Here is a 57671-nt window from a genome sequence, read left to right on the forward strand (position 1 = left end):
ACAAGGTAGTCAATCAAATATCGACTATTATATGGAAAAATACGGTCGAAGAAAATGCAGCAGAGCATATATATGTGAAAATATAATCGGAAATATGGGCAGTGGAGACAGCGCCGCAGTCATTATGTATTCGGATCACATAGAATCTAATACAGGCTTGACAGGTTCAACGGGATCGCTTTATTCCGCAGTTCAGGGTGTAAACAGTGACGGAAATTCGTTATGGCTGGACAGCGCAGTTCAGACCGCATTGTCATATGTAAGCGACAGCGATTCCGAGATGTACCGAATCATAGTATTAACAAACGGCGACGTGTCATACGGTTATGAGCTATCTTCCTATGACTACACAAATGTATCTTTAAATATTGTAAGTCTTGGTGGCGGGAGCGTTGGCTCTAACTTGGAGAAAATTGTCTATGATTCACATGGAGACGTTTACTACGGTTATCCCTCAAGTGATCTTACAAACGTAACCGGAAATACTATTGAGCTTCCACCGCAGTTTGAGGGTGAAGATTCGGACGGAGACGGAATACCGGATTTGGTTGAGCTTTACGGTTTAAAGCCTGATGGACATCCGATAAATACCGATCCATTTAAAAAGGATACAGACGGGGACGGGCTTGATGATAATATAGAGCTTAACTTCGTGACCGAAAAGCTTACATCAGCAGTATCTATGGTGGAGTATTATTCCGCTATCGGTTATTCCTCTGATCCTACTATGATGGATACTGATAATGACGGGTTGGATGATAAAGAGGAATATAATTTAGGAACAAATCCGCGCTTATCGGATACTGATGGTGATGGAATTTTAGATGGAGATGATGTATATCCACTGACACCATATATATTAGGAAAAGCTCGATTTTGGGAATTTGCCAGTTATAATATAAAGGTTAACAAATGGGAAGCTGCTCCCAGTTTTGCTGATGTTGAAAGCGCAAGTGAAGTCAGTGCCATAATACAACGATTTTATAGCAATACTGCTATAGAAAATGCCGCTAATTTTGATTATATTAATAATCAAAATGAAGCGCCGGTAAGCAACATTAAATATGGTTATAAATATACTATGGAGCATAACGGATGTGAATTGATAGCGATTTATAACGCTTTAAAGTTGAAAAATAATTATCAGGCACTGTCTGAAATAGCATTGGAATTTGAAGCAAACGGCGGAATGGCGATGGATACAAGACTGCTTAGCACACATCCTTCGTTTTCAAGTATTCCCTCAACTCAGCTGGGAATAATTTTAAAATCCGGATTTTTCGGTTCAAATCCATTTTATATTAAGCAATATTTAAACGCTCACAAATATAAGAATGAACAAACTGAATCATTAAGTGAATTACAGTCATGGGCAAAACCGGGAAGAGTATTTATAATGTCATACTGGAATAATAAGGATGATATAGGACGAGGATTGCATACTATTGCAGTACGGGTTAATTTAGATAAAACAATTAATACATATAATAACGGAGTAAGAAATAATTTTGATGATTTTATTGATTTAATAAATAGAGAAAACGGTTCTTTTATTACAGGGTATTATTTATGTTAAGGGGGAATTATGAAAAAATTTATAAATATTCTGATACTAATGATTTTGTCATTAACCCTTGTCTCATGCGATATGGATAGCGATATAAAGCCAAGAAATCAGTTAAATACAAATTGGGTTTCAGAGAATCCAGATATATTTTTCACTGTTTTAGAGGATGAAGGATATTATCTTTGTTTAGGTACATTAAAGGATAGTGAAAAGTCTTATAATATTGAACTAGATTTTGATTTCGGCAGGGAGGTTAATATTGTAGATTATGATATTCTTCAAAAAAATAATTTCGTTTACAAGACAGAAGATCTTATGGTAAGGGCAGATTGTAAGTTTTCGGAAAAGAAATGCATTATCACCGTAACAGAATCTGTCATTGATAGTATTAAGGTCAATGATAAAATAACCTTCAACCGAGTTGAGGAATTACCGGATTGGGCAAAGGAATTAGACGAAGAGCTGGAATGGTCAAGAAATAAGCAATCGAATGAATACCCAAAAGCTACTGTATTTGAACCAGCTTTACAAGAGTGAATCTTGGCTACGGCAGCGTGAGTTCAAATCTGAAAATTATCGTGCAATCCACAGGCGGAGAGGTGTACAATTCGGTAAGCGCCGTAGATTTGACGTATCGACGGGAGCGACGATTCATACTCCGATTTGAGGGCGTGGATTCAGACGGGGACGGAATACCGGATTTGGTTGAGCTTTACGGTTTAAAGCCTGACGGACATCCGATAAATACCGATCCATTTAAAAAGGATACCGACGGAGACGGGCTTGATGATAATATAGAGCTTAATTTCGTGACCGAAAAGCTTACATCAACAGTATCTATGGTGGAATATTATTCTGCCATCGGTTATTCCTCTGATCCTACTATGCCTGATACGGATTCAGACAATGTTGACGATTATCTGGAATCACTTTTAGGAACTAACCCAAATTCAAAAGATACTGATAGCGACGGTTTATCAGACGGAAAAGAAGTCCAGCTTTGGTTTGATCCGTTAAATCCCAATCCTGATGGCGACAGCTTCAACGATTATGAGGAATATATAAACGGAACTGATCCGTTCTCATATGATTTAACCGGATTCGAATGGGATTCACGTTTTATAAAAGGAATTGTTTTAGGCGATTTTATTGAATGTAACGATATTCCTACATTACTCGGTCAGATAACGGGCGGTTTTATTCCAGGATATGCTGACATAAGAGATGTAATAGCGAACGCCCGTAAGGGAGAATGGGGCTATGCGGTTATAAGCGGAATCGGACTTGTTCCGTTGGCCGGAGACGCTGCAAAGATAGCGTCGGCTCTTGAGGATTTTGTATTAAAGCATTTAGATGACGCTCCCACGATTGCAAGCGCATTGTTAAAAGTAAGCGAGCAGGTACCTGATGTATTGAAGTATTTGCCGGGTTCTTCATTAGACAACATTGCAAATTCGCTAAAGAACGGAAAGCAGTTTTCAAAATCAGAATATACAAAGCTGAAAGGAATGTTTGCGGCTGCCGGGAAAAATTTAGATGAAATTGTTGATATATCCTTTAAATACTCGGACGAAATCGGCAAGGGTATTAGCAAGATTGCGGGAAAATATAAGAATTTCGAATGTGTTAAATGTGCCGATGAGGTCATGGGTTATTTAAAAAGTATAGGTCAAAACGGTACAAGACTCAATTTGACCTATGGTAATCGTTTTATAATACATGATTTATATTCTTCAACAGAAGCGATATCCAAAAATGGAAAGCACGTAGCAATTTTGTACAATAACAAGGTATATGATAATATATTTCCCAATGGCATAGATTATAATAAATGGTTCAATGGTTTTTTTGCACCTGGTGGCGAAAAAACAATTGAAAAAATAAATTTCTGAGGTAAAAATTATGACTAAACCTGATAATATTATTTGTCTACTTATGATGATTAAGCTGCGACCTGGTTTGTATATTGGCACAAAATCTTTGGTAAGGCTTTGTAGCTTTATAGATGGTTATAAATTTGCAATGATATGCGATAATAAAAAATATAAAATAAATCAATATCACGAATTTAATGAATGGCTTGCACAAAAATATCATATACGAGAATCAATATTATGGGACGATTATTTAATTAGATTTGTACAGAATGAATCTGAAGCTTTTGATTTGTTTTATGAGGAACTTGAAGCTTTTCTGAAAGAAAACAATATAGAGATACCGAACGTTCAATAACCTATAAATGCCCATTGGAATATATGGGCATTTTAATTTTAAAAGTAGCTTTCAAAATCAGAATAGTATTATGAGTATTTTAACTTTAATGGTTGTTAAATTTCTGACGCTATCTTGACAATCGCACATTACCATGTTAAAATAAAAATAGAACGACAGAGTTCTATTTAAAATGACAATTAAATATCAAACGCCAATTACATAAACATATTTCAAAGAGCATAAGGCTCGTACATATTTAGGCACGATTCAGACGGAAAAGCTTCCGCCTTTAGTCGTGGTTAAGTATGTGCGGGCTTTTTCTGTTTGACGGTACATAAAATTTCGTTGAAGCGCCGCATAACGTTCTTGTGAGCGCCGCACGCGGCAGGTAGGATAAAATAACGGAAGCTTGAAAATCAAATATTTATTAACAAAGGAGGCTGACTGAATGAAAGAACTAAAAACCAAAACCTGCGAGGAAATCATGACCACCGTATACAAGCCTATCGAATTTGCAGTTGACGGTTTAATTGCGCAAGGTCTTTACATTCTGGCAGGAGCGCCGAAGGTCGGGAAATCGTGGTTAGCTTTAGACCTTTGTCTGAGCATAGCAAAAGGAGAAAAAGTGTTAGGTCGGACGGTTTCTCAGGGAAAAACGCTGTACCTTTGCCTTGAGGACAGCTATGAACGAATACAAAAGCGGCTTTATGAAATTACAGACGAACCGACAGAAAAGCTTTTCTTTGCGGTCATGGCGGAAACAATCGGAAACGGTCTTGAAATCCAGATTGAAAGGTTCAAGTCGGAGCACGCTGATTTGAAACTTGTTGTAATCGACACGCTGCAAAAGGTTCGCGGGTCAACGGAAAACAGCTACGGCTCGGACTATAAGGAACTGTCTGTTTTGAAAGGTCTTGCCGATAAACTGAGGATTACCGTTTTACTTGTTCACCACACACGAAAATGTAAAGACAACGATCCTTTCAATATGATTTCCGGCAGCGCTGGTATAAGCGGCTGCGTTGACGGAAGCCTTGTACTCATAGAAACAAAGCGCGGCAGCAGAACCGCCAGGCTCTACTGCGTCGGACGCGACATTGAAAATCATGAGCTAAACCTTGCATTTGAAAGTAACCGTTGGACAGTCACCGATGAGGAATCTCATCCGCCAAGCAAAGACAACATTTTCCTCGCCGCTGTTTACGTATTCATCAAGGACGCTGGTCATTTCGAGAGAACTGCAACTGAGTTGATTGAAGCTTTAAAAACTGTTTCAACTGAAAAATTTCATGCAAATCGTGTTACAAGAGATTTGGTTCAGAACGGTTACAAACTGAAGCAATGCGGTATTGATTTCTGTTGCGGCCGAAATCATTCGGGAAGAAAAATTATTCTTGATTACTGTTCCGCGCGTGACGGCAGTGACAGTAAAAACGGCAGCGGAGTTACTGTCACGAAACAGCTTACAGAAGTGTTGCAAAGTCAGTAACAGCGTTGTCTATGGTACGTGTCAGTAGAATTTGAAATGTATTTTTACTGTCACGCTTAACTGTTACCGCCACGCAGATTTACGAGCCAAATCCGCCCGAATTTGACCTCCCAAATTCAATCGGGAAATATATCGGCATGAAGCATAAAAACGCCGCACAAGCCAACGTGGAGCGTTTGCGGGCGGATGAATAAAATTAATACAGAGGTGGTGCAATATGTGCAGCTGGTAATTTACACAAATGGAGGAATTTGAATTACTTCAAAAACTCAAATATTTACTTGCTAGTTAAAGGTCAGGGGTCAAAGCCCCCAGACCGTTCACAGCGGACGAGCAAAGCCCGCCGCGGAAACGCCCTAAATACGCCGTTTGTACAAGAGGATCGTGCAGTATTCCAACGGATGTCTTATGGGGCCGGAAATAGGATTTTAGTTGAATTCAGGAGTCACAGATACCGAAAAGCGCGTAAAATCGGCATTTATTCAGGGGACGTGACAGGGAAAGGAGCAGATTTATGGCAAAGAAAAGAATGGCTGTGTATTTTCAGCCAGAAACAATTAAGAAGATCGAACAGGAATATCGCGGGGACAACTGCGCTTCAAAAACGGAGTTTATCGAGAAAGCCGTCAAATTTTACATCGGATATCTCAACGAGGAAGATAACATAAACTATCTCTCCCCTATGATAACCGAAACGGTCAAGGCGCAGATAAAGGGTACGGAACAGAGACTTGCACGTTTGCTTTTCAAGGTCGCTGTGGAGCTTGGAAAGCTTTCGCATATGACCGCCGCTGTAAACGAGGTTGACGATGAAACGCTGGACAAGCTTCACGCTATGTGCGTAAACGAGGTGAGGAAAATCAACGGCATCATTGATTACGAGGACGCTGCGGAGTATCAGAACAGCTAAAGGAGAAGGAATTTAAAACGAATAATGGCGGAAAAATATGCAGATTAGTTCGCTACAGAAACCAAACGGAAAAGTTTATTTACTACCTTCGGCAGAACAACGTAAAAATATGAATAATATCCCCCATCAAGTCAAAGCTTAAAGAGAGGTGTTGTTTATTGGAAATAAACGCAAAAGACGATTTGAAGCTTGTTGAAATCTGGGTTACAAATGATGAACAGCAGAGCGAAGGCTTTGAAAAAAAGCTTGAAGAAATCTGCGAAGAAAACAAAGCCGCAGGGTGTAAAACCGTTGTGTTCCGCTCAGGTAACAAAAATCTGTATGACTGCACAGAAGGCTTAGTTCTGAATAATTATCAGCTGTAACCTGCAAGAGAGTACGCATACAGCGTCTCTCTTTACATATCGAACAGTATTTCCAATGCAAATATGTTGGGTTTATCTATTGCATTTTCAGCTGAAACGTGATACAATATTATCGTAATCAAGTCGAATATTTCTTGCAACATTGTTGGTATTCGCAAAGGTAAAACAGCATATAAACGCTGACAGCATTGAATAAGAAAGGGTGAAATAAATGCCGGTAAAACCGAACATAGCAGGCTACTGCCGAATTTCCGTCGACGAAGAGCTTGACCGCGACAACACCTCTATTGAAAACCAAAAAGCTATCATCACGGATTTCGTCAGCCGGAAATTTCCTGACAGCAGCCTTGATTTTTATGAAGACCGCGACCGTTCAGGCTATACTTTTGAACAGCGCGAGGGCTATCAAAGGCTCCGTAAAAAGATGATACAGCTTGAATATGATATTCTTATCGTCAAGGATTTCTCACGATTTTCAAGACGAAACAGCAAGGGGCTGGTTGAGCTTGAGGATCTGCGTGACGCGGGAATGAGAATTATCTCAATAGGCGACAACATTGACTATCCGACATACGACGATTGGACGGCAATTCAGTTCAGATTTCTCATAAACGAAATGCCCGTAACCGACACCTCCAAAAAGGTCAAGTCGGTTATCAAACGCCGTCAGGAGGAGGGCAGATGGATATGCGCCGTCCCCTACGGCTATGTTATGACAAACCACAAAACAATGCAGTTTGAGGTTGACGAGCCTGCCGCCGAGGTTGTCCGCGAGATTTTTGAGCTGTATAAAAACGGCTGGGGCTACAAGAAAATTGCAAATCACCTTACCGATAAAAAAATTCCAACGCCGAGAATGTGCGAAAAAATGCGTAAGGAGGCACAAGGCGAGGAGTATAAAAAAGAAGTCAAATCCACCTGGAGTATCATAACCGTGAGCGAAATTCTGCAAAACGATTTTTATATCGGTACTCTCCGTCAGGGAAAATACAAACGCAAAAAAATTAACGGCGGAGAGGAAAAGGTTCATGAAACCGACCATATAGTTTTTGAAAACAACCACACTCCCATCGTTGACTACAGAACCTTTGCCGCCGTTCAGGAGCAGCTTAAAAAGCGTTCGACAACAAATTATCGGGGCGTGAAAAAGAATGACAACGTGTATTCGGGTTATCTTTTCTGCGGAGACTGCGGCTCGCCAATGTTCGCAATGAGCCGCAATGACCTTGCGCCTGCATACACCTGCGGAACATATCACCGAAGAGGAACAAAGGGCTGTACATCTCATCATACAAGAGTGGATATGCTTGACAAGCTTCTGAAGGAATATATCCGCAGAGTCCGTGACAATTCCGCGGATATGATTGAAAGACTTAAAGACTCAATCGCAAAGGAAAAGACTGAAACTAAAAACAGCAAGGCGACGATCGACATAATCAATGAGCAGATTGACTCAGCGAAAGCCGAGATAAAAATGCTTACCAGACAGCAGACCAGGGATCTGATGAAGCACCCGGACCGAGCCGACATACTTGAGGAAACCTATTCGGAAATGCTGGACGAGCTTACCTTGCGTATCGAGGGATTGAAAAATCAGGCGGCGCTTGCGGCGGATAAGCACAATTCAGTGATAAAGATAAACCGAACCGCCAAAACGGTTCTGGACATTTTCGACAACATAATCAGCAAGCCTTCTCTTGCAAAAAGCGACCTTGACTTTATCCTTGAAAAAATCGTGGTGTATAACGACCGAATTGATATATTTCTGAAAGCAGACATCGACGCGCTGCTCAAAAGCGGACAGCTTGTATCAGTCGGAGCGGCAGAGGAGCAATCGCCAAATTTTAACTTGGACGCTAAGAATATCTCATCACTTACTGAAAAATTCATCTTCCCTGTTAAAAACAAGGGAGATAAGGTTCTTAACGTCAATGTTATCAGTAACGGCGACCCGTTAGAAATATATACAAGCAATGACGGCGAAGTTATTTTCAAAAAATATTCCGCAATCAGTGAGATGAGTGAAAACGCTTCTCAGGTAGCGGAAATAATGTGCAAGCTCGCAGGCTGTCCTGTCGTTATATTCGACAGGGATCATGTTGTAGCAGTCTCTGGAGTTTCCAAAAAGGAATTTAATGAAAGAAGAGTATCCCCGCTTCTTGAAGAATTAATGGAAAGGCGAAGAAATTATTTTGCTTCCGTATCTGATACGGCAAACGGTTTTTTCCCCGCCGAAGGAGTAGATAAAGCAGCTTTAGCATGTATGCCTATACTAAGCTCTGGAGACGTAACCGGTGCGGTTGCATTCATGGAAAGTGAAAATTCAACATCAGTGTCAGAGCTGCAAAAGAGTCTTATAAGCGCAGCGGCTCTGTTTCTTGGAAAACAAATTGAGGGATAAACTCATTTAAAAAGACGCTTTTCCACATCGGAAAGCGTCTTTTTTATTTTAAATACAGTTTATTTTTCTATAATCTGCTTTACTTCGCTGTCGGTTTTCGAAGCCTTATAATCAACCTTAATTGTCTTTATAAACACGATTGCCAAATATATCACAAGCAATACGCCTTCAGCAATAAACACCGGCATAAAAAAGTCCCCGGTAACAACAGTAGGTTCAGTTCCCGTAGCAGGAACAAGAATATTATAAGCATTAGCGAATGTAACTGTTTCATAATATTCATCGGCAGTTTTATTTACAGTATCTATTAAGTCAGTAATCTTATTATTAATTTCTTCAAGTCTTTCCTCGACGTCTTCCTTACTGACTGTCAATGAGGAATTATTGCTTTTCAGCGCGTCGATTCTGTCATTATAATATTCCACGCGCTGTTTGTTTCTGGATACTTCGTTTTGCTTGGCAATTTTTTGATTTATCAGCTCGTCATATTTCTGTGAAGCCTGAGAATAAGACGTCTCTGCGTTTTCAGTACCGTCTCCGAAAAACAAAAGAGTATCCTTTTCATAATTATCAATAGAATTAGTTATAGAATCAAGCTCCGACTGACTTATTTTCTGCTGACGGCTAAGTTCTTCTATTCGGTATTTGTAATAAGTCAGCAGCAATTCCTTATCATTCGTCACATTGTTTATAACTATATAAGACGAAAGACTGTCAAGATCAGCATTTTTCAAAGTATCTATCGTAGTTTTCAGATCACTGAAGGAATAACCGGTTTCATTTGACCTAAATCCCGCGTCGGCATTTGAAAGCTTGCTTACATAATCGCTCAGATTTGTCAGAGTCGTATTAAATACGTCTATAGCCGCAGGATAATCATATTCCTTGTAATCGACAGCAACAACAGCGTTTCCAAGCGATTCATTATAACCGTAATTGGTGAAAAAATAATTCTGATAGCTTTTTAGAATTTTATCAAGTATCTGCTTGCTTTCCGATAAATCAAAGCCTGTTTTATAATAGTCAAAGGATATTATATAATATGAAGGATAATAGCCTAATTCAAGCATAGATTCTACCGCTGTAAGAGCGGCGGATCCGCCTCCGGAATAAATATTCTTATATAGGGAAATCTTATCCATGGCATCATTAGGTATAACGCCGTTAATATATATGTTTCTTCTGACGCTTTCAACAAAATTCAATGAAATATCCATATCTGTCAACGCGGCTTCTATTACGTTTGGAGATTTTATTTTATTAACGTCAAACTTTTTCCCCTGAGGATCAAGACCTTTTTCAATTCCGTCAAAATTAAAGCTTACTAAAGCCGTTATCATATTATCAGTCGTACTTTTCTTAAACATCATTACAAAGCCAACCGTAAACATTAAGACAACGGCGGCAGCAATCAACCATAAAATAAAATATCTTTTAGCCTGCTTTGCTAAGGTACTGAATGATATTGCTACCGAATTATCATATTCATCCGGTTGTTTTAATGTAATGCTGATATTTTTCTCAGTTTCCATTAATTTTTGCCTCCATATTATTCTAACATCATTTCCTATTTTTTACGGTTTTGCGCCTGTTTTTTCTGCCCGCAAATTTCTTTGTCAGCATAGGCGTCTTAATTAAGGCAAAGGCAACGGAAACCGTAACATACAATGCGGCCAGAATAAGCTCGAACATAAATATATTATCCACTGAATCCGAAACAGCCGCCTTTAACGTTCCCGTAACAGAAGTTGAAGCAGGCGTCAATACAGTATATGCGTTGGAAAACAAAACCTTTTCATAATACTCCGACGCAGTTTCATTAACAGTATTAATTAATGTATCTATCTTTCCCGATATTTTTTTCAGCTCCGCGTCAATAAGCTCTTTATCTGCTGCTGTAGAAGCGCCGTTTTCAAGAGATTTTATACGCTCCTCATAACGTTTTATATTTTGCTCGCATGCAGAAAGATTCGCCTGCGCCTCAATTTTCTGTGTTATAAGATTATCGTATGTATCCGATGACTGCGTAAGCGACGCGTTAGCCGCGTCAGTTGCATTGCTGAAAATCAATATAGAATTTTTTTCATAGACCTCAATGGTTTCAGAAACAGCCTTGAGCTGTTCCTCGGAAATTATTTTACTTCGTTTCAGATCTTCAATTTTAAACTTATAATTTGCTATAAGATTTTTTTTGTCCTTTGTCACATTATTAAGAGTAATATAAGAAGAAATCCAATCAAGGTCTTCATTTCTTACCGTATCAATGGACGACGAGAGATCGGCAAAAGTATATCCCGTTTCCGATCTGAAACGAGTATTGTCCGAAGCCGCAAGCTCGTCAATATAATTTTTAAGAGATCCTAAGGATGAATCGAATACATCAACAGCGTCTACATAGTCGTATTCGGTATAATCTATTGATACAACCGCAGATTCCAGCGATGAGTTATATCCGTAATTATTATAAAAAACCTCTCTGTATTTTTCAGTTATTTTATTTAAAAGAAGGGCTCCCTCCTTTTTGCTTAGACCGGTTTCTGAACCGCATTCCAATACAATTTTATATTGAGTAGGATAATAGGACGTATCCTGTATACTTTTTGACGAAACAATCACATCGGAATTATAAATAGAATCATACTTTGTTATACGTTCGATTACGTCAAGCGGAACTACTCCGTCGATATTGATATGACTGTAAATATGATTTACATCTCCGTCTAAGCCTGTTTCCTTGAGGGATTCTCTGATAATATCCTTGGATTTTATCTCGTTTACGTCAAACTTGTTGCCTGCAGGATCAAGCCCTGATTCTATACCGTCGAAGCTGAAATTTATTACAGAAGACACGGTTCCTGTAACAAGCCTTTTACCGCCGCTTATGCCTAAATTCAATAAGGCAATAACAACTGCGGCAATAATCCACGGCACAAAAAATTTTTTCATCTTAGAAAATAACATTCCTACTGTCAACACGCTATCCTTTTTTTTATCTTTAGCATCGTCTTTTTTTATCTGCATATTTACCTCCGCAAATACAACAATAATCCAATTAACTGCCTATTTTCAAGGTTTTTTTATATTCTGAAATCATTGCTTATTATATCATAAATTATAATTAGTGTCAATAAAAAAGTTAATATATCAAAAAATTGGATTTTTTGTTTTATAAGAAAAAACAGACCTTTTATATTATAAAAAAGCGGCAGCCTGTAAGCCGCCGCTTTAAAATAATTTAAGCCTTCTTATTTGATATTTCATCAATCAGTCTGTCCAGCAATTCTGCTGCAGTCATAGAGCCGAGATCGCCGTCGCGTCTTGAGCGTACTGATACCGTATTAGTTTCAGCCTCATTATCCCCCGCTATAATCATATACGGTATTTTTTCAAGCTGAGCCTGTCTTATCTTATACCCCATCTTTTCCGCTCTTTCGTCTATCGTATATCTGATACCCGCGGCCTCAAGCCTTGCCGCAATTTCGTTTACATAAGGCAGATGTCTGTCCGCTATGGGGATAAACCGAATTTGCTCGGGAGCAAGCCACAAAGGGAACGCTCCGGCATACTTTTCAATTAGAAGCGCAAGCGTTCTTTCATAGCAGCCGAGAGAAGTCCTGTGAATTATATACGGACGTTTTCTTGTTCCGTCTACGTCTATATATTCCATACCGAATTTTTCCGCCAAAAGCATATCTATCTGAATCGTTACAATAGTATCCTCCTTGCCGTAAACGTTCTTATACTGTATATCCAGCTTCGGACCGTAAAAGGCCGCTTCATCTATACCTACCTCATATTCCACTCCAAGGTGATCAAGTATCTTTTTCATAACCGACTGCGCGTGATCCCACTGCTCTGCCGTTCCCTCGTATTTATTTTTAGGATTAGCCGGATCCCACTGTGAAAAGCGGAATGTACACTCGTCAAGAAGTCCTACCGTGCCAAGAAAATATTTTGCAAGCTCCAGACAATCCTTGAATTCCTCTTCAAGCTGTTCCGGACGCAGAACAAGATGTCCCTCCGAAATAGTAAACTGACGAACACGTATAAGACCGTGCATTTCTCCGCTGTCCTCGTTCCTGAAAAGCGTTGAGGTTTCACCAAGTCTCATGGGAAGATCCCTGTACGAGCGCTGCCTGTTGAGAAAAACTTGATACTGAAAAGGGCAGGTCATAGGGCGAAGCGCAAAGCATTCCTTTGTTTCGTCATTTGGATCACCTAAAATAAACATACCGTCAAGATAATGATCCCAATGTCCGGAAATTTTATAAAGCTCGCGTTTAGCCATAAACGGCGTTTTAGTCAGTAGATAGCCGTGCTTTTGCTCTACATCCTCAACCCATCTTTGAAGCAGTTGTATTACTCTTGCTCCCTTAGGAAGAATAATCGGGAGCCCCTGACCGATATAATCGACCGTTGTAAAAAGCTCAAGCTCTCTTCCCAGTTTATTATGATCTCGCATTTTTGCGTCCTCAAGCGCCTTCAAGCGCTCTTCAAGCTGAGAAGCCTTCGGAAAAGCCGTTGCATAGACTCTTGTAAGCATTTTGTTTTTTTCGGAGCCCCTCCAGTAAGCGCCCGTACATGAAAGAAGCTTAAAAGCCTTTACCGGAGAGGTTGAAAGCAAATGAGGTCCGGCGCAAAGATCTGAAAATTCGCCCTGCTTATAAAATGAAATCGGCTCTCCCTTTTGAGCATGCTCTCTGCAAAGCTCTGCCTTATAGATTTCTCCCTGCTCTTCCAAAGCTCTTACAGCCTCATCCGGCTGCATCACATAGCATTCCAGAGGAAGTTCTTCCTTAACTATCTTCTTCATTTCCGATTCTATTTTTGAAAGATCATCAGTGGTAAACGGCTTTTCAAGATCGAAATCATAGTAAAAGCCGTTTTCTATTGCCGGTCCTATTGCAAGCCTTGCGTTCGGATAAAGCCTCTTAACAGCCTGAGCCAAAATATGAGAAGCCGTATGCCAGAACGTTTGCTTTCCCTCGGCAGTATCAAAAGTCATAACTTCAAAATCGCAATCGCTGTCTATAACTGTCCTGAGATCCTTTACTTCACCGTTGATTTTTACACAGCATGCCGCTTTATACAAACCTGCGCCGATTCCCTTAATAACTTCAGCGGCGGATACGGCAGACTCGATCTCGCGGATACTTCCATCCTTTAATTTTAATTTTATCATTTTTTACTCCTTTATAATAATCTATTTTTATTGTTGATTTACTACCAAAAACTATAATTTTTTAATTATTAACGGTTTTACTACCATAGATCGAACAATTACATTTAAAAGCCTCTTACCTTTAAATCATTCACTAAATTAACATAAAATTCTCTTACGTCAAAGCCTTTAATATTTTCACGGTTTAAATCAATTACATCACCGTGAGTTATACCCCTCTTACTCTTAGGTTCAAGAAAAATAAAACGATTTCCCCACTTCATAGAATTAACGGAAACTAATCCGTCATTTTCACCATCAAACAACTTAACAAACCTATATGAAAGATTAAGCGGAAACTGTCCGCTTGACGCTTTTTTGGCCTTTGACCCTACGCTTTGGTAATACACCTCAGAAGAATCCTGACATTTTCTATTAAGCTCACTGCACGAGGTTTCTGTTAAACAAGTAACAGCAGATATAAAATCAGGATCATTGTCACCAATTTTTCTCAGAACATTATTATATTTATCAGCAATGGAATCTCGTACTCTTTCAGGAACTTTTTTTAAAAGATATTCGGCAAACAGACAACCATGATGGGGTGTATTTATAGTTGTAAGACTTGCCGTATACTTATCAGCTCCAAGAATACTGATAGCATACCTTGCGTCAAGACCGCCCTTAGAATGTGCAATGACATTCAGCTTTTTACATCCGTTTTTTCTAATAATATCTTCCATTCTTTCCATAAGCTCCTTAGCGCTTTCTTCAACTGAAGACGCGGACTGCTGATTCCCATAATAAATAACCGCTCCATTTTTTTCAAGCTCGTCAGCAATTCTTCCCCAATAATTAATAAGCTTTGAATCTCTGAAAAAAACACCATGTACCATTAATATCGGATATATAGTTTTACAAAAATGTTTATCACACCGTTTTATATCTCTTTGAATTACCATACGCTCAAAACGGTATTCACAAGATATGACATATATAATTTTTATAAGCATAACAATATTTATAATAGGAATCATTCCGCAAACTGCGCCGGCAATTCGCCATTTTATTCCAAGCTGATTTGAAGTAAGATAAACTCGGATTATACCATTCCAAAAAATAATAAACTCGCCTATAAAAAATATAACAGTATTTAAAATAATAGATTTTGAATCAATCTCAGATAAGAAGCTCAGATATAATGTCAATATAATTTGTACAGTTACGGTTATTAAAAAAACTGACAGAAGATTCAGACCCCCGCGTAATATTTGCAGCTTTTTACCGTATTGCTTTGAATATACCGGAAACAAACAGTATATAACAAAATAAATACATCCAAATATAATAAAAAACACTTTTGAACCCAAATTAAAGTATTGTAAAAAAAGATACATATTCAATATAACTTCTATTAATATAGAATTAATTACTATCATAGCGCCTCCTCTTTAAATAAAAAAGCCCCTCAGACCAATTAGATCCAAGGGGCGATAAGATAACCGCTGTTCCACCCTTATTCGCACGAAAATATCATGCCTCATAAGCCGTTTTTTAACGGGAACGAACCGTCGGGTATTAACCGAGCTCAAAAGGCGGTGTATTTACTGTCCGTTATAGCGCGGCTTTCAGCCGGTGACTGCGCTTCTCTGAATAACTCCTACAATAAATCTTCCTTTATCAAAGCTTTCAATAATTAAATGCTATCATAATTTTTTAATTTTGTCAAGAGAAAAAAATAAAATTTTCAGCATTTTATATATCGCTATGTTTATCCTGCGATTCAAGCATTTCCATAATTCTCTCTTCTATTCTGATTTGATTATCATGATTCAAATTTCCAAATAATTTAACAAGACGCGCCGGAGACAAATCCCTGCAAAATTTTTTATCATTCGTTCTTCCCGCTATATAATCAAGGGAAACGTTATAGTATTCCGCTAATTTTATTGCCTTTGAAAAAGGAATATCGGTTTCACCCCTCTCATACTTCCCGTAATGATTAACAGATACTTCAATTAAATCAGCCACATATCTCTGCGTTAGATCGTTGTCTTCCTTTAAATCTTTCAGTCTTTGGTAAAATCCCATAAATAAATCCTCCGAATTTTATATATAATATAAGATTCTATCATATAAATGGTATTTACTATTGACTTTAAAATCTATTTGGTGTATAATATTAGTAAATCAATTATAAAGATTGTATTTACAGTTTGTATAAACTAATTTTATATACAATTACAAAGTGTCGCAGTTATTTTTTCTATTTTCTAATATTATATAAATAATAAGAAACGGTTTATCCCTTGATTAAATAAAGCAAGGGATAAACCGTTTTCTTTTTTGCCATTAATATATAAATAATTTCACTATAATTCAGTCTTTCTGAAATTCCAGAATATCTCCAGCTTCACAATCAAGCGCTTCGCAGATTGCCGCAAGTGTAGAAAATCTTATGGCTGTAACTTTATTATTCTTGATTTTTGAAAGATTTACATTTGAGATTCCCACTCGTTCAGCAAGTTCATTAAGAGATATCTTTCTTTCTACCATCATACGATCCAGTCTTAATATAATTTTTCCCATAATACCAAAACCTCATTATAAAAGTCCGTCGACATCGTTCTGAAGTTCAGCGCCGTATACAAAAATCTGAGTAATAAATAAAATCAATATCCCTAAAATTAAGCCGTCTATCCTGACAACGATTTCCGCTTTCTCTACACCGATAACAATTCTGGAAATAACGCTCATAATAAATCCGATTACAGGAACGGATAAAGAAAATATTCCGATTTCACGAATCATACGGATATTATCCTTATTGAACGGATCATTTTCAGATTTTTTGGCAACCAAATAAACATTACGAAAAACCATTGCCATTAATGATAAAATTATTACAGAGCCAATTGCAAAAAGTCTGATTACAGTCATATCTAATAAACCGTTTTCATCAACGGCAGTCATTTCAAATCCATAGGTTGACACCTCGTTTCCATATTCAGGTATTAATTTCGAGACGACATCAAATAACCAATCTTTTGCCGCAAAAGAGCATACCAATAAAGCTGCCGAAAATACCGCTCCTGCCCAATGCAGAATTTCCACTGTCTTAGAAACTGCCATAGTAATTTTGCTGATATTTTTCATTTCATATCCTCCGTAAATATTATAAATTTTGTTTTTACCGGCTTCAACAATATTATTATAGCATTAGATTTTACGTTTGTCAATAACAATTTAACGTTTATCATTAAATTAGTTTCGTTTGACATTAATATAAAAGGGATACGCTATATGCGTATCCCTTTTATATTTTTTTATTCAAATAATGCAGTTGAGAGATATCTTTCGCCTGTATCCGGAATAATAACAACAATATTTTTACCCTTGTTCTCAGGACGCTTTGCTAATTTCGCTGCCGCCCAAACTGCCGCTCCTCCGGATATACCGATCAATATGCCCTCTGTCCTTGCTATCTTTCTTCCGGTTTCAAAGCATACTTCATTCGGAACAGTGATAATCTCGTCATAAATATCAGTATCAAGAGTATCAGGAACAAAACCGGCGCCGATACCCTGAATTTTATGAGGCCCCGCGTTGCCTCCGGACAAAACGGGGGAAGCTTCCGGTTCGACTGCAACTATTTTAATATCAGAATTCTTAGACTTTAGATACCTTCCGGTACCGGATATCGTTCCGCCAGTTCCTACTCCGCTTACAAATATATCGACATTTCCGTCAGTATCATTCCATATTTCAGGACCTGTAGAGTCATAATGAGCCTGAGGATTAGATTTATTTACAAACTGGCCCAGTATTACCGCACCCTCGATTTCATTTTTCAATTCCTCCGCTTTGGCAATTGCACCAGACATTCCCTTTGAACCGTCTGTAAGAACGATTTCAGCTCCATAACCCTTCAAAAGCTTTCTTCTCTCAACGCTCATTGTTTCCGGCATAGTCATTATAGCTCTGTATCTTTTTGAAGCCGCTGCGGCGGCAAGACCTATTCCGGTATTCCCGCTGGTAGGTTCTATTATTGCCGCTCCAGGTTTGAGAATGCCTGACTTCTCCGCGTCCTCTATCATCTTTTTGGCTACCCTGTCCTTAACGCTTCCCGCAGGATTAAAAAATTCCAGCTTTCCTAAAAGATTTGCCTCCAGTCCCTCAGCGGACATATAATTATTTAATTTCATAAGAGGAGTTCCGCCTATAAGCTCCATAACGCTACTATAAATCTTAGCCATAAAAAATCTCCCTTTCATATTTTATCAAACGCCTGTGAAAGATCGTTTATAATATCGTCTATATGTTCAATTCCGATAGACAATCTTATTGTATTGGGCTTTATATTCTGCTTTAATAATTCCTTTTCACTCAGTTGGGAATGAGTTGTTGACGCCGGATGAATTACAAGCGATTTTGCGTCAGCCACATTTGCAAGGAGTGAAAAAAGCTCAAGACTATCTATAAACCGTTTTGCTTCAGCTTCTCCGCCTTTTATTTCAAATGTAAATATCGAGCCTCCGCCGTTAGGAAAGTATTTTTTATAAAGCTCAGGATCACCGTTGTCAGATATTAACGGATGGTTTACCCGATTTACTTTCGGATGATCTTTTAAATAGTTTACCGCTTTAACCGCATTCAGAGTATGACGCTCTACTCTAAGCGACAAGGTTTCAAGACCTTGAAGAAGTAAAAATGCGTTGAAAGGCGATAAGGCCGCTCCAGTGTCCCTCAGCAGAACCGCACGAATTCTTGTCACAAATGCAGCAGCTCCGGCTGCCTCTGCAAAGCTAATGCCATGATACCCCGGATCCGGTTCTGTCAGCGTAGGAAACTTCCCTGAAGCGTTCCAATCAAAATTACCGCTGTCCACAATAACGCCGCCCAGAGACGTACCATGACCTCCGATAAATTTTGTTGCTGAATGAACAACTATATCCGCTCCATATTCAATAGGTCTTACTAAATAAGGCGTTGCAAATGTATTATCGACAATTAACGGAATATTATGCCTGTGAGCTATCCGAGCTACCTTTTCAATATCTATAATATTAGAATTCGGGTTTCCCAGAGTTTCAATAAAAACAGCCTTTGTATTTTCTTTTATTGCTTTTTCAATGCTGTCAGGTTCAGGATTCACAAATGAAGTTTCTATACCGAACTGAGGCAGAGTGTGAGCAAACAAATTATAGGTACCTCCGTAAATAGTTTCAGAGGCAACAATGTGTCCGCCGTTTGCGGCTATGTTTTCCGCCGCATAAGCTATCGCCGCCGCTCCGCTTGCTACCGCGAGAGCGGCCGTTCCGCCTTCCAAAGCAGCGATTCTCTTCTCAAAAACCTCCTGCGTAGGATTAGTAAGCCTTCCGTATATGTTCCCGCTATCTTTAAGATTAAACCTTTCTTCAGCATTCCGGCAATTCTTGAATACATAAGACGATGTCTGATATATAGGAACTGCTCTTGCTCCCGTATCTGAATCGGGATTTTCCTGACCTACATGAAGCTGTAACGTTTCAAATTTTAATTTTTTAGAATCTAATTTGCTCATAATAATATACCTCCTGATAAATAATATTAAATAAAAGCTTCAGCACATTCGTTTATACAGCCGTTTATCGTATCTCATTTTCATCAAGCCTCATCTTATCCTATTATTCCTATGTTTTTAGTATGTAATTAGTATATACTATTATTTTATATTTGTCAAGATAAATTTTGAAATTTATGAAAATAATTTCTGTTAAAGAAAAGAATGCTCCCTTATTCGGAGCATTCCTTCCTTTATTTATGAAATCATTAAATTATCATCTGAATTTTTTCAGTCTTAATGCGTTTGCCAATACAGACACTGAGCTAAGACTCATTGCCGCAGCAGCAATCATAGGATTAAGCAGAGGTCCGCCGAAAATATGAAGAACTCCCATTGCAACCGGTATACCCAGCACATTGTAACCGAATGCCCAGAAAAGATTCTGCTTTATATTTCTTATAGCGGCACGGCTTAATCTTACAGCGGTGTCTACGCCCTCGAGACTGCCGTTCATTAAAACTATATCCGCACTTTCAATCGCAACGTCTGTTCCTGTTCCAATCGCTATGCCGACATCTGCCTGAGCCAAAGCCGGAGCGTCGTTAATACCGTCTCCTATCATTGCGGTAGTCTTTCCCTCGTCCTGAAGCTTTTTAATTTGATAAGCCTTGTCCTCCGGCATTACTTCTGCAATAACCTTTTTTATAGACGCCTGACCGGCTATAGCCGCAGCGGTTTTTTCACTGTCACCAGTAAGCATTACGCATTCTATACCGCTTTTCTCAAGACTCTCGATAGCGTTATGGCTGTCGTGCTTTATTTTATCAGCTACGGCAATAATACCGGCAGCCTTTCCGCTGTATGCACACATTACGGGAGTTTTACCGGCTTCTGCAAATTCGGCGGCTATTTTTTCTATCCCTGACGTATCCACATTATTTTCGGACATCAGGCGTTTATTTCCTATAAGAACGGTATTGCCGCCGATCTCCGCCCTTATTCCCATTCCTGATATATATTCAAAGCTTTCCACTTCTGAAAACGGAATGTTCCGGTTTTCCGCTTCCCTTACTATACTTTCTCCTAAAGGATGCTCCGACCGTTTCTCAGCAGACGCGCACAAAGCCAGAATATTATTCTCATCGAAGCCTTCAGTTACTTTAATATCTGTAACAGAAGGAATCCCTTCTGTTACCGTTCCGGTTTTATCGAATACGGCAGTATTAATTTTATGAGCCGTTTCAAGAACTTCTCCACCTTTAATAAGGATTCCCATTTTTGCTCCCCGTCCGGTAGCAACCATAATAGCGGTAGGAGTAGCGAGTCCGAGTGCGCAGGGGCAAGCTATAACGAGAACGGAAACAAATATAGTCATACAGAAGGAGGCCGACTCGCCGGCAAGCTTCCATCCGATTGCCGCAATTATTGCCAAAGCGATAACAACAGGAACAAAATACGCTGAAATAACATCGGCAAGTCTGGCAATAGGAGCCTTTCTTCCCTGAGCTTCCTCCACAAGTCTTATAATTTGAGATAAAGCAGTATCTGCTCCTACCTTTTCAGCAATATATTCAATATAGCCGTTTTTATTTATAGAAGCCCCTATTACCTTATCGCCCGTATTTTTTTCCACAGGTATGCTTTCACCGGTCAGCATAGATTCGTCAACCGATGTAGCGCCCGATATAACGGTTCCGTCAACAGGAAAACGTTCTCCCGGCTTAACTATAACCGTATCTCCTATCCGGACAAGCTCTGATTTCACCTGAATTTCCTTTGCTCCGCGTCTGACCGTTGCAATTTTGGGAGAAAGCTCCATAAGCTCCCTTATAGCCTGTGAAGATTTTCCCTTTGAAACAGCCTCCAAATATTTGCCCAGCGTTATTAAGGTTAAAATTACAGCAGCCGATTCAAAATAAAGATGCATTGCATAATGCCCGTGTCCCTCAATTATTTTATAGATAGCATACAGACCATAACCAACGGCGGACAATGTTCCTACCGCTATAAGACTATCCATATTGGGACTAAGATGAATAAGATTTCTAATACCGGCAATATAAAACTTTATTCCGGCAATCATAACCGGTATAGTAAGTATAAGCTGAAGAAGCGCAAAATTAAGCGGACTGTCCATCGGGTCTATTATCGAAGGAAGCGGCAGACCTACCATGTGTCCCATACTTACTATAAGCAGCGGCGCCGAAAAGCATACCGATATAATAAATCTTTTAAACAACAGCTCATGTGCAGATTTTCGGGGCTTTTCATCGCTCGCGGACGCCACGTCATAACCCGCCTTACGAATAGCAGATAAAATATCATTCTCTGATAAATTTTTATCCTCGTATGTTACATAAAGCTTTTCGGCCGCAAAGTTTACATTCGCTTTCTCTATACCGTCAAGCTTATTCATCGCCCTTTCTATTCTTGCGGCGCATGCCGAACAGGTCATTCCAGAAATTTTATAGGTTTTTTCCATGTCTGATCCTCCTTTTATATTATTATTGTCTGTTTTCCCAAAAAATATTTACCGCACCAGTAAGCGTAAGCTTACTTATGCTATATTATTATATCATACCCGCTTTTTATTTTCAACTCCAAAATTATTGAGTTTATACATATAATTTATAGTTAAAAATAAACAAATCAATTTTTAAATAAGAGCATTTAATTGCAATGCGGATTGAAATATGATAGAATAGAAAAAATAATATAAGTAATCCGAAGTGTCAGGAGGCATTTTAATGAACGAATCAGTATTATGGTATTCTCAGCCGGCAGAAGATTTCAACAGCGCTTTGCCTGTAGGAAACGGCAGAATCGGCGCAATGGTATACGGACGTCCTGAAAATGAAATTATTCAGCTCAACGAGGATTCAGTATGGTCGGGAGGAAAAAGAAACAGAATCAATCCCGACGCTGCAGAAGGACTTCATGAAATAAGAAAGCTGATACTTGAGGAAAAAATAGAAGAAGCCGAAGAACTGGCCTTCAGAAAGCTGCAGGGCGTTACGCCAAACTGCCGTCATTATATGCCGCTCGGCAATCTTGATATAAAAATGAAGCTCGGCGGAGAAAAAGCTAAGAATTACAGAAGAGGCTTAGATCTTGAAACTGCCGTGGCCTTTACAGAGTTTTCCGTCGGGGAAGTAAAATATAAACGCGAGGTATTCGCTTCCGAGCCTGACAGCATAATCGCAGTCCACATCACGTCTGAAAACGGTCTTATAAATCTTTCCGCAGGTCTTGACGGACGCGACGATTATTACGATGATAACCGTCCGGTTAAAAAAAACGTCATACTTTATTCCGGAGGCTCCGGCGGACGCGGCGGCATCCTCTTTGCGTCGGCGCTTTCCGCCGTATCGGAGGACGGAAAAATATATACGGAAGGAAACAGACTTATAATTGAAAATTCCTCAAACGCTACTATTATACTAAGCGCAAGAACAAGCTACTATGTAGGAGAAGCCTTTGAGGAAGCCGCCGTTATGGACATCGACTACGCCTCTGAATGCAGCTTTGACGAACTTTACTACAGACACGAATGCGATTACCGAGAATTATATTCAAGAGTAAGATTAACGCTGTCCGATAACAGCGACGGCGGATCGGAGCTTCCGACAGACGAGCGTATATTGAGAATGCGCGGAAACGACTTTGACGATAAAGAATGCGACAGGCATATCCATGATAACGGTCTTATGGTTCTTTATTACAATTTTTCACGGTATCTTATGATATCCGGCAGCCGCCCCGGTTCCCTCCCCCTCAATCTACAAGGTATCTGGAATCAGGATATGTGGCCTGCATGGGGCGGAAGATACACCATAAATATAAATACAGAAATGAATTACTGGACCGCAGAAAGCTCAAATCTTTCAGAATGTCATCTTCCGCTGTTCGAGCTAATAGAAAAGATACGCGTTTCAGGCAGTGAAACTGCCGAGAAAATGTATGGCTGCAAGGGCTTTGTATGCCACCATAATACCGATTTATGGGGCGATTCCGCCCCGCAGGATCTATGGATGCCGGCTACAATTTGGCCTATGGGAGCCGCATGGCTTTGTCTGCATATTTTTGAGCATTACGAATACACACTTGACAAGGAATTTCTTGCTTCTCATTATGACGCTCTCAAAGAAGCCGCCCTTTTCTTTACAGATTATCTTACAGAAAATAAAAACGGTCAGCTCATTACATGCCCTTCAGTATCTCCTGAAAATACCTATCTTACAGAAAAAGGCATTAAGGGATCTCTTTGCGCCGGTCCGTCAATGGACAGCCAGATAATAACAGTTCTTTTCAATGATGTAATAAAGGCGGCAAAAATTCTTGATAAAGATTATTCATTTATAAAAAAGCTTCAGTCCATGCTTGAAAAGATTCCTAAGCCTGAAACCGGAAAATATGGTCAGATAAAAGAGTGGGCCGTTGATTATGACGAGGTGGAAATAGGACACCGGCATATCTCACAGCTTTTTGCACTACATCCGGCAGATCTTATTACACCGTATAAAACTCCGCGTCTTGCCGACGCCGCCAGAGCTACGCTCATAAGACGGCTCGTTCACGGCGGAGGTCATACCGGATGGAGCCGCGCTTGGATTACAAATATGTGGGCAAGACTGCTTGACAGTGACATGGTGTATGAAAATCTTCAAAAGCTACTTGCATACTCTACAAATCCAAACCTGTTCGATTCGCATCCCCCTTTCCAGATAGACGGTAATTTCGGCGGAGCTTCCGGCATTAACGAAGCGCTTCTACAAAGCCACAGCGGTGAAATAAATCTCCTGCCCGCACTGCCTTCCGAATGGAAAAACGGAGAGGTTAAAGGTTTAAAAGCAAAGGGCGGCTTTGAGGTTTCAATTAAATGGAGCGAGGGTAAGCTTCAGTCGGCGGAAATTAAATCCCTCTGCGGCATGCAGTGCCGTCTAAGAGCAAATACGGTGGTCAGTATTTCCTGCGACGGTAAAAATGTTAATTCTAAGCTTGCTGATAATATTATTTTATTTGATACCGAAAAAGACAGGATTTACACTATAAGGAGTTAAGAAAACAATCATGAAAAAATTCAAGACGGCGGCTATGCTTATGACTTTTGTACTGCTTACCGCCTGCGAACCTATATCGCAAAATCCATTAGGGACATCTGCTGCGGACGAATCCGAAAGTATTCTTTCCACTGAGGAAATAACAATGGAAACTGAAGAAACTGTTTCATTCACAGAATATGTCGCTGAAGTCCCGGAAATTAAAAATGCAGAGGCGAACATGATTATTGAAGCGGAGGAATGCAGTCTCGGCGGAAGTCTATACACCTCTGACAGCCGCAAAGGATTTTCAGGCGAAGGATATGTTACGGGATTTTACGGAGGATCGGCAGATCAACTGGAAATTTCTTTTGAAATTGAAACAAACCAGCATTATGATATAACAATCTGTGCGGCGGCAGACGCTGAAATCTCGAATCATATTGAAGTAAACGGAAAAAAATTTCAGGATTTTTCAATAAACGGAGATGGAAATTTTACAAGAATAACCTTTTACGGAATTTATATGAACGAGGGAGAAAATATAATAACCGTCAAATCAGGCAATGAAAACTTTGACCTCGATTATCTTGAAATAACAAACAACGAGACAATCTACGATACTGAATTCGAACTTCCTGAGACGCCTGCAAACCCTGATACTTCAAAGGAAGCGTCAGCTCTTCTAGATTATATGAAAAACCAATTCGGGAAAAAAATCATTACAGGACAGTATGCGTCAAACGACCAAAACAAGGAGCTTGAACTGATATATAAAACTACCGGAAAATACCCCGCAATACGTTTCGGCGATATCGGCGGCTATTCCAGCAGCAATACGCCGTCTGTAAGCGAAATAAACGCCGCTGCGGACTGGGCTGACAGAGGCGGAATTGTCGGCTTTATGTGGTATTGGAATTCACCGTCCGAAACAAAATCGTCTGTTTACAGCAAGGAAACAAATTTCAGTCTGAAAGCGGCGATGACCGATCAGGATATAGCTGAAATGGATATTTCCAAAATAAACGAGCTTTATTCCAAGGGCCTCATAACTGTCGAGTGCCTTAATATAATTAAGGATATAGACGCTGTTTCAAATTCTCTTGACACATTGGCGCAAAAGAATATACCTGTCCTATGGCGTCCTCTTCATGAAGCGGGCGGCGAATGGTTCTGGTGGGGCTCGGAAGGACCGGAAGCATACAAATGGCTTTATAACCTTATGTATGAAAGAATGACTGAATATCACAAGCTGAATAATCTTATATGGATATGGAACGGTCAGAGCGAGGATTATCTTGTAGACGACGACCGTTTTGACATTGCCGCAATAGATATCTACCTTGATCCAGGAACTGAATACAGCAGCCGCTCGGAGCAATATCTATGGCTGAAAAAGATAACTGAAAACGGAAAGCTTCTGGCAATAAGCGAATGCAGCTCTCTGCCAAGCATAGACGATATGGTCAGGGACAATTCCCTATGGTCGTTTTTCGGACTTTGGTTCGGCGATTATATCACCGGTCCCGCAGGAAATCTTTCAGAAATTTACACGCAAAAGGAAGAATTCATTAAAATGTATAATGCCGAAAACGCCGTTACGCTTGACATATTGCAATGACAAAATTGATGAAAGCGCCTTAAAGCCCGTAGCTACGGGCTTTTTTGATATCCATACGAAGAAAAAAATTGAAAACCATAGATTAAAAAAACGAAAAACACCGTCTGACAGGATTCGAACTCTGAAATCAGGAGATATCAATGAAAATAAGACGGATAAAGGCAAGTTAAGCGAAGGCGCATATATGTACAGCGGTTTATTTGAGATTTTGAGGAAAGTAATCGTTTTTATGACCTATGAAGAACTGAAAAACGCTCCGAACCCGAAAAGAAAATGATGAGCATAGATTCGGAAATTGCTCGTTTGACCGTTCAAATCGCCAAACGCAAAAATGCCGTTTGACCGGCATAGGCAGGGTACGTTTGACAAGCGGGGCTTATTAGGGTATTTTCGCATAGCTGTAACTATGTTTGCCTTGACTTCCGAAATGATTTTATATACAATATTAGTATGATTGTACATAAAAGACAAGATAATGATAATTGTCGTTCAGAAAGGAAGCTCCATATGACAATCCAGCAGTTAAAATATGCCGTAACAGCGGCAGAAAAAGGTACTATGAGCGAAGCGGCACAGTTCCTGTTTATAGCTCAGCCAAGCCTGACGAATGCTATAAGAGACTTGGAAAAGGAACTTCGCATCACCATTTTTCACCGTACAAACAAAGGAATCATAGCTACTAACGAGGGAGAAGAATTTCTCGGTTACGCCCGTCAGATATTGCAGCAGGTAGGACTGATTGAAGAAAAATACATTGACGGGAAATCACGTAAGCAGATTTTTTCCGTTTCGGCGCAGCATTATTCCTTTGCGGTCAACGCTTTTGTGGACGTTATAAAAACATTCGGCAGTCAAAGCTATGATTTCACGCTTCGTGAAACTCAGACATACGAAATTATACAGGACGTCTCTCGGCTAAAAAGCGAAGTGGGAATATTATACCTTTCACGGGAAAATGAAAATATCATAGGCAAAATAATAACAGAAAGCGGACTGATCTTCGAGGAGCTTTTTACCGCGTCGCCACACGTTTTTATCAGTTACCGCCACCCCCTTGCGGAAAAAGAATGTATTTCTCTGTATGATTTGAAGAATTATCCATATCTCTGCTTTGAACAAGGCGACTATAATTCATTTTATTTTTCTGAGGAAATATTAAGCTCCATATCACGCGAAATGACTATTAAGGTGCGTGACCGGGCAACCCTTTTTAACCTTGCGGTAGGACTTGACGGATATACTATAAGCACCGGAATAATCAGCCACGAGCTGAATGGAGAAAACATTATTGCACGTCCGCTTGACATTGACGAATGTATTAGAATCGGTACAGTTACAAGAAAAAATATGACTCTCAGCCGCCTTGGCACAGCTTATATGTACGCTCTAAAGAACCATATTTAAGCTTGATATAGCTAAAAACTATATCAAGCTTAAATAAATAAGTATTTTACAATTGCACCTTTCCGCAGTAAAATATAAATATACAAAAACTGCTTCGAAAGGACATTTAAATATGAAAACTTCAATCGTCGGCTATCCGAGAGTAGGCTCGCTGAGAGAACTGAAATTCGCAAGTGAAAAGTATTTCCGTAAGGAGATTACAGAAACAGAATTGCAGGAAACTGCAAAAACTCTCCGTTTTGAAAATCTTAAAGCTCAAAAAGAAAGCGGACTGGATTTTATTCCGTCAAACGACTTCTCTTTCTATGACGGAATACTCGATACCGCTTTTATGCTGAATGCAGTTCCCAAAAGATATACAAACCTCGGACTTTCAAAACTTGATACATATTTTGCGGCTGCACGAGGCTATCAGGGCGAAAATGGCGATGTTAAAGCGCTTGCAATGAAAAAGTGGTTCAATACAAATTATCATTACATGGTAACAGAAATAGATGACAATACAGAAATCCGTCTTGTAGACGATAAGCCGTTCACGCTTTATCAGGAAGCTCAAAACGCAGGCGTAAAAACCAAGCCTGTTATTATAGGCGCTTATACATTCCTGAAGCTTGCTCGTTATACAGGAAAAAAGACCGCCGCGGACTTCGTTTCGGATACTGTAAAGGCTTATACTGAAATTCTGAAAAAATTCAATAAAATCGGCGCGGAATGGATTCAGGTTGACGAGCCTTGTCTAGTTATGGATATGACTGCTGATGATACTGATATTTTTGAACAGCTTTATACGGAAATTCTCAAATCAAAGGGCAGCGTAAAAATTCTTTTGCAAACCTATTTCGGAGATGTCCGTGACTGCTATCAGAATATCTGCAAGCTTGATTTTGACGGCGTCGGTCTTGATTTTATCGAGGGCAAGCAGTCCGAAAAACTGATTGAAGCGAACGGTTTTCCGAAAGATAAAATTCTCTTTGCAGGGCTTGTAAACGGTAAAAACATCTGGAAAAACAATTACCGCGCAACACTGCCCGCACTGTCGAAACTGCAAAAATACTGCAATGAAGTCGTACTTAATATATCGTGCTCGCTTCTGCACATTCCGTACACAACGAGGAATGAAAGAAAGCTTAGTCAGGATATTCTTTCGCACTTTGCATTTGCAGAGGAAAAGCTTACAGAGCTTGCTGAGCTGAAAGAAATTCTCTCTTCTGAAAATCCAATTGAAAATGAAAAATATATCCGTAACATACAACTGTTTTCTGCGCCAAGAAGGGACGGTGCGAATCCGGCTGTTCAGAAAGAAACCGCTCAGCTTACAGACGCTGATTTCATAAGACTTCCAGAATTTGCAGAACGTGAAAAAATACAGAAAGCAAGATTTAATTTCCCGATCCTTCCGACTACAACTATTGGTTCGTTTCCGCAGACGGCAGAAGTCAGAGTCAACAGAGCCGCTTTCAGAAAAGGTGAAATTTCTGAAGAACAGTACGAAAAGTTCAACAAGGAAAAAATTGCTGAATGCGTCGCATTACAGGAGAAAATCGGTCTTGACGTTCTCGTTCACGGCGAGTTTGAAAGAAACGATATGGTTGAATATTTCGGCGAATGCCTTGACGGATATGTATTCACAGAAAAAGCTTGGGTGCAGTCCTACGGCACTCGCTGTGTGAAACCGCCGATTGTATGGGGCGACGTTTCCAGAGCAAAGCCAATGACTGTTAAATGGTCGGTATATGCGCAGAGCCTTACTGAAAAGCCGATGAAAGGAATGCTTACAGGTCCTGTTACAATTCTGAACTGGTCGTTCCCGAGAGAGGATATTTCTCTTAAAGAAAGCGCATATCAGATCGCTCTCGCAATTCGTAAAGAAGTCCTTGACCTCGAAGCAAACGGCATAAGCATTATTCAGGTTGACGAGGCGGCGCTGCGTGAAAAGCTTCCGCTGAGAAAATCCGACTGGAAAAACGATTATCTTGATTGGGCTATCCCTGCATTTCGTCTGGTGCACAGCGGCGTAAAACCTGAAACGCAAATTCACACGCATATGTGCTACAGCGAATTTGCCGATATTATCCACGATATTGATAATATGGACGCTGACGTTATTACATTCGAGGCAAGCCGCAGCGACCTTACAATTCTTGACGTTCTGAAAGAAAACAATTTCCGTACGGAAGTAGGTCCTGGGGTTTATGATATTCATTCTCCACGTGTTCCGGCCAAAGATGAAATAAAGACCGCAATCGTCAAAATGCTTGATAAAATTCCGGCTGAAAAGCTATGGGTAAATCCTGACTGCGGACTGAAAACGAGGGGAAACAAGGAAACCGTTGCAAGTCTTGAAAATCTTGTAAACGCCGCATTGGAGGTACGCAATGAAAACCTCTGAATTGTTCGGAAAAGGTACTGTTCTTTCATTTGAGATTTTTCCGCCGAAACCAACGGCTGATGAAAAAGTCATCTATGAAACGCTTGACGGTCTGAGCGGTCTGAATCCTGATTTTATCAGCGTTACTTATGGCGCGGGAGGCGGGAATAACTGCCGCAAAACAGTGCGGATTGCTTCTGACATAAAGCATAAATACGGTATTGAAAGCATAGCGCACCTGCCCTGTATTAATCTTTCGGAAAACGACGCGGTTTGTATTCTAAATCAGCTTAAAGAAAATGAAATTGAAAATATTCTTGCACTCAGAGGCGATATTTCTCCCGATATAAAGCCGAACGGCAGATTTCACCATGCCGACGAGCTTATTCGATTTATTTATGAGCGTTACGATTTCAATATTATTGCGGCCTGTTATCCGGAGGGACATCCGGAAAGTAAAAATATTGTCGCGGATATAGAAAATCTAAAAAGAAAAGCTGACGCAGGTGCCTCGCAGCTTGTTACGCAGTTATTTCTTGACAATGATTATTTTTACAGCTTTCAGGAACGCGTTGCTCTGGCAGGAATTAATTTGCCGATAGAAGCCGGAATTATGCCTGTAACAAATAAGAAACAAATTGAACGTATGGTAAAGCTGTGCGGTGTACATCTTCCGAAAAAATTCATGCGTGTAATGGATAAGTATGAAAACAATCCCGAAGCGCTGAGAGACGCAGGAATTGCCTATGCTATAGACCAGATCGTCGATCTGACTGCTCATGGTGCGGACGGAATACATCTTTATACAATGAATAACCCTTATGTTGCAAGGAAGATTTATGAGGCGGTTCATAGTATGCTTAAGGTATGAAACTCATTCAAACAAATTTCTATATTATATTGACAAATTGTTTAAGACGTTGTATAATATGTAGTACAGTATAGTATGTATTAAGAATTGAACTAATGGCTACTTACAGATAAAATAAATTTATATATTTGTATAGTCATGGTAAATTTTCAGATAAATACAGCATTGATATAATTTATCTGTTTTGTCAGTGCTTGACGGCATAAATATGCCCTTTGAAGCGATTCAAAGGGTGTTATTTTTATATATTATAAGGTCGATACAATATTCTAAAATCTAAGGAGTTTATAATGAAGCTCAACCGACTGATCGGTATACTCTCCATACTTATTCAAAAAGATAAAGCCACAGCCGCTGAGCTTGCTGAAAAATTTGAGGTGTCCCGCCGTACTATATATCGTGATATCGAGGATATAAGTAAATCGGGAATTCCAATTGCCGCTGAAAAAGGCAAGGGCGGAGGCATTTACATTATGGACGGTTTTAAAATCGACCGAACGCTGCTTTCATCATCTGATATGAAGGCAATTCTTGCTGGGCTTCAAAGCTTGGACAGCGTAAGCGGAACAAAACGTTACCGTCAGCTTATGGATAAGCTTTCAATAAATAACTCCGAAACGCTAAATGCAGGAAATCACATTATAATAGATCTTTCAAGCTGGGATAAAGCTATTATTTCCGATAAAATCGAGCTTATAAAAACTGCCGTTGAAAATCAGGAAAAAATTTCATTTTCATATTTTGCTCCGAACGGAGACAGTATGCGCGTCATCGAACCGTATCATCTTATTTTTCAATGGTCAAGCTGGTATGTTTGGGGTTACTGCACTTCAAAACAGGATTACAGACTGTTCAAGCTTACAAGAATAACTGATTTAAAGCTGACGGGAGAAAAAAGCCAAAAACGTGAAGCGCCTCGGTATACCTGTGACAAACTGCGCCATATTTACGGTGGTATTGAAGCCGTTGTAAAATTTGACAAAACCGTTAAATGGCGTATTATAGACGAATTCGGAGCAGAATTTCCGCAGTTTGACAACGACGGAAATATTCTGATGAAATTTACGTGGAGCGACATTAAGGCTTTTTATCAATATATTCTAACATTTGGAAATAAAGCGGAAATTATTTCACCAGATGAATACAGAAAAGAATTCGCAGAGTTACTTAATGATATAATGTTAAAATATAAAAAATGATTTTATTATCATTTTTTAAACTCAAATTCAAAGCTTGCTCTATCGCTTATAAATTCGCATAAGGTCTTTCCTTTATATGAGAAACGATAATATGCCTTACATGACGCGCTTTCATGAATCGTCCTGCTCATTTTGCCCATTTTCGGAGCATTAAGCGGATATGAATTATTTTTTATTAGCTTTGCAGTAAGCCGATATTTTCCTTGAATTATAGAAACAATATTATTCCCTATATATTTAACAGACGCGCCAAGATAAGTTGCTAAACGGTATTCCTTTCCGTTAATAACAACGACGCCTATTATCCCATTGAAATGAAAGCCCATAGGTATATCCGCTACTGATAGCATAAGCGAACCGTCTTTAAAAAAGCACTGCGTCCATATATATTGTTCCGGAAAGGAACGGCCCCTGTCCCCTTCAATATAACCTAAGCCGTTTCTAAAAGCATACTTATGTCGATTTATTGTAATCTGTCCGTTTACTAAGTGTTTCATACTGTTAATACTATGCCTGCACTGCATAAACGGAACGTACTTAAACGGTCCCATAATATCATAATTTAAATTCCATGGATTACTGAATCTTAACGCCCCACATATATTTAATTTGTTATCAGATATATTCAGTCTCAAGCCGTTATCAGAAAACATACATTTTCCCAGCATTATCGCATTACCAGCTTCTTTATAATCTGAAAATTCATACGGTATATTAAAAACCGCATGGTCTGTAATAATCTGCAGCGACGCGGTTTTTTCACAATTATTAACATGAAATGCGGGAATAAATGCAATAGTTGAATCCTCGCTGCCGCACTTATAATATCGTCCCTTAAAATAATGCTTGATACAAATCACTCCTTAATTTGCCGAATACATTTATTATTCCATTCTCTTGGAATGATATACCGTATCTTCTGAACATTATTTAATTATTCCATAATAAAGGCAGATATTTAAAAATATCTGCCTTTTGATTATTTTCTTTTTCTTGTGATAAATGCGACTGCGCCTGATAGCGACAGCATTGCAGCGGCAAGTCCGACGCCCTTTACTCCTGTCTTAGGAGAGCCTGTTTTTTTAACCGTAGTCTGTTCAACGGCGGAAGCTTCTGCTTTTTCCGGAATCTCGACTATAAAGGCCGGAGCCAATGTTACCTTTTCAAAATCCGCAACTATAAAATAATAACCGTCAGTCAGCGACATAAGCAATTCTTCCTTAACTGTAATCGTTAAGGTATCATTACCGTTCATTGTTAAAACATAATACGAGCTGTCTATCTCATTTAAATCATAGTCATACAAGGCATAGAATGAACCAAACTCAAGTCCAAGCTCTGAAACATCCATAGTCAATGTTAAATCGCCGCTGCCGCTCCATTCTACCACCTCATAATAATCCTCTACAAAAACCCAGTCCTCATAAGGATCAATTGTTTCCTGTTCTGTCGGAGCTTCGGTTGTTGCTTCAGTTGAAGGCTCAGTCGCAGCTTCGGTTGTCGCTTCAGTTTCAGCCTCAGTAGAAGCCTCTGTTGTGCCTGCTCCGGCTTCAGTTGTTTCCTCCGCATTTGCTGTAAAGGTAACAGCAGAAAGCGAAGATACTGCAAGAATTGACGAAACTGCAATTGATAAAAGTCTTTTTCTTTTCATGTTTTAGCTTTCCTTTCAATTTTAATAGCGCGTTTTGAATTGACAATATTCATAATAGAATTATATTAATTAATAAAAATCTTAATACCGGTTTAATTCGACTATTATTATATCGTACAATTCAAATCATAAAATATTTTTTATTTTATTTTACATTTTAATATTATACATAATTCTTACATAATTGTCAATATTTCGACAGAAAATTAACAGTTTATTCATATTTAGTAGAAAATGCTAAACGCCGCATATAAATCTCAAAAAAAACATTTAAAATGTTTTTTAAATGCGACATACTGTTGTCATATTTAATATGCTATAGTTGTCTTATTAATATGAAAGAAGGTAAACATTATGCAATATGAAATTGTAAACATGAAAGAAAAAACGGTTGCCGGCTTCGCCGCAAGAACAAACAATTCATCTGCCGATATGAGAAAAACCATTTGCGGACTGTGGAAAAGATTCTATTCGTCGGAAGGCGCTGCGCTTAATGCACATAAAACAAACAATAAAACTCTCGGAATATATACGGACTATTCTTCAGACGAAAATGGCGACTACACTGCAATGGCTGCCTGCGAAGTAGACGGTATTAATATACCGGAAGGCTTTGAAACAAGAAAAATCCCTTCCGGAAAATATGCCAAATTCATAGTCAAAGGAAATATGACAAGGGCAGTTCAGGAATTCTGGATAAGCCTATGGAATATGCGGCTTCCCCGTTCGTTTCTCTTTGATTTTGAGGAATACCAGAACAGCGACTGTGAAAATGCGGAAATACATATCTATATTAGCCTGAAATAAAAATAGGAGAGATACAATGCAAAAATTAGACTATAAAAAAGAATATAAGGACTTATATCAGCCTCCGTCAAAACCGACAATTATTAACATACCTGAAATGCTTTTTATTGCAGTGGAAGGCGAAGGCGATCCGAACACCTGTCAGGAATACAGTGAAGCGCTTGAAATACTCTATGGTTTGTCGTACACTATAAAAATGTCCGGAAAGAACGATATTCAGACTGACGGTTACTTTGAATATGTAATTCCTCCTCTTGAGGGATTATGGTATGCAGACGATATTTATTTTGACGGACTAAATATTACAGATAAAAATAAATTCAAATGGATCGCAATGATAAGACAACCGGAATTTGTAACGGAAAACGTTTTTGAAACCGCCGGATCAATTCTTATTAAGAAAAAGCCCCGGCTTGATCTTAGCAGAACAAAGCTAAAAAAAATAAACGAAGGTTTATGCGTCCAAATTATGCATCACGGATCTTATGACAACGAACCTGACAGTATCGAAAAAATGAAAAGTTATATTGCCCTTAACGGATATAAAGAAGATTTATCAGATAAGCGTTTGCATCATGAAATTTATCTGTCCGATCCAAGAAAATGCGCTCCTGAAAGAATCAGAACAGTTATACGCCATCCGATAAAGTCAATATAATAATAAAGTAAATTATTGGCATAAATAACTTAATCATATTATATCACCGAATAATGTTTATTATAAAACAGATAATAAATCAGAGGTGATAAAAATGTCGTATAAAAACCTTCAGGAATTAATTACCGGAAGTTCAAGCTCAAGGCAATATTTTCTTTCGCTGCCTGCTCAAATTCAAATGGAGCTGCACAACCAGAACCAGCATATTCATAATTTATTTGAGCTTCACAGAAATGCGGATTACATTATAAATCATTTAAATAATAAACAAAGCCCGACATAACCGGGCTTTACATATTCTATTTGATTCCCAATAATCCTGCCTGCATATAAGAAACCCAAAATATTTCCGCATAGGCAAATCCGCATTTTTTCATTACGTTTGTATGCTCAGATAATGTAATCGGAAAATATTCTCTTTTATATCTTCCGATATGCTGTTCGCATTCCCGCCGGCTTCTTCCGTGGTTAAGCTGGTATGACCTCCATCTGTCAAGAAAAAGCTTTTCTCCTATATTGCTATACGGGGCAAAATTTTCAAAGCTTATAAATATTCCGCCGTTTTTCAAAGCATTAAAGCACTTTTTTACGGCGGTAATTCGATCCTCCCATTCAAAATAATGATTGACCTGTATAGCCGTTACAACATCAAATTCATTTGCGTAATTAAGTTCACGAATATCAGCTATAATAAATTCCGATTCAGGAAAATCGAACCGTTTTTTTACCGTTTCTATCATTTCAGAAGAGCTATCGCAAAATGCAAATTTCTCAATATCCGCGGCTTTAAAAGCAATACTTCCCATTTTTCCGGTGCCGCACCCTACATCAAGCCATGATACCGCGCTTTGAACGTATTTATTCACAATATCCGCTGTCTGAGCATAAATATCCTCATAATTTGGAATTACTCGTTTTATGTTATCGTCATACTCGTCCGCTTTAAAAGCCGATTTATTATCATTCAAATTAATTTCACCTTTTAACATATTTAAATTACTAAAACAATACGGTACCGTGAATTTTGCACGATACCGTTTTTGTTATAACGTCCTATTTAATCATATTTTCAATTTCATTTTTTGAACGCAGTCCAACTGAAGTTTTTTCAGGCTTGCCGTTTTTGAAAACGATAACGGTCGGAATACTTGCAATACCATATTTTGAAGCAAGATTAGGCTGCTCGTCAACATTTACCTTACCAACCTTAACTTTACCTTCATAATCGTTAGCAATCTCCTCGATAATAGGTCCAAGCATTCTGCACGGACCGCACCACTGCGCCCAGAAGTCGACAAGCACGGGCTTGTCAGAATTTAAAACTTCATTTTCAAAGTTCTCTTCGGTAATAATGATTTCAGCCATAATTTTCTCCATTCTGCCGCTTTAATATTCCGGCATGCAAAGAAATTATCCTTAAAGCGGCTTATTAAAGATAAAAAACTCCTTTGCCTGCTGACTTTTATTTTATAATTATTCCCAATTTATTTGGATTTATAATAAAGCATACAGTGACAATACCCTTCAAAATCCGGATCCTTTATTTGATCTCTGAATTCACTGCATATGCATTTATTGGCCTCAGTTCTCTCCAGCCTGCATGGACAGTAACCCCCCGTTCTTTCAAGACCTTCCTTTATAGTTTTAACAATTTCCTCGTCCTTATTAAACGAAACTTTCATATGTATTGCCCCCTTTTCGTTTATAGCATAGGTTTTATCAAATTTATACTTCTTTGTTTTATTATAGCATAATTTTATTTATATTAAAAGCATAAACAGTAATTTTTATTTTAATTAATAAAAGCGGTTAAATTTTAGTAAAGAAAAATAAAATATATTGATTTTCAACATACTGTAATATATAATTCTATTATATAAAAATAAAGGAGTAATATAATTATGAGACTGGACTATAACAAGCTTGCCGAAGCAAGAAAGAAAAAAGGACTGACGTTAGGCTTTGCCGCAGAAAAAATAGGCGTTCCTGCGTCCGTTTTAAGAAAACTGGAAAGCGGTCAAAGAAATCAAAGCCTTGAAGCAGGACGTGAAAATTCATTTGTTTCCTCATTACTTGCTCTTTATAAAATTAAAATCGAAGAGCTTTATTTTGATAAGGATATTGAACGAATTAATAACGTATAAATTTAACAAATACAAACTTATATTAAACATTATCAAAAAGCTGACTTCGCTTGTATTGCGAAATCAGCTTTTGTAATATACTTAACTCAATTTACTTTAATTTCAATGCCAGTTTAATTAACGGCAGTTTTTTCTGATGGCTCCGGAGAGCATTCCAAATTCGAACATGCTTTGCTAATAATATATGAAACCGCGGCTCCGCCTATTATACATACGGCATAGAGAATTAAATTAACTGCTCCTGTACGGAAATCAGGAAATATCATTACTGTAGTTGCCGCCACTATACCAAGCACACAATGAGATATAGAAGAATAAAACCTTTCGTATGCCGCATTTACTCCCCTTGGCAAAACAGCAAGACAAAGACCTGCGCCTGCTGCAAGAGGTATCAAAACCTTAACAGAAAATGAGGATATTCCGTCAAGCATGGGCTGATATAAACCAAAAAACAGCAATAATGTAGATGAGCTTAATCCCGGAACTACAAAGCTTAAACCCCACATAATACCGCAAAGAAAAAATCCTCTTATATCCGGCTTTAGACTCATTGAAGCTGAGCTTTTAAGAAATACAAGCAGTACCAGCATTATAATAAAACCGGCAATAAGAGCGGTAAACGACGATCTCCTTCGTCCTTCCTGTCCCGCGTCTCTCCAAAGCTCCGGAAAGGTACCGATTACAAAGCCGATAAAGGCGCATGTAACTGCATTACTGTTTTTTCCCATAAGCCAGCCGGCAACTCCGGATAAACCGATAAAGCCTACCGCTATTCCGACTATAAATAAAGAAAGTATCATCCAATACTTTTTCAGACCTTCTCTGGGCTTTGAGAATACCTCTATCAAAGGCTTATACATACCGAAAGCCACACAGAGAGTTCCTCCGCTTATGCCGGGCATAATAGCTCCGAATCCGACAATAATCCCTTTGACAAGCAAAAGCCATTTCTGCTTAGCATTATATCCGTCCATACAAACTCTCTCATCAGCCAATTATATTCCTCCGTTCTGAAATACTGTTTTTTTCATTAAACCTTATTGTAACATATTTATATGCCTTTATACCGTAATTAATGATGTAAGGTTTACGGCTCTATTCATCAGTCATACGGTATCCTACGCCAAGCTCATTTAATATATATTTTTGCTCGCCGGGTCTGACTCCAAGTTTTTTTCTTATATTTGCCATATTTACCTGGAGCTTTTTTGTTCCTCCCGGATCAGAAACGCCCCAGACGGCCTTTACAATCGCGGCATATGTTAGTACTTTACCAGAATGCTCTGACAGCAAGGCGACGATATTATATTCCGTCTGAGTAAGACAGATTTTATTTCCTCCAATAGAAACTATCCGGCGGTCATAATCAATTTCCAAATCGCCGGATATAAATTTACCACCCGGAACAGAGCCCATTACAGAGCTATGACGGCTATTTCTCAATGCTGCTCTGACGCGCGCAAGAAGCTCGCCTGTACCGAACGGCTTTGTAATATAATCGTTTGCTCCGCAGTCAAGAGCCGAAATCTTATCCTTTTCAGTAGTTCTTGCAGACAGAACGATTATAGGATTAACGTCAGACCGTCTGACTGCTTTTATAAACTCCAACCCGTCCCTGTCGGGCAATCCTAAATCCAGAATAATAAGATCCGGATTGTGTGATAAAAACATAAAAATTCCCTGCTCGCAGTTTTCTGCGGTCATCACCTTATAACCGTTGGTGTCTAATATTGTTTCCATAAAACTTCGTATATTTGCTTCGTCTTCTACAACAAGAAGCTTATATTTATTATTCATTTGCCTTATCCTCCATGCCCAACCAAAAGCTGAATACAGAGCCTCCGCCCTTTCTGCATTTAGCCTGTATAACGCCGCCGTGAGCCTTTATAATAGCGGCGCAAACCGATAATCCGACGCCCATATTTCTCTTATTATCGGAAGGAACATTAACGCTTCTTATATTTCCGGTAAATATTGTTTTTAGTTTTTCTTCAGGTATGCCGCACCCGTCGTCAGATATCTCAAAAACCGCACGACTGTCAGTCGTATAAACTCTGAAAAAAAGCGTTGTCATACCATAGGCATGTAAAACCGCGTTTTCCAATAAATTAATAATCACCTGCTCTATAAGAAGCGCATCCATAGGAATACTGATAAAATCCTCCGGAATTTCAGTTTCAATAGATTGTCCCGGATACATTTTCCTAAACTTGACCAACACATCGTCTACCAGTTCTTCAACAACTATTGGCGTTTTAATAACTGAAACATTCTCACCGTCTATTTTGGTAATAGAAAGAAGATTTTCAACCATTCTTATAAGCCACTCGGAATCGTCCCGTATTTCACCCAAAAGCTTAAGCTTCTTCTGCTTTCCAAGTAAACAGTAATTATCTATTATAGCAGAACAAGAACCGTAAATTGAAGTCAACGGGGTGCGTAAATCATGTGAAACAGCTCTGAGCAAATCGGCTCTCATCTTCTCCTTTTCGCTATCGGCCTTTATTCTTTCCTGAAGTTTCAGCTTTGTAGTAAGCGCGCTCGTAACTACTGCAACGCAAAGCATTACAACCGCTGAAAGCAGATTTACCGGATTTAAAAAATCAAATTTAAAATACGGAAATGCAAAGGCATAATTAACAGCAAGAACGCTTAGCATAGACGCTGCTATACCGTAAATATAACCCTTTGTCGTCAGCGATACTATAAAAACTGCCAGGACAAATAAAAGAGGAGCCAATGACGGAGTATTGCAAAGCTCATGTAATAAAATACTTAATATAAAGGATAATGCTAAAATAAACAGCGTCAGCAATGAATCCTTTACATATTTTAGGAAACGTTTCATATCCAATTCCCCCTGCTTATTAATTATAGCATAAAATCGGTAAAGATTCAGCAAAGATAAATTTTTTTATCTCCTTCAGCTCGCTTTTTTATGATTACATCTTCTTTTCAAGCTCCGTATGAAGTCGTTTTATAAAATTCTGTCCGGCAATTCCGTTCTGCTTATAACCCCATTGCCCTAACAGATAATTCACTGCGTTCAGAGTCCCGTCTCCAAACCATATGTTTTTATCCATTCCGTACTTATTTATTCCGGCCTTTTTCGCAAGGAGCAGCAGCTCTTTAAGGGAAAGCACGCCGATAGTGCCGTCGCCCTTCTTGTAGCCCGTTTTGTCCAGTACAGGCTTAGCGGCCGAAACACTGTCAGTCTTAACCGTTATTCCCAGAGTTTTCAGAATACCGTCCGCATAAGCTCTCGCTATCTTACCGTAATTTGCCTTGATATAGTCTGCGTCCGATTTGGTGTCTACAAATCCGCCCTCCAGCAAAACGGCCGGAGCGTCGGTCAGCCTGATTATTGCGAAGTAGTCTCTTCCGTTAGAATCAAGCTTTGTCTTTACTCCTCTGCTTTTCATAAGCTTTTTCATTTCCGTATTTATGTTTTCGGCAAGCGTTTTTGAAGTACCGCCTACACGGCTGTAATACACTTCAAAGCCCGTTCCGCCTCCCGCGTTGTAATGAACGTCTATTACAAGATCGGGATTGTACGCGTTGCACATTGCAACCTTGCTGTCCATATCGGTATCTACATCCGCAGTTCTCGACAGCTTATATTCCACTCCCGCCTCTTTGAGATACTGCGCTACAAGCTTTGCAGTCTTAAGGGTATAGCCCTTTTCGGTTATGTATTTGGCAGCTCCCGGATCATTTCCTCCGTGTCCTACTCCTATAAATACTTTTTTACTCATAATTATTTATCCTCCTTTTTCTCATTCTGCGTTCCGAAATAAAACGCGATAACCGTTGTGAAAATCATTAAAAACTGTTCCCCTGATATTTTGCCTTTTAAAGAAAGCGCAGCAAATACCACTGTCAGCGCTATTGTTACTATACTTTTAACATTAATTAGTTTCATGATTTTACCTGTCATTTTCAAGTCTCCTTTCAATATCCTCTATTCTGTGATTGACCGTCTTTACCTGTTCTTCTACTACCGGCATACGTCTTGCGAAATTGTTATGCTCTGCAACCCGTCCTTCAAGCTGCTGAAGGCGGTAATTTGTCATTTTTGACGACACAAGAATACCTCCCAACGAGCCGCCGAGCGTTCCAATTAACGCTATCAGCGCTACTATTATATCTGTCATAAAACACCTCCATATTATTATTCATCTTAATTATCCGTTTTACCTCCCAACAATAATGCTGATAGTAGATATTTTTGTATTAAAATATACAATTAAGAAAATTTTGTAATATTTCTGTAATAAAATTAAAAAACGACGGCAGACCAATATGGTCTGCCGCCGTAAACAAATCTATTATTTATTCGATATCCCGTTACTTCATTGCTACAAAACCCTCAGGAACATCTCCGACTATTATATTCTCTGCCAGAATACAGTTAAGATTCACCGTTATTTCTTCACTCCCTGAAGGAAATACCGCTTTAAGCCTCGCCTTGACATCAAGCGAAATTTTATGGCATGTCTGATTAATTCCGGCAGACACAAACTCGCTTTTTAATTCCGTATCCGCACTTCCCACAGGCAACAGCTTTACGGTAATTTCAGGTCCTCTCCCGTTTAAAAGGTAAAAACCGCTCAACGTACCGAGTGGTATATTTATTTCACTTTCAGAAAGCCGTTCAAAGCTGCTGTTTATTTCTGTAATTATCATACTTTGAAGTATATTTAAATTCTTGGTGCAAAGCTGGGAAGACGAAATCTTTCCGTCTTCATCATAAACTGTAACTGACAAATCAGAATATTCCGCGCCGGTTTCCTCCATTACAGCTTTTACAGAGGAGCTGATTGCTTCATTCGCTTTTGAATGGCAGTAATATGTACCCATCTCCTCCGAAAAGCTCCGTATACGCCTTTCTATACAAAAAAGTGTAATAGCTATTGTAGCAACAATACAAATGACGGCAATCAGCATTTTCTTGCTTTTAGGCAGCGAATCCGATTTATTTCTCATATTTTCCTCATAAATCAAATGGACGGTCGGTCAGACCGTCCGATATTGGCTTATTCCGAACAACCGCAATCATAGTCGTCAGAAATTTCACCCGCAATTGGAGGCGGATTTATTCCAAACGTATCCATAGTCTGACATCCGCAGCAGCCGTTTCCGTTCCCGCTGTTATCTGAAATCCTCGGTGAAAACTCTTCAACCGGGAATCTTATCTTATCGAATACTTCGCACGGACTGTCTGTTTCAGAACAGCATTCCTTTTTAGGAATAGTATAGTTATAGGTGGGAACCATTATAGTAACCGGACGTATCAGCTCCACTACATAAAACAAACCTATTGTAAGAGCAACTCCTCTTGAAGGCTTTCCTCTTTCCGCAGAATCGCCATCAGTAAGAACCGTGCATACGCATCCGCAGTCGCAGCCCCTGTGTGAAATAATTTTAGATTCAAGAACCAACGGCGATACTACCTGCACAAGAGCGGTAGGCGGGTTCACAGTATCACAGCAGCTTCCAGTCGTTCCTATAACGCTTCCTTCACTGGAGAAGGTTTTGGAATTTGTTTCGCTTCCGTAAAGAATACAGCTTTTGCTTACGGTAGCCTTACCTGAAAGAAAAGTAGGCGTTCCGCAGGCACGGTCATAGGCCAAAAGCTGCACATCAAATGTAAAGGTGATATCTACCGAATAAAATCCCTTATTAAAAGGAATCGGCTCAACATTCATGCATACATTCGATACTGTTATACATCTTGATTTGACTATAGTTGCAGACGGCGGTACCGGCGACGTCAGAGCAACCTGAACTCCGGTAATACAATCCTTATCGCTGCAGCTGTCGAACACTCTGTTTACCTTGATAGGCACAGCGTCTCCGTTATTACAGCCGCAGTTATTTGCATATTCGCTCATGGAATATCCTCCTGTTTCATATTTGTATTCAGAGTTTACAATTTGAATACTTCAATATATCTTATTCACAATATGTTTATTTTGTTACTGAACGGGAGGAAAAATTTTATAAAAACAATAAAAGGACGCTTTATATTAAAGCGTCCTCACATTTTAAGTATTCTTATCAACCTGATGAAATTTTTTAAGATTTCCTATTTTTTCATTTCTTTCGTCCAGAACCTTTTCCACATCCGACCATTCCAGCCCTTGATTAACACATAGAACCATTATGTGATAAAGCAAATCGTTAATTTCATTTTTAAGCTCGTTATTATTCTTATTCTTAGCGGCAATTACAGTTTCTGTGGCCTCTTCTCCGATTTTCTTGCATATTTTATCAACGCCCTTTTCAAAAAGATAACAGGTGTAGGAATTTTCCTGAGCGGTACCGCTGTCAAACTCAGCCTTTCTTTTCTTAATAACCTCAAAAATTTCTTCATATACCGTCATATTTATACTCCGTTCCGCCGCAATATATATTAAAATGAAAATCCTGTGCGGCATCTTAGGAATTATCATTTTTTAATACACTGAAAATGCCTATTATTTCTCATCATTATATATTTCATTAAAAAAGCAGCTATATTCCCCCGTATGACAAGCGACGCCCGTCTGCTTGACATTTACCAGCAATGTATCGTTATCACAATCACCGTAAATGCTTACCACCTTCTGTAAATGACCGGAAGTCGCTCCCTTGTTCCAATATTCCTGCCTTGAACGGCTCCAAAACCATGTATAGCCCGTTTCAAGGGTTTTCCTCAGACTTTCCTTATTCATGTATGCAAGCATTAAGACCGTCTTTGTGTCAGCCTCAAAGCAGATTGCCGGAATAAGCTCGCCCTTGACAAAAAATTTATCTATCTCATTCATATTAATTTTAATCATTTAATTTACCTCTAAAAAATATTTATAACAGCTAAAATAACAAGTAAACACAACAAACATAAAGGTAAAAACATAATTATAAGCAATAAAAATTCCAGAAGAACAGCTTTGATTTTATGTTCCAGTTTTTTAATAAGCATTATATTAATAATAAATATATAGAAATCAATAAAGAAAAAATGTAAATTAAATTAATATTATATGTTCATTTTTGCTGACTTCAAATATTTAACTATTATTAAAATAACTGCTTAATTGATTTATATTTGAAAAGAATTAGCATAATATTACGCAGAAGTATCATCTAACGATAACGCCCTTGCCTCTGCAATGCTCCTTAACCTCTCCGACAGTCAGTTCTCTGAAATGGAAAAGCGACGCCGCAAGAGCCGCAGTTGCACCGGTTTTCTCAAAAACCTCAGAAAAATCATTTATTTTTCCTGCGCCGCCGCTTGCAATTACAGGTATGCTTACAGACCTGCACACAGCATTTAGCATTTCAATATCAAATCCGGCTTTCGTACCGTCCGCGTCAATTGAATTAAGGCAGATTTCTCCTGCGCCAAGCCGTTCGATCTGCTTTACCCAGTCAATCAGGTCAAGCTTCATGTCTACTCGTCCGCCGTTGATGTACACCGTCCATTTTTGATCCGCAATCTTTTTGGCGTCAATGCCCACGCAGATACACTGACTTCCGAATATATCGGCTCCATCTTTAATAAGACACGGGTTTTGTACAGCCTGAGAGTTTACAGAAATTTTATCGGCTCCCGCTCTAAGCGTTTCTCTGATATCTTCAACAGTTTTTATTCCTCCGCCGACAGTAAGCGGTACAAAAACCTTTTTAGCAGTTTCTCTAACAACGTCAAGGAAAACTCCCCTGCCCTCAAACGAGGCGGTAATATCGTAAAAAACAAGCTCGTCTGCACCCTGACGGTTATATTCCTCCGCATATTCTACAGGATCTCCAACATCCTTTATTCCTTCAAAATTAACTCCCTTTACAACCTTTCCGTTTCTGACGTCAAGGCAAGGAATAATTCTTTTAGCAAGCATATAAACCTCCATTATCCCGCTTTTAAATCAAAAGGGCAGTAACCGGAAATCTCCCCGCAAAACAGAGAATTCCGGCAGTAAAAATAATAACTCCGTTATTCCTCGCCTATTCTGACGGCTTCTCTAAGATCAAGAGTTCCCTTGTATATAGATTTTCCGCAGATTGTTCCGTATAGTCCAAGCTTTTTACACGCTATAATATCCTCAATCGTATGTACTCCGCCGCTTGCAATAATATTGCAAGCGTTTCCGACCGCCTCGGATAATTCTTTGAGCTGTAAAGCGTTGACGCCTGAAAGCGTCCCGTCCTTTGAAATATCAGTTACAATAAAATATCTTACGCCGATTTTTATCATTTCCTTTGCAAGCTGTATATAATGAACGTCTGAGGATTCCAGCCAGCCCTCCGCAGCAACCATTCCGTTTTTAGAGTCAATTCCAACGGCAATTTTTTCGCTGCCGAAATTTAAAACCGCCTCTTTCACAAGCTCAGGATTTTTAAGAGCCGCTGACCCGATTATAACTCTTGAAATCCCCATAGATAGATACTGTCTGATTGTATCAATATTCCTGATACCTCCGCCGACTTCTACCTTCAAAGAGGTCTTATTTGCTACGTCCTTATATATCTGAGTATTGACGGGCCTTCCCTCTTTTGCGCCGTCAAGATCAACCATATGAATCCACGACGCGCCCGCTTTCTCAAAGCCTTTTGCAGTTTCCATATAATCTGCGGCGACCTTTTCAGCAGTTGAAAAATCCCCTTTAAACAATCTTACGCAATTTCCGTCCTTAATATCTATTGCAGGCAATATTATCATTTTATCAGCCCTCCGAAATTCTTCAGAATTTTCAGTCCTGTTTCTCCGCTTTTTTCAGGATGAAACTGTGCCCCGTAAACAGTTCCGCCGTCATAGACAAGGGCGGGAACTTTGCCGCCGTAAACAGAATAAGCGGATATATTTTTATCATTGCATTCCGCCTTGTAAGAATGAACGAAGTAAACGTAGCTGTTTTCTTCGAGTCCGCAAAGCAAAGGACAATCATTTAATATTTCAAGCTTATTCCAGCCCATATGGGGTATTATAAGCTCAGGCTCTTCCATCTTTTTGACTTTTCCCTCAATAAGACCTAAACCGTCGCATACTTCAAATTCATAACCCTTATCAAATAAAAGCTGCATTCCGAGACATATACCCAGAAACGGTTTTTTCCTTGCCTGTATTTGAATAGTTTCTATCAATCCGCTTTTTTCAAGCATATCCATAGCTTTAGGAAACGCTCCTACTCCCGGAAGAATGACGGCGTCGGCGCTTTCAATGTCCTTTGCGGAGCTTGTAAGCCTATTTTCCATTCCAAGAAAATCCAATGCGTTTTTAACGCTGAATATGTTTCCTGCGCCGTAATCTATTACAGCTATCATTTATATCATTCCTTTCGGTTTTATTATAGGATTCCTTTTGTTGATAAGGTTTCTCCGTTTTCAAGCTCCCTCACAGCCAATTTAAGAGCATGAGCGGCAGCCTTGAAAATCGCTTCGCATTTATGGTGATCGTTAGCGCCGTATACCATATTGATATGCATTGTTATTCCGGCATTGAAAGCAAACGCTCTGAAAAATTCCTCCGTCAGACTAACGTCATAGCCGCCTATCATTTGATTTGTAAATTCACCCTTAAAAACAAGAAACGGTCTGTTGCTTATATCCAAAGAACAGAAACCGAGAGACTCGTCCATAGGGATAAAAGCCGTTCCATACCTTGCAATACCTGATTTTTCTCCCAGAGCCTTGGAAAGAGCCTGTCCCAGAACTATTCCGGTATCCTCGACAGTATGATGACCGTCAACCTCAAGATCTCCCGAAGCCGATATTTCCATACTTATTCCGCTGTGCTTTGAAAGAGCGGTCAGCATATGATCAAAAAAACCGATTCCGGTAGATATATCAGAATTCCCTGATCCGTCAAGCCTGACCGCAACCTTAATATCAGTTTCACGGGTTTTTCTTTCAACAGTCCCTGTTCTCATATTTTTTCCTTTCATAACAGAATTTCCTCAAGCGCCCTGATAAAATAATCCATTTCATTCTCTGTGCCTATAGTTATTCTTAGGTAATTATCAATTTCCGGCTTATTCCAATACCTTACAAAAATTCGACGACTTTTCAATTCCTCGAAAATTTTGCAGGCAGGCTTTTTACAGTGAGAAGCAAAAATAAAATTGCTCATGGAATCCGGAAAACTAAAGCCAAGCTCTGAAAGTCTGGCCTTGGTTTTTTCACGGGTTGCAATTATCTTATTTACAGTAACTCTGAAATATTCCTCGTCTTCTACAGCCGCGGCGCCGCATATTTGAGTTATGTGGTTCATTGTGTATGAATTAACTGAAAACTTCACGTCATTGAGATATTTTATAAGCCTTTCATTACCCACAGCAAAGCCTATTCTCATTCCAGCCATAGAACGAGATTTTGAAAAGGTCTGTACAACCAACAGATTATCATACTTATCAACAAGCGGCAGACAGCTTTGACCTCCAAAATCAATATAAGCCTCGTCAATAATAACAACCGACTGAGGGTTTGCCTTAACTATCTCTTCAATGACTGAAACGCTTTCGAATACGCCGGTCGGAGCATTGGGATTCGGAAATATAATTCCGCCGTTATCATTCATATAATCGGACGGATTTATTCTAAAGCTGCTGTCAAGAGGTATACGCTTATAAGGAACTCTGTAAACCTCAGCCCAAACATCATAAAATGAATAAGTTATATCAGGAAATAAGATTGGCTTATCAGAATTAAAAAACGTCATAAACGCCATTGAAAGCACATCGTCCGAACCAACACCAACAAAAATCCGCGATGGCTTTACCTTATACCTTTCTGCAAGGGCGTCAATAAGGACGGCGGAATCAGGATCGGGATAAAGCTTCATTCTGTCCGTATTAAATTCTCGGAGCGCTTCCGATACCTTCGGCGACGGAGGATAAGGGTTTTCATTAGTATTTAGCTTTATAATATTTTTTTCCTTAGGCTGTTCTCCCGGAACATAAGGCTCAACTCGTCTTATGTTGTTTTCCCAGCTGCTCATTAAGACCGCTCCTTTCAGATGTCTAAAACCATATAAATACTACATTAATCTTCAAATCTTACCTTAATTGCATTTGCATGAGCTGTCAGACCTTCCTTTTCAGCAAGAAGTACTATATCGTTCTTTGCTTCCCGAAGCGCCTCTTCCGTATAATAAATATAGCTTGAACGTTTAATGAAGCTTGAAACTGAAAGCGGTGAAAAAAATCTGGCGGTTCCGCTTGTAGGAAGAACATGGTTAGGACCGGCATAATAGTCTCCCAAAGGCTCGGACGCATATTTACCAAGGAAAACAGATCCTGCGTTATCAAGTTTTCCTATATATTCCGTAGGATTTTTCATAAGCACCTCAAGATGCTCCGGAGCAATAGCGTTTGCAAGTTCAACAGCGCAGTGCGGACAGTCGCATACAATAACGGCGCCGTAATCCTCAAGCGATTTGCGTATAATTTCCTTTCTTGAAAGATACTCTATCTGCCTTTCAAGCTCAGCTATTGTCTTATCTGCAATTTCCTCGCTTGTAGTAATAAGTATTGACGAAGCAAGCTTGTCGTGCTCCGCCTGAGACATTAAATCCGCTGCAATAAATTTCGGATCGGCAGTTTCATCTGCCATAACAAGTATTTCGCTCGGACCGGCGATCATGTCAATATCTACCTGACCGAAAAGAAGCTTTTTAGCGGTAGTTACAAAAATATTTCCCGGTCCTACGATTTTATCAACCTTAGGAATCGTTCCGGTACCGTATGCCATTGCCGCAACAGCCTGTGCTCCTCCCATAAGAAATACTCTGTCTACTCCGCATACCGCAGCCGCAGCAAGAATATCCTTATTCGGAGCGCCGTCCTTAAGCGGAGGAGTAACCATTATAATTTCCCTGACTCCGGCAATTTTCGCAGGAATAGCATTCATAAGAACGCTTGACGGATAAGCCGCCGTTCCTCCCGGGACGTAAAGTCCAACTCTATCAAGACCTCTTACTCTCTGACCGAGCATAACTCCGTTATCCTTTGTATCGGTAAATCCCTGCTGACGCTGGCGATTATGAAACTCTGCAATATTTTCCATTGCATTCAAAAGCGCATTTATAAAATCTTCGTCTGCTTCTTCAAGAGCGTCGTTTATAACCTCCTGAGGAACCTCGGTATACTCCGGAAGACCTCCGTCGAATTTAATAGTGTACTCATTAACGGCTTTATCGCCGTTTAACCTCACATTTTCAATTATCTCGTTTACAACCTGAGTTACCTTCTTATCAGTTTCTCCGCTGCGCTTTTTCAGTTCCTCAAGAAATTCAAATTCATCACTGCCGTTAGCATATATTTTCTTTATCATTACAGATTCTCCTCAATAATTCTGATTAAATCCTCTATTTCCCTCTGCCTTAATTTAAGACTTACCGTATTAACGATCAGCCTTGCTGAAATAGGCGCGATGTCCTCTATTACCTCAAGACCGTTTTCCTTTAAGGTAGTGCCTGTTTCAACTATATCTACAATGCCGTTGGATAATTCCAGCAAAGGCGCAAGCTCAACTGATCCCTCAATTTTGACTATATCCACATCCATGCCCTTGCCTTCAAAAAATTTCCTGGCAACATTAGGATATTTTGTTGCAATGGTCTTTATTCCGTAGCCCTCATAAAAATCTGCTCCCCTTTTAGCTGCAAGAGCAAATTTACATCGTCCAAAACCGAGGTCGACAAGCTCGAAAAACTTTCCGCTCATTTCCATAATCGTATCCTTGCCTACTACGCCCATATCGCATACTCCATGCTCTACATAGGTTATAACGTCGTTGGCCTTTGCAAGTACGACCTCGATATTTGCGTCCTTTACAGGTAGAATAAGCTTTCTGCCTTTTTCCCTGACAGATGTGCAGTCATAACCGGATTTTTCAAGAAGTCCAACAGTATCCTTTTCCAGTCTTCCCTTAGTAAGCGCAATTCTCAAAGGCTTCTGCATCTTACTGCTCCTCCTTTCCGCCGACAGTCAAAATCTCGGATATATTCTTTTCTTCAGCGTATTTAACAGTTTCGTCAATACTATCAAAAAGTGAAATTTCAACCTTTTTTCCGCTTTTCCTCAGATCGTCGGACTTTTTCAGCGCCTCCATTTCATAGCCCTTCTCTGCAAACACTATAACGTCTGCGAGAGCCGCCTTTAATGGACGCCTTTTCAGTTCAACCTGCGTCACGGCGTCGACATTTACTGCAAAGCCGGTAGCGGGCACATCATATCCGAAATCGGCAATCAGCTTGTCATATCTTCCACCTGACAAAACCTCTTCCCCATACCCTTCAAGATAACCCTTTATTATAACGCCCGTATAATAATCCGTTCTGTTTACCATGCCAAGGTCTACCGTCAGATTACCGCTGCCGATAATAGCGGAAACATTTTTATAAAGCTCTTTCAGACCTTCAAGAACCGAATCAATCTTATCGTCTGAAAACAGCTCGGCGGCCTTATCAAATACCTCTTCCCCGCCGAAAAGTCTCGGAAGCCTTTTAAGAGCATGGGTAATTTCGTTTTTTCCGATACTATCCAGCATATCGTTTAACGCAGGATAATTTTTAGCTTCTATATAATCGCGTATAGTTTCCTTTTGTTCGTCCGTCGCGTCAAGCTTTTCTACAAGCTCTCTGAAAAACCTGATATCTCCGATTTCAAGTGAAAACTCCCCGTCAGAACAGGAGGAAAGCACTTCTATTGCAGTGGCTATTACTTCGAGGTCAGCCATTTTGGAAGACGAGCCGATAAGCTCTATTCCCGTCTGAACCGTCTGTGCGCTTCTGCCCTTCAGCGACGGCTCCATTGTAAAGACGCACTGATTATAATATAAACGTATAGGCAGAACCGCGTCCTTCAGCCTTGTAGCAACTATTCTTGCTATCGGAACCGTATTGTCGGGACGCAGAACAAGAAGTCTGCCCTTGCAGTCCGTCAGCTTAAACAGTCTTTCCTGAGGAAAATATCCGGAATTATGGTCAAATACATCGTAAAATTCAATGCTGGGAGTAATAAGCTCAGAATATCCTCTGCCCTTGAAAATATTATGAACCTTTTTTTCTATGCTTTGTCTTATAATACACTCGTCGAATAACAAATCCTTAGTACCCTCCGGGGTAATCAAATCATTACTTCTCATTATTATTTCCTCAATTCGCTTTAGTATGCTAACATGATATCACGTCATTCAAAAGAAGTCAAGCTAAAATAACGTCATTTGACTCGTTTTAGGCAAATTGCCCAAAGCCCCTAGCTTTTCAAGAGCTTCCATTGTTGTTTTTGACGCGCCGCTTTTGTTCTGAAGCTCCTCCGCAGATATATAATCCTTTTTCTGAGCAGCCTCATAAAGTTTTACAGCAGCATTATCGCCTACGCCGGAAATGGCATTGAATGGTATTCTTATTTTTCCGTCTTCTATAAGATATTTTGTCGCATGAGATTTGTAAATGTCAATAGGCAGAAAATCGTATCCTCTTGCCATCATTTCATTGATTATAAGAAGAAGGTCGTAGGAATCCTTTTCCTTTGCACTTTTTTCATTTCCCTTTGCCCTCAGCTCTTCAATCTTATTCCGAACAGAATTGATACCCATATTAACCGTTTCCACATCAAAATCAGCGCCTCTCGTTGTAAAATATGTAGCATAAAATTCAAGAGGCTTATAAAGCTTAAACCATCCGAGCTTTATTGCGGCAATAACATATGCGGCCGCATGGGCTTTCGGGAACATATACTTTATTTTAAGACAGCTTTCTATATACCAGTCCGGTACATTGTGCTCTTTAAGCATTTCTATAATTTCCGGAGTAAAAAATTTAGGCGCCTTGCCCTTTCGCGTCCATTCCATAATATTAAAAGCCATCTTAGGCTCAACGCCCTTGTAAAGCAGATATGTCATAATACTGTCACGCGTACCTATAACGTCTGAAATAGTGCAAGTACCCGAATCAATCAGATCCTTTGCGTTACCGAGCCATACGTCCGTTCCGTGTGAAAGTCCGGAAATCTGTAAAAAATCGCTGAATTTTTTTGGCTTGGCGTCTATTAGCATCTGGATAGTAAAACCGGTTCCCATTTCAGGTATGCCAAGGCTTCCCGTCTGACAATAGATTTCCTCCGGAGAAACCCCCAACGCTTTTGCAGAAGTACACATTTCAATAACCTTTGGATCCGAAGTAGGAACATCCTTTATTTTTATTCCCGTCATATCCTCAAGATGTTTATAGAGAGTAGGCACAACATGTCCCAGCTCGTCAAGCTTCAATATTGTATCATGAAGCGAATGGAAATCAAAATGTGTGGTAACAACGTCTGAATCCTCTGATTCCGCCGGATGCTGGATCGGAGTAAAATCATAAACCTCGTAATCCGACGGAACGACCACCATACCGCCCGGATGCTGTCCGGTCGTCCTCTTCACTCCTGTACAACCAATTGAAAGCCTGTTTTCTTCGGCGGGATTTGCCGTCTGTCCTACCTCTTCAAGATAATGCTTTGCATAGCCAAAGGCCGTTTTAGACTGCACTCCGCTTATCGTTCCTGCTTTAAACACGTTTTTTGGCCCGAACAACTCTTCAGTATATCTATGCGCGCTTCCCTGATATTCACCGGAAAAATTCAAATCAATATCCGGCGCCTTATCGCCGTCAAATCCCAGAAATGTTTCAAACGGAATATCATGACCGTCGCGATGCATATCAGCTCCGCATTCAGGACAGTTTTTCTGAGGCAGATCAAACCCGGAGCCTACGCTTCCGTCAGTAATAAATTCACTGTGTCTGCACTTCGGACACACATAATGCGGCGCTAAAGGATTAACCTCTGAAATTCCCGCCATAGAAGCTACAAACGACGAGCCGACGGAGCCTCTTGATCCCACAAGATATCCATGCTCCTCAGAATTCCAAACAAGCTTCTGAGCAATTATATAAAGAACTGAAAATCCATGCTTAATAATGGATTCAAGCTCTCTGTTAAGTCTTTTTCCGACAATTTCAGGAAGCGGATCGCCGTATATACTTTTAGCCCTTTCATTTGTAATTCTGACCAGATCCTCCTGCGCTCCAGGAAGATCTGGTGTAAACGTTCCCTTTGGAATAGGTCTTATACGCTCTATCCAGTCGGCTATCATATTGGTATTTTCAACAACAACCTCATATGCCTTGTCTTTTCCAAGATACTCAAATTCCTCGAGCATTTCATCAGTAGTCCGCAGATAAAGCGGCGGCTGATTTTCACCGTCCTTAAAGCCGTTGCCTACCATAAGTATCTTTCTGAAAATACTATCGTCCTTATCCATAAAATGAACGTCACAGGTAGCGCACACAGGAATGCCCAGCTTATCCCCCAGTTCAACTATTCTTCTGTTATAGTCCCGCAGCTCTTCAATAGAATCGGCCTGTCCCTTTCTCACCATAAATTCGTTGTTCATAACAGGCTGAATCTCCAGATAATCGTAAAACCTTGCAAGCTCCTCTATTTCCTTTTCAGGCCGTTTATCAATAACCGCCCTGAAAAGCTCTCCCGCTTCGCAGGCGCTTCCGAAAATCAGTCCTTCCCTATGCTTCAAAAGCTCTGATTTCGGCATCAAGGGCCTTTTATAAAAATAATCAAGCTGGCTCATGGAAATAAGCTTATACAGGTTCTTTAATCCTACATTATTGCGTACAAGTATAATCTGATGAAAATATTTCAGCTTTTTAACGTCTATTTTATTTACCTTTGTATTAAGGTCTGCAAGTATCTCTACTCCGTTATCGTTTACAAGTCTTTCTGCAAGCTTTATAAATATCTTCGCTAATATCATAGCGTCGTCGCAGGCGCGGTGGTGCTCGAACTTACCCAGCTTTAAATGCCTGGCCACGCTGTCAAGAGTATGCCTGCCAAGCTCCGGCAGCATTGCCCTGCTCATAATAAGCGTATCAATGCTTGTATATTCATGCGAAATATTATGACGTCTGCACACCGCGTCGATCATCGAATTATCAAATCGGGCATTATGAGCGACCATAACAGGATTATCGCCGCAGAAACGAAAGAATTCTTCTACAGCCTGTCGCTCCTTCGGCGCATTAGCAACCATACCGTCATTAATTCCGGTAAGCTCGACAATTTTCTGAGGTATAGGACGTTCGGGATTCACCATGATATTAAAGCTGTCTATCACCCTGAGATTCTTGATTTTCACAGCTCCGATTTCAGTCAGCCTGTCCCTGTCAAAATTAAGTCCGGTAGTTTCAACATCATAGATGATAATTTCATCGTTAATGCTTCTTTTATCTTCTTTTGTTACAATATTCAGCGGAACTATATCGTTTACAACATATGCCTCGCAGCCGTATATTACCTTAAAATCGTCCATACCTGCCGATGCGTTCATAGCGTCGGGAAATGCCTGAGCTACACCGTGATCCGTAATTGCAATTGCCCTATGCCCCCATGAATGAGCCCGTTTTATAAGGGTACCGGCGTCGGTTATGGCGTCCATAGCCGACATATTGGTATGCAGATGAAGCTCAACTCTCTTTTTCTCTGCATTATCAGTTCGTTCTTTCTTTTTAACAGCAACGATAGACAGAGGACGTATAGATACGTCTCTCGAAAAGGTATCGAATTCTATATCGCCGTAAACAATAACCGTAACTCCCTTTTTGAGTTTTCCGGTATCCGTTTTATCCTTTTCAGGATCAATAAACAGCTTCATCTGTAATGAGCCTGTATAGTCAGTAAGATAAAAAACATGAATTTCTTTACCGTTTTTAGTGGTCTTAACATCGGCCGCGTCAAATATATCTCCGATTATCGTAACCTTTCTGTCAAGCTCCTTTACCGCTTCTCCTATCGGTTCGGGTTGGGTTCTTATATTCTTCCCCTTGATCTGCAATGCAGAATCTGATATTATATCAAACGGCAGATTTAATCCTGACATATCCGCCCGCCGCGCTTCCTGCGGTTTTCTTTCCACGGGAGGAGCCGCAGAAGCAGAAGGCGCGAACGCAGTCGGTTCCGGCCGCTTTGGAAGAGAAGCGCGTATTTCCTCCATCATTTTATCATGCTCCCCGACGTCAACGCTATGCTCTCCGGTAAGCTCCGTTTTTATATCCAAGTTAAACTCGTCTTTTATCAGCTTTGAAAGCTCGTTGCAGAAATTTGCTTTCATCAGCAGATCATAACCGCCGTTTTTTATGCCTATTGTTATAAGTCCGTCCCCATACTTCACATCTGCGTTATCAAGAAAGCCGTTGACTACCGCAAGCTTTCTTTTCAGCTTTGATATAAGCTCGCCGTAATAATCCATCGTAAAAAGCTCGGGAGAATACGAGCAGTGAAGATTTATTCGATCAAGATGAAATATATTTTCAAGGCGCTTTTCAAAGGTGATAACATCGTTGTATGGAATCAGCTTTGTAAATCTTACATAAAAAGAAATTTCTGTTTGATTTGAAGAATATGTAAGCTTATAAATCATACCGTCCTTCGTAATCTCCGGTATATCGCACGTATATTCGTTTAAAAAATCGCCCAGTCTTATTTCATTCATCTCAAAACTCCTAAAGCTTTTCTATTTCCTTAAGTAATTCGGGAACGATTTCATCCTCGCTTATCTTTCTCAAAACCTTTCCCTTTTTAAATATCACAGCGCATTTATCGCCTCCGGCGATACCTATGTCGGCTTCCATAGCTTCACCCGGTCCGTTTACTACGCACCCCATAACCGCAACCTTAACGTTTTTGTCAATATCCCTTACGGCGTCCTCTATCATTGAAGCGGCTCTTACAAGATCAATCCTTGTCCTGCCGCATGTCGGACACGATACAAGCTCAACGCCGCTTCCCTTGCCTACCGCCTTAAGAATGTCCTTTGCGGCGGATACCTCTTTTAAAGGATCGCCTGTAAGAGAAACCCTTATAGTTTCTCCTATTCCATCTGCAAGCAGGGAACCTATTCCCACCGCCGACTTTATTATTCCCATTCTTTCAGTTCCCGCCTCCGTAACGCCAAGATGAAGCGGATAGCTGCACCTGATCGACGCCAACCGATAGCTTTCTATCATGGTCTTAACATCAGATGACTTTATTGAGATAACTATATTGTCAAAATCGAACTGTTCAAGGATTTTAACATGCCTGAGTGCGCTTTCCACAAGAGCCTCGGGCGTAGGAGAGCCGAATTTTTCAAGAATATCCTTCTCAAGAGATCCGGAATTTACGCCCACCCTAATCGGAACGCCATGCTGCCGGCACGAATCCGCAACAAGCTTAACTCTGTCCAGACCGCCTATATTTCCGGGATTTATTCTTATTTTGTCAACTCCCGCCTCCGCTGCGGCAAGAGCCAATTTATAATCAAAATGTATATCGGCAACAAGAGGTATTCCTACCTTTTCCTTTATAGCAGGTATAAGCTTAACAGCGTCCATATCCGGTATAGCTGCGCGGATTATATCGCAGCCTGCCTTTTGAAGCTCCTCAGCCTGTTCAACACTTCCCTCGATATCGTCAGACCTTCTGTTGAGCATTGACTGCACATAAATTTTCTCGCCGCCGAAAACGCAGTTTCCGACCTTGACCTTTTTTATATTTCTCATAAAAATATCCTACCCAAATAATTTTTTTATATCGCTGAATGTAACCGCAATTATCAGAAGCATTAGCAAAGCCATTCCTATCAAATGCACAGCTCCCTCATGCTCAGGCTTAACAGGCTTTCGTCTTATTGCCTCTACAACCAAGAAAATGAATCTGCCGCCGTCAAGCCCCGGTATAGGAAGCAAATTGAAAATACCGAGGTTAATAGTAATCAGCGATGTCAGGCTGAACAGAGACATAACCGATTCCTTGATATTTATTCCTGAATCGGCAGCGTCGCCGATAGCGTCAACAAGCCCGACTGGTCCGGACAAATCCTTAAAGCCGTATTTTCCGGTTACAAGATCCTTTAATGAAAGCCACACCAGCTTAGCTGTTGAAACCGTATCCTTAGCGGAATACGATAATACGTTTAGCGGCGTTTTCTTATGCGCTTTTATATAAAAATCCACCAGTGAACCGGTTGATTTATCTTTAAATACGACATCGTTAAGCTCTGTTCTTTCGCCATTTCTCTTAACTACAAGATCATAGCTGTCATTTTCGGAGGAAATAAGCGCGTATTGAAGATCCTTTACTGTCATTATATCCATTCCGTCAATTTCAATAATTTTATCTCCTTCGCGCAAACCGCAGTCATAGCTTGAAGCCGAATATTCTGAGGCTGATTCGGAGGCTGTATG

At 39.7% G+C, this 57671-nt stretch carries 53 protein-coding genes and 1 pseudogene (1 of these 54 running past the window's edge); 18 read left to right on the plus strand and 36 right to left on the minus strand.

The features are described 5' to 3' along the window. The 8 genes and pseudogenes from ACYQ0N_RS10190 to ACYQ0N_RS10225 all read left to right on the plus strand — a co-directional run. Positions 1 to 1576, plus strand: a pseudogene (locus tag ACYQ0N_RS10190) (hypothetical protein); the annotation flags it as partial. A gap of 9 nt (positions 1577 to 1585) precedes the next feature. Next, a complete protein-coding gene (locus ACYQ0N_RS10195; protein ID WP_177531887.1) occupies positions 1586 to 2104 on the plus strand; it encodes a hypothetical protein in 519 nt (172 codons plus the stop codon). A gap of 62 nt (positions 2105 to 2166) precedes the next feature. Continuing rightward, complete coding sequence (locus ACYQ0N_RS10200) at positions 2167 to 3459, plus strand: papain fold toxin domain-containing protein (protein WP_460162614.1); 1293 nt, start codon at positions 2167 to 2169, stop codon at positions 3457 to 3459. A gap of 10 nt (positions 3460 to 3469) precedes the next feature. Further along, positions 3470 to 3799, plus strand: a complete 330-nt coding sequence (locus tag ACYQ0N_RS10205; RefSeq protein WP_460162615.1) for a hypothetical protein — start codon at positions 3470 to 3472, stop codon at positions 3797 to 3799. A 430-nt stretch (positions 3800 to 4229) separates the two neighbouring features. After that, positions 4230 to 5270, plus strand: a complete 1041-nt coding sequence (locus tag ACYQ0N_RS10210; RefSeq protein WP_460162616.1) for an AAA family ATPase — start codon at positions 4230 to 4232, stop codon at positions 5268 to 5270. A gap of 514 nt (positions 5271 to 5784) precedes the next feature. Continuing rightward, complete coding sequence (locus tag ACYQ0N_RS10215; protein WP_460162617.1) at positions 5785 to 6180, plus strand: hypothetical protein; 396 nt, start codon at positions 5785 to 5787, stop codon at positions 6178 to 6180. Positions 6181 to 6338: 158 nt separating this feature from the next. Then, on the plus strand, positions 6339 to 6545 hold the full coding sequence (locus ACYQ0N_RS10220) for a hypothetical protein (protein WP_460162618.1): 207 nt from the start codon (positions 6339 to 6341) through the stop codon (positions 6543 to 6545). A gap of 211 nt (positions 6546 to 6756) precedes the next feature. Next, on the plus strand, positions 6757 to 8946 hold the full coding sequence (locus tag ACYQ0N_RS10225; RefSeq protein WP_460162619.1) for a stage V sporulation T C-terminal domain-containing protein: 2190 nt from the start codon (positions 6757 to 6759) through the stop codon (positions 8944 to 8946). Between the two features lie 59 nt (positions 8947 to 9005). On the opposite strand, the gene ACYQ0N_RS10230 is transcribed toward ACYQ0N_RS10225, so the two are convergent. From ACYQ0N_RS10230 to ACYQ0N_RS10275, 10 genes are all read right to left on the minus strand, one after another. Beyond that, positions 9006 to 10478 carry a lipopolysaccharide biosynthesis protein gene (locus ACYQ0N_RS10230; RefSeq protein WP_460162620.1) on the minus strand — a complete coding sequence of 491 codons (1473 nt, stop codon included), beginning with the start codon at positions 10476 to 10478 and terminating at the stop codon, positions 9006 to 9008. A 28-nt stretch (positions 10479 to 10506) separates the two neighbouring features. Continuing rightward, positions 10507 to 11967 (minus strand): hypothetical protein, encoded by a 1461-nt coding sequence (locus ACYQ0N_RS10235; RefSeq protein WP_460162621.1) that lies wholly within the window; start codon positions 11965 to 11967, stop codon positions 10507 to 10509. 214 nt (positions 11968 to 12181) lie between these two features. After that, entirely contained in the window at positions 12182 to 14128 is a 1947-nt protein-coding gene (gene thrS, locus ACYQ0N_RS10240; RefSeq protein WP_460162622.1) for a threonine--tRNA ligase, read from the minus strand. Positions 14129 to 14232: 104 nt separating this feature from the next. Continuing rightward, positions 14233 to 15144, minus strand: a complete 912-nt coding sequence (locus tag ACYQ0N_RS10245; RefSeq protein ID WP_460162623.1) for an esterase/lipase family protein — start codon at positions 15142 to 15144, stop codon at positions 14233 to 14235. A 718-nt stretch (positions 15145 to 15862) separates the two neighbouring features. Next, positions 15863 to 16198, minus strand: a complete 336-nt coding sequence (locus tag ACYQ0N_RS10250; protein WP_177532627.1) for a helix-turn-helix domain-containing protein — start codon at positions 16196 to 16198, stop codon at positions 15863 to 15865. A gap of 288 nt (positions 16199 to 16486) precedes the next feature. Further along, entirely contained in the window at positions 16487 to 16696 is a 210-nt protein-coding gene (locus ACYQ0N_RS10255; RefSeq protein WP_177532628.1) for a helix-turn-helix domain-containing protein, read from the minus strand. A 15-nt stretch (positions 16697 to 16711) separates the two neighbouring features. Further along, positions 16712 to 17263: a hypothetical protein gene (locus ACYQ0N_RS10260; RefSeq protein WP_177532629.1), complete on the minus strand. Its 552-nt coding sequence runs from the start codon at positions 17261 to 17263 to the stop codon at positions 16712 to 16714. A 170-nt stretch (positions 17264 to 17433) separates the two neighbouring features. Next, a complete protein-coding gene (gene cysK, locus ACYQ0N_RS10265; RefSeq protein ID WP_177532630.1) occupies positions 17434 to 18363 on the minus strand; it encodes a cysteine synthase A in 930 nt (309 codons plus the stop codon). 14 nt (positions 18364 to 18377) lie between these two features. Then, positions 18378 to 19670: an O-acetylhomoserine aminocarboxypropyltransferase/cysteine synthase family protein gene (locus tag ACYQ0N_RS10270; RefSeq protein ID WP_460162624.1), complete on the minus strand. Its 1293-nt coding sequence runs from the start codon at positions 19668 to 19670 to the stop codon at positions 18378 to 18380. A gap of 256 nt (positions 19671 to 19926) precedes the next feature. Beyond that, on the minus strand, positions 19927 to 22134 hold the full coding sequence (locus tag ACYQ0N_RS10275; protein ID WP_460162625.1) for a heavy metal translocating P-type ATPase: 2208 nt from the start codon (positions 22132 to 22134) through the stop codon (positions 19927 to 19929). Between the two features lie 265 nt (positions 22135 to 22399). On the opposite strand from ACYQ0N_RS10275, the gene ACYQ0N_RS10280 reads away from it, so the two are divergent. From ACYQ0N_RS10280 to ACYQ0N_RS10310, 7 genes are all read left to right on the plus strand, one after another. Further along, positions 22400 to 24712: a glycoside hydrolase family 95 protein gene (locus ACYQ0N_RS10280; RefSeq protein WP_460162626.1), complete on the plus strand. Its 2313-nt coding sequence runs from the start codon at positions 22400 to 22402 to the stop codon at positions 24710 to 24712. Between the two features lie 10 nt (positions 24713 to 24722). Continuing rightward, a complete protein-coding gene (locus tag ACYQ0N_RS10285; protein ID WP_460162627.1) occupies positions 24723 to 26312 on the plus strand; it encodes a glycosyl hydrolase in 1590 nt (529 codons plus the stop codon). Further along, complete coding sequence (locus ACYQ0N_RS10290) at positions 26296 to 26589, plus strand: hypothetical protein (RefSeq protein ID WP_460162628.1); 294 nt, start codon at positions 26296 to 26298, stop codon at positions 26587 to 26589. The genes ACYQ0N_RS10285 and ACYQ0N_RS10290 overlap by 17 nt, the downstream gene beginning before the upstream one ends. A gap of 230 nt (positions 26590 to 26819) precedes the next feature. After that, a complete protein-coding gene (locus ACYQ0N_RS10295) occupies positions 26820 to 27716 on the plus strand; it encodes a LysR family transcriptional regulator (RefSeq protein ID WP_460162629.1) in 897 nt (298 codons plus the stop codon). A 112-nt stretch (positions 27717 to 27828) separates the two neighbouring features. Next, positions 27829 to 30105, plus strand: a complete 2277-nt coding sequence (gene metE, locus ACYQ0N_RS10300; RefSeq protein ID WP_460162630.1) for a 5-methyltetrahydropteroyltriglutamate--homocysteine S-methyltransferase — start codon at positions 27829 to 27831, stop codon at positions 30103 to 30105. Then, entirely contained in the window at positions 30092 to 30955 is an 864-nt protein-coding gene (gene metF / locus ACYQ0N_RS10305) for a methylenetetrahydrofolate reductase [NAD(P)H] (RefSeq protein ID WP_460162631.1), read from the plus strand. The genes metE and metF overlap by 14 nt, the downstream gene beginning before the upstream one ends. A gap of 290 nt (positions 30956 to 31245) precedes the next feature. Beyond that, positions 31246 to 32154: a helix-turn-helix transcriptional regulator gene (locus ACYQ0N_RS10310; protein WP_460162632.1), complete on the plus strand. Its 909-nt coding sequence runs from the start codon at positions 31246 to 31248 to the stop codon at positions 32152 to 32154. An 8-nt stretch (positions 32155 to 32162) separates the two neighbouring features. Here the strand turns inward: ACYQ0N_RS10310 and ACYQ0N_RS10315 are convergent, their stop codons facing one another. Next, on the minus strand, positions 32163 to 33014 hold the full coding sequence (locus ACYQ0N_RS10315; RefSeq protein WP_460162633.1) for a tocopherol cyclase family protein: 852 nt from the start codon (positions 33012 to 33014) through the stop codon (positions 32163 to 32165). A gap of 119 nt (positions 33015 to 33133) precedes the next feature. Continuing rightward, complete coding sequence (locus ACYQ0N_RS10320) at positions 33134 to 33805, minus strand: NPXTG-anchored protein (RefSeq protein WP_177532641.1); 672 nt, start codon at positions 33803 to 33805, stop codon at positions 33134 to 33136. A 354-nt stretch (positions 33806 to 34159) separates the two neighbouring features. On the opposite strand from ACYQ0N_RS10320, the gene ACYQ0N_RS10325 reads away from it, so the two are divergent. Together ACYQ0N_RS10325 and ACYQ0N_RS10330 are read left to right on the plus strand one after the other, a co-directional pair. After that, entirely contained in the window at positions 34160 to 34612 is a 453-nt protein-coding gene (locus tag ACYQ0N_RS10325) for a GyrI-like domain-containing protein (protein WP_177532642.1), read from the plus strand. Between the two features lie 16 nt (positions 34613 to 34628). Then, a complete protein-coding gene (locus tag ACYQ0N_RS10330; RefSeq protein WP_460162634.1) occupies positions 34629 to 35270 on the plus strand; it encodes a GyrI-like domain-containing protein in 642 nt (213 codons plus the stop codon). A gap of 299 nt (positions 35271 to 35569) precedes the next feature. Here ACYQ0N_RS10330 and ACYQ0N_RS10335 read toward each other — a convergent pair whose 3' ends face one another. The 3 genes from ACYQ0N_RS10335 to ACYQ0N_RS10345 form a co-directional block, all read right to left on the minus strand. Then, positions 35570 to 36238 carry a class I SAM-dependent methyltransferase gene (locus ACYQ0N_RS10335; RefSeq protein ID WP_460162635.1) on the minus strand — a complete coding sequence of 223 codons (669 nt, stop codon included), beginning with the start codon at positions 36236 to 36238 and terminating at the stop codon, positions 35570 to 35572. An 85-nt stretch (positions 36239 to 36323) separates the two neighbouring features. Continuing rightward, positions 36324 to 36647, minus strand: coding sequence for a thioredoxin (trxA, locus tag ACYQ0N_RS10340; protein WP_460162636.1), 324 nt, complete (start codon positions 36645 to 36647; stop codon positions 36324 to 36326). A gap of 107 nt (positions 36648 to 36754) precedes the next feature. After that, entirely contained in the window at positions 36755 to 37030 is a 276-nt protein-coding gene (locus ACYQ0N_RS10345; protein WP_460162928.1) for a ferredoxin-thioredoxin reductase catalytic domain-containing protein, read from the minus strand. 141 nt (positions 37031 to 37171) lie between these two features. Here ACYQ0N_RS10345 and ACYQ0N_RS10350 point away from each other — a divergent pair, with 141 nt between their 5' ends. Continuing rightward, on the plus strand, positions 37172 to 37414 hold the full coding sequence (locus ACYQ0N_RS10350; RefSeq protein WP_460162637.1) for a helix-turn-helix transcriptional regulator: 243 nt from the start codon (positions 37172 to 37174) through the stop codon (positions 37412 to 37414). Positions 37415 to 37527: 113 nt separating this feature from the next. Here ACYQ0N_RS10350 and ACYQ0N_RS10355 read toward each other — a convergent pair whose 3' ends face one another. The 21 genes from ACYQ0N_RS10355 to rseP form a co-directional block, all read right to left on the minus strand. After that, the gene (locus ACYQ0N_RS10355) at positions 37528 to 38409 is read right to left on the minus strand and encodes a DUF368 domain-containing protein (protein WP_460162638.1); all 882 of its coding nucleotides are present in this window, start codon (positions 38407 to 38409) and stop codon (positions 37528 to 37530) included. A 100-nt stretch (positions 38410 to 38509) separates the two neighbouring features. Then, entirely contained in the window at positions 38510 to 39211 is a 702-nt protein-coding gene (locus tag ACYQ0N_RS10360; RefSeq protein WP_177532648.1) for a response regulator transcription factor, read from the minus strand. Beyond that, positions 39204 to 40262 carry a sensor histidine kinase gene (locus tag ACYQ0N_RS10365; RefSeq protein ID WP_177532649.1) on the minus strand — a complete coding sequence of 353 codons (1059 nt, stop codon included), beginning with the start codon at positions 40260 to 40262 and terminating at the stop codon, positions 39204 to 39206. Before ACYQ0N_RS10365 ends, ACYQ0N_RS10360 begins: the two co-directional genes overlap by 8 nt. 94 nt (positions 40263 to 40356) lie before the next feature. Then, the gene (locus tag ACYQ0N_RS10370) at positions 40357 to 41169 is read right to left on the minus strand and encodes an N-acetylmuramoyl-L-alanine amidase (RefSeq protein WP_460162639.1); all 813 of its coding nucleotides are present in this window, start codon (positions 41167 to 41169) and stop codon (positions 40357 to 40359) included. 2 nt (positions 41170 to 41171) lie between these two features. Beyond that, positions 41172 to 41351: a hypothetical protein gene (locus ACYQ0N_RS10375; protein ID WP_177532800.1), complete on the minus strand. Its 180-nt coding sequence runs from the start codon at positions 41349 to 41351 to the stop codon at positions 41172 to 41174. After that, complete coding sequence (locus ACYQ0N_RS10380) at positions 41341 to 41568, minus strand: hypothetical protein (RefSeq protein ID WP_177532801.1); 228 nt, start codon at positions 41566 to 41568, stop codon at positions 41341 to 41343. The genes ACYQ0N_RS10375 and ACYQ0N_RS10380 overlap by 11 nt, the downstream gene beginning before the upstream one ends. Before the next feature lie 193 nt (positions 41569 to 41761). Then, positions 41762 to 42400 (minus strand): sporulation protein YunB, encoded by a 639-nt coding sequence (gene yunB / locus ACYQ0N_RS10385; protein ID WP_177532802.1) that lies wholly within the window; start codon positions 42398 to 42400, stop codon positions 41762 to 41764. 50 nt (positions 42401 to 42450) lie between these two features. Next, the gene (locus tag ACYQ0N_RS10390; RefSeq protein ID WP_177532803.1) at positions 42451 to 43308 is read right to left on the minus strand and encodes a hypothetical protein; all 858 of its coding nucleotides are present in this window, start codon (positions 43306 to 43308) and stop codon (positions 42451 to 42453) included. Between the two features lie 153 nt (positions 43309 to 43461). After that, positions 43462 to 43800 carry a phosphoribosyl-ATP diphosphatase gene (gene hisE, locus ACYQ0N_RS10395; RefSeq protein ID WP_177532804.1) on the minus strand — a complete coding sequence of 113 codons (339 nt, stop codon included), beginning with the start codon at positions 43798 to 43800 and terminating at the stop codon, positions 43462 to 43464. A 93-nt stretch (positions 43801 to 43893) separates the two neighbouring features. Beyond that, positions 43894 to 44238, minus strand: coding sequence for a phosphoribosyl-AMP cyclohydrolase (gene hisI, locus ACYQ0N_RS10400; RefSeq protein WP_460162640.1), 345 nt, complete (start codon positions 44236 to 44238; stop codon positions 43894 to 43896). 300 nt (positions 44239 to 44538) lie between these two features. Continuing rightward, positions 44539 to 45294, minus strand: coding sequence for an imidazole glycerol phosphate synthase subunit HisF (gene hisF, locus ACYQ0N_RS10405; protein ID WP_460162641.1), 756 nt, complete (start codon positions 45292 to 45294; stop codon positions 44539 to 44541). Positions 45295 to 45389: 95 nt separating this feature from the next. Further along, positions 45390 to 46115: a 1-(5-phosphoribosyl)-5-[(5-phosphoribosylamino)methylideneamino]imidazole-4-carboxamide isomerase gene (gene hisA / locus ACYQ0N_RS10410; RefSeq protein ID WP_460162642.1), complete on the minus strand. Its 726-nt coding sequence runs from the start codon at positions 46113 to 46115 to the stop codon at positions 45390 to 45392. Next, entirely contained in the window at positions 46112 to 46717 is a 606-nt protein-coding gene (gene hisH, locus ACYQ0N_RS10415) for an imidazole glycerol phosphate synthase subunit HisH (protein WP_177532808.1), read from the minus strand. Before hisH ends, hisA begins: the two co-directional genes overlap by 4 nt. 23 nt (positions 46718 to 46740) lie before the next feature. Beyond that, complete coding sequence (hisB, locus tag ACYQ0N_RS10420; RefSeq protein WP_177532851.1) at positions 46741 to 47322, minus strand: imidazoleglycerol-phosphate dehydratase HisB; 582 nt, start codon at positions 47320 to 47322, stop codon at positions 46741 to 46743. Positions 47323 to 47333: 11 nt separating this feature from the next. Then, positions 47334 to 48389 carry a histidinol-phosphate transaminase gene (gene hisC / locus ACYQ0N_RS10425; protein ID WP_460162643.1) on the minus strand — a complete coding sequence of 352 codons (1056 nt, stop codon included), beginning with the start codon at positions 48387 to 48389 and terminating at the stop codon, positions 47334 to 47336. A gap of 44 nt (positions 48390 to 48433) precedes the next feature. After that, positions 48434 to 49723 (minus strand): histidinol dehydrogenase, encoded by a 1290-nt coding sequence (hisD, locus tag ACYQ0N_RS10430; protein ID WP_177532810.1) that lies wholly within the window; start codon positions 49721 to 49723, stop codon positions 48434 to 48436. Further along, positions 49723 to 50352, minus strand: a complete 630-nt coding sequence (gene hisG / locus ACYQ0N_RS10435; protein WP_177532811.1) for an ATP phosphoribosyltransferase — start codon at positions 50350 to 50352, stop codon at positions 49723 to 49725. The genes hisD and hisG overlap by 1 nt, the downstream gene beginning before the upstream one ends. Before the next feature lies 1 nt (position 50353). After that, positions 50354 to 51538, minus strand: a complete 1185-nt coding sequence (gene hisZ / locus ACYQ0N_RS10440; protein WP_460162644.1) for an ATP phosphoribosyltransferase regulatory subunit — start codon at positions 51536 to 51538, stop codon at positions 50354 to 50356. Positions 51539 to 51601: 63 nt separating this feature from the next. Beyond that, positions 51602 to 55939 carry a PolC-type DNA polymerase III gene (locus tag ACYQ0N_RS10445; protein ID WP_460162645.1) on the minus strand — a complete coding sequence of 1446 codons (4338 nt, stop codon included), beginning with the start codon at positions 55937 to 55939 and terminating at the stop codon, positions 51602 to 51604. Positions 55940 to 55949: 10 nt separating this feature from the next. Continuing rightward, positions 55950 to 56987, minus strand: coding sequence for a flavodoxin-dependent (E)-4-hydroxy-3-methylbut-2-enyl-diphosphate synthase (ispG, locus tag ACYQ0N_RS10450; RefSeq protein ID WP_177532814.1), 1038 nt, complete (start codon positions 56985 to 56987; stop codon positions 55950 to 55952). Between the two features lie 9 nt (positions 56988 to 56996). Then, positions 56997 to 57671, minus strand: the 3' portion of a protein-coding gene (gene rseP, locus ACYQ0N_RS10455) for an RIP metalloprotease RseP (RefSeq protein WP_177532815.1). The gene runs 372 nt beyond the window's last position; the window shows 675 of its 1047 coding nt (coding positions 373–1047); its start codon lies off the right edge, out of view; it ends in the stop codon at positions 56997 to 56999.

It is taken from the genome of Ruminococcus sporogenes (genome assembly GCF_054655175.1).

What these genes read in the sequence shown, in the direction of transcription:
- trxA (WP_460162636.1), bottom strand. Translation starts at nt 36,647, where the DNA reads ATGGAGAAAATTATGGCTGAAATCATTATTACCGAAGAGAACTTTGAA.
- hisA (WP_460162642.1), bottom strand. Translation starts at nt 46,115, where the DNA reads ATGATAATATTGCCTGCAATAGATATTAAGGACGGAAATTGCGTAAGA.
- ACYQ0N_RS10370 (WP_460162639.1), bottom strand. Translation starts at nt 41,169, where the DNA reads ATGAGTAAAAAAGTATTTATAGGAGTAGGACACGGAGGAAATGATCCG.
- metE (WP_460162630.1), top strand. Translation starts at nt 27,829, where the DNA reads ATGAAAACTTCAATCGTCGGCTATCCGAGAGTAGGCTCGCTGAGAGAA.
- hisZ (WP_460162644.1), bottom strand. Translation starts at nt 51,538, where the DNA reads ATGAGAAGTAATGATTTGATTACCCCGGAGGGTACTAAGGATTTGTTA.
- hisE (WP_177532804.1), bottom strand. Translation starts at nt 43,800, where the DNA reads ATGACGGTATATGAAGAAATTTTTGAGGTTATTAAGAAAAGAAAGGCT.
- ACYQ0N_RS10325 (WP_177532642.1), top strand. Translation starts at nt 34,160, where the DNA reads ATGCAATATGAAATTGTAAACATGAAAGAAAAAACGGTTGCCGGCTTC.
- ACYQ0N_RS10195 (WP_177531887.1), top strand. Translation starts at nt 1,586, where the DNA reads ATGAAAAAATTTATAAATATTCTGATACTAATGATTTTGTCATTAACC.
- ispG (WP_177532814.1), bottom strand. Translation starts at nt 56,987, where the DNA reads ATGAGAAATATAAAAAAGGTCAAGGTCGGAAACTGCGTTTTCGGCGGC.
- ACYQ0N_RS10380 (WP_177532801.1), bottom strand. Translation starts at nt 41,568, where the DNA reads ATGACAGATATAATAGTAGCGCTGATAGCGTTAATTGGAACGCTCGGC.
- ACYQ0N_RS10270 (WP_460162624.1), bottom strand. Translation starts at nt 19,670, where the DNA reads ATGAGCAAATTAGATTCTAAAAAATTAAAATTTGAAACGTTACAGCTT.
- ACYQ0N_RS10210 (WP_460162616.1), top strand. Translation starts at nt 4,230, where the DNA reads ATGAAAGAACTAAAAACCAAAACCTGCGAGGAAATCATGACCACCGTA.
- ACYQ0N_RS10235 (WP_460162621.1), bottom strand. Translation starts at nt 11,967, where the DNA reads ATGCAGATAAAAAAAGACGATGCTAAAGATAAAAAAAAGGATAGCGTG.
- hisC (WP_460162643.1), bottom strand. Translation starts at nt 48,389, where the DNA reads ATGAGCAGCTGGGAAAACAACATAAGACGAGTTGAGCCTTATGTTCCG.
- hisI (WP_460162640.1), bottom strand. Translation starts at nt 44,238, where the DNA reads ATGATTAAAATTAATATGAATGAGATAGATAAATTTTTTGTCAAGGGC.
- ACYQ0N_RS10280 (WP_460162626.1), top strand. Translation starts at nt 22,400, where the DNA reads ATGAACGAATCAGTATTATGGTATTCTCAGCCGGCAGAAGATTTCAAC.
- hisB (WP_177532851.1), bottom strand. Translation starts at nt 47,322, where the DNA reads ATGAGAACAGGGACTGTTGAAAGAAAAACCCGTGAAACTGATATTAAG.
- cysK (WP_177532630.1), bottom strand. Translation starts at nt 18,363, where the DNA reads ATGGCTAAGATTTATAGTAGCGTTATGGAGCTTATAGGCGGAACTCCT.
- ACYQ0N_RS10260 (WP_177532629.1), bottom strand. Translation starts at nt 17,263, where the DNA reads ATGAAAAATATCAGCAAAATTACTATGGCAGTTTCTAAGACAGTGGAA.
- ACYQ0N_RS10225 (WP_460162619.1), top strand. Translation starts at nt 6,757, where the DNA reads ATGCCGGTAAAACCGAACATAGCAGGCTACTGCCGAATTTCCGTCGAC.
- hisF (WP_460162641.1), bottom strand. Translation starts at nt 45,294, where the DNA reads ATGCTTGCTAAAAGAATTATTCCTTGCCTTGACGTCAGAAACGGAAAG.
- ACYQ0N_RS10215 (WP_460162617.1), top strand. Translation starts at nt 5,785, where the DNA reads ATGGCAAAGAAAAGAATGGCTGTGTATTTTCAGCCAGAAACAATTAAG.
- ACYQ0N_RS10365 (WP_177532649.1), bottom strand. Translation starts at nt 40,262, where the DNA reads ATGAAACGTTTCCTAAAATATGTAAAGGATTCATTGCTGACGCTGTTT.
- hisG (WP_177532811.1), bottom strand. Translation starts at nt 50,352, where the DNA reads ATGCAGAAGCCTTTGAGAATTGCGCTTACTAAGGGAAGACTGGAAAAG.
- ACYQ0N_RS10375 (WP_177532800.1), bottom strand. Translation starts at nt 41,351, where the DNA reads ATGACAGGTAAAATCATGAAACTAATTAATGTTAAAAGTATAGTAACA.
- hisD (WP_177532810.1), bottom strand. Translation starts at nt 49,723, where the DNA reads ATGATAAAGAAAATATATGCTAACGGCAGTGATGAATTTGAATTTCTT.
- hisH (WP_177532808.1), bottom strand. Translation starts at nt 46,717, where the DNA reads ATGATAGCTGTAATAGATTACGGCGCAGGAAACATATTCAGCGTTAAA.
- ACYQ0N_RS10350 (WP_460162637.1), top strand. Translation starts at nt 37,172, where the DNA reads ATGAGACTGGACTATAACAAGCTTGCCGAAGCAAGAAAGAAAAAAGGA.
- ACYQ0N_RS10390 (WP_177532803.1), bottom strand. Translation starts at nt 43,308, where the DNA reads ATGAGCGAATATGCAAATAACTGCGGCTGTAATAACGGAGACGCTGTG.
- ACYQ0N_RS10250 (WP_177532627.1), bottom strand. Translation starts at nt 16,198, where the DNA reads ATGGGATTTTACCAAAGACTGAAAGATTTAAAGGAAGACAACGATCTA.
- thrS (WP_460162622.1), bottom strand. Translation starts at nt 14,128, where the DNA reads ATGATAAAATTAAAATTAAAGGATGGAAGTATCCGCGAGATCGAGTCT.
- metF (WP_460162631.1), top strand. Translation starts at nt 30,092, where the DNA reads ATGAAAACCTCTGAATTGTTCGGAAAAGGTACTGTTCTTTCATTTGAG.
- ACYQ0N_RS10295 (WP_460162629.1), top strand. Translation starts at nt 26,820, where the DNA reads ATGACAATCCAGCAGTTAAAATATGCCGTAACAGCGGCAGAAAAAGGT.
- ACYQ0N_RS10285 (WP_460162627.1), top strand. Translation starts at nt 24,723, where the DNA reads ATGAAAAAATTCAAGACGGCGGCTATGCTTATGACTTTTGTACTGCTT.
- ACYQ0N_RS10205 (WP_460162615.1), top strand. Translation starts at nt 3,470, where the DNA reads ATGACTAAACCTGATAATATTATTTGTCTACTTATGATGATTAAGCTG.
- yunB (WP_177532802.1), bottom strand. Translation starts at nt 42,400, where the DNA reads ATGAGAAATAAATCGGATTCGCTGCCTAAAAGCAAGAAAATGCTGATT.
- ACYQ0N_RS10275 (WP_460162625.1), bottom strand. Translation starts at nt 22,134, where the DNA reads ATGGAAAAAACCTATAAAATTTCTGGAATGACCTGTTCGGCATGCGCC.
- ACYQ0N_RS10255 (WP_177532628.1), bottom strand. Translation starts at nt 16,696, where the DNA reads ATGGGAAAAATTATATTAAGACTGGATCGTATGATGGTAGAAAGAAAG.
- ACYQ0N_RS10320 (WP_177532641.1), bottom strand. Translation starts at nt 33,805, where the DNA reads ATGAAAAGAAAAAGACTTTTATCAATTGCAGTTTCGTCAATTCTTGCA.
- ACYQ0N_RS10245 (WP_460162623.1), bottom strand. Translation starts at nt 15,144, where the DNA reads ATGATTCCTATTATAAATATTGTTATGCTTATAAAAATTATATATGTC.
- ACYQ0N_RS10445 (WP_460162645.1), bottom strand. Translation starts at nt 55,939, where the DNA reads ATGAATGAAATAAGACTGGGCGATTTTTTAAACGAATATACGTGCGAT.
- ACYQ0N_RS10230 (WP_460162620.1), bottom strand. Translation starts at nt 10,478, where the DNA reads ATGGAAACTGAGAAAAATATCAGCATTACATTAAAACAACCGGATGAA.
- ACYQ0N_RS10330 (WP_460162634.1), top strand. Translation starts at nt 34,629, where the DNA reads ATGCAAAAATTAGACTATAAAAAAGAATATAAGGACTTATATCAGCCT.
- ACYQ0N_RS10360 (WP_177532648.1), bottom strand. Translation starts at nt 39,211, where the DNA reads ATGAATAATAAATATAAGCTTCTTGTTGTAGAAGACGAAGCAAATATA.
- ACYQ0N_RS10310 (WP_460162632.1), top strand. Translation starts at nt 31,246, where the DNA reads ATGAAGCTCAACCGACTGATCGGTATACTCTCCATACTTATTCAAAAA.